This is a genomic window from Companilactobacillus nantensis DSM 16982, assembly GCF_001435815.1.
In the GTDB taxonomy this organism is placed as follows: Bacteria; Bacillota; Bacilli; order Lactobacillales; family Lactobacillaceae; genus Companilactobacillus; species Companilactobacillus nantensis.
Genome location: NZ_AZFV01000009.1, coordinates 57143 through 100313, shown reverse-complemented (window position 1 = coordinate 100313; position 43171 = coordinate 57143). Strand labels below are relative to the sequence as shown.

The window sequence follows — 43171 nt, the reverse complement described above, 5'->3', positions numbered from 1 at the left end:
GCGCCCATGCCGGGCGCACATAATCAATAACGTTGGTAAAATACCAGCGTTATTTTTTTTACCTTTTTTAATATATATATGCCGTCTCCAGAACCGAGAAATAGTTACTGGCTATGTGGACCGGTCTGAGCCAAGGTCTCAGACCTCGGTTTGAAGCCTCACAAGCGAGTCTCCAAACACGCCCGGTGCTGTAAGCACGGGAAAACCACCCGCACTAACACCACTTTCACAGCCAGTAACTATTTCTCGGTTCTTCCGACTGAAGTCTTTTTATAAATCTAAATTTAAATAATCCTTTTAATTGGATATTTGCTTCCCTCACCTTTATATAATTTTAGGTATTAAAATTAGAAAAAACTGGTAAAAAAATTACCGCCAATTTCATTTTTGTTTATGATTTATTTTTTCCATGGCTTTATATGTATCTAAAACAATGAATAAACTAGCCGGAAGGAACAAGAAATTAGGTCGCTGTGAAGGTGGCGTTAGGATTTTAGTCCTTACACCACGGGACGAGTTTTGAAACTCGCGGTTTTTGCGAGGTTCAAAATCGAGCTTCGAGACCGCTCTTTGGCTCGAAGCGGTCCCCATAGCGACCTAATTTCTTGTTCCTGGAGGCGACACAGCATATTTAACTAGCCCAAACCTGACATCTTGCAGCTGATATTCACTGCCTCCAGCAATATCAGCAAATCAACATCAAAAAAGTTAAGTTTTAATAATAAATTTGTTTCAAATATTCCAATTAATTTCTTAATAACCGATACAACTAGCATGATAATAATTATAATTAGATTGAGGTTCGAACTAAAATCTTTATATCTTTGTTAATCAAAGTTAACTTCTTTTACTGAGGGTCTTTTTTCTAAATTTGAAGTAATCAAATTATTTTCTTAGGAACTACGAAATGTAGTTGCTGACTCTTGTGCTGTCGTTAGACACCTGTATGATAAAGATGAAACATAGTACATTAATGATTTATTCAGGAGGTAATATTTTATGGATAAGACTGAAATTCAAGACCCTTTAGTTTACAGACGAATTTTATTAACGGTTGATGAAGATGATCACGAATCAACTACTCGGGCATTTCGCTTTGCAATTACTCTTGCTCACGATTATGATGCTACTTTAGGAATCGTTTCTGTTATGGAAAGTGAAGATATCAATATTTTCGATTCTTTGACACCATCAAAAATCAGAGAAAAACGTGATGATCTCAAACAAGCAGTCGAACAATACGTTCAGGCTGCGGAAGATAATGGTTTGAATAAGGTTGAACCTCTTGCCTATGAGGGTGGCGACGTTGACGACGTCATCTTAGAACGTGTGATTCCCGATTTTCAACCAGACTTAATTGTAACTGGAGCTGACACACAGTTCCCTCACTCTAAAATTTCTGGAGCGATTGGACCAAGACTTGCCAAACGTGCCCCTGTTTCAGTAATTGTCGTTCGTTAAAATAAGGAACCTCGCTAGTAGGATTAACAAACTACGAAAAGAGGTCGAGTCATTTTGAAGGGTAAAAATGATGAAGAAAAAGAGAGCAAATTCATTCGAGAAACTGGCCGACAACGAAAAAGCCTCGATGAAATCAATGGGTCAATCGACGTGCCAGACAACGCTGGTTACTTCAAGACTCTCTTAGCATATACAGGGCCTGGTGCCTTGATTGCTGTGGGTTATATGGACCCCGGTAACTGGATTACTTCAATTGGTGGTGGTGCTCAATTCAAGTACACCCTATTGACTGTCGTACTGCTATCCAGTCTGATTGCGATGTTGCTCCAAGCAATGTCAGCACGCTTAGGTATTGTTACAGGTCGTGATTTGGCTCAACTGACAAGGGATCGAACTTCTAAAGTTGGTGGCTTTGTCCTTTGGGTTATCACTGAACTAGCGATAATGGCAACTGATGTGGCTGAAATTATTGGTTCCGGTATCGCATTAGAGTTATTATTTGGTTTTCCATTGATTGTCGGTATTACAATTACCGCGTTCGATGTTTTAATTTTGCTATTTCTAATGAAATTGGGCTTTCATAAAATCGAAGCTATCGTGGCAACTTTAGTTGCTGTTATCTTATTTGTCTTCGCTTATGAAGTCTTCTTATCAAAGCCTGATGCTTTGGGTGTTCTAGGTGGTTACGTTCCTAGAGCAAAAATTTTAACTAACCAACCTATGCTTTATATGGCTCTTGGTATCGTTGGTGCAACTGTTATGCCCCACGACTTGTATCTTGGTTCATCCATTTCACAAACACGTAAATATGATATTCATGATCACGATTCAGTGAAAAAAACAATTCGTTTCACAATTGCGGATTCGAATATCCAATTAACACTTGCCTTTATCGTCAATAGTTTATTGTTGATTTTAGGTGCAGCTTTATTCTACGGAACTCATAGCGATTTAGGTCGTTTCGTTGACCTATTCAATGCTTTAAGCAATTCCAAGATTGTTGGAGCTATTGCTAGTCCAATGTTGAGTATGCTTTTCGCTATTGCCCTCTTGGCTTCTGGTCAAAGTTCAACTATCACCGGAACGCTAGCTGGTCAATTAATTATGGAGGGATTCATTAATTTAAAAATGCCTCTTTGGGCACAAAGATTATTGACACGACTCTTCTCAATCTTACCTGTATTGGCTTTTGCGGTTTACTACAAAGGTAGTGAATCTAAAATTGAAAGTCTGTTGACATTCTCACAAGTCTTTCTATCTATCGCCTTACCATTCGCAATGATTCCTTTAATTCTTTTCACAAGTGATAAAAAACTTATGGGACCATTCGTCAATCGTCCTTGGGTCAAGTATTTGTCTTGGGTAATTGCTGTTATCTTAATCATTTTGAACTTGCAATTAATTTGGACTACTTTATTCTAAATAATAAAAAAAATCAGATAATCTCAGTATGTTACTTTTGAGATTATCTGATTTTTTTAGTTAACTGTCTAAAGGTTGAAAGATTCAAAACATAGTTTAAGTCTTGGTACTCTAGTCATCATTAACGCGAAAATAGCCAAACTAAATAGTAATACCGGAACTTATTTACTCTTAATCCAAAACAAAGAATAAACTAGCCGGAAGAAGCAAGAATTTAGGTCGCTGTGAAGGTGGCGTTATAGCTTTAGCTATTACACCACGGGACGAGTTTTGAAATTCGCGTACTTTGCGAAGTTCAAAATCGAGATTGGAGACCGCTCTTTGGCTCCAATCGGTCCCCACAGCGGCCTAAATTTCTTGCTTCTGGAGGCGGCCTATTACTATCTTCACAACATATTTAACTTTCAACTTTTAGTTAACTGTGTTTATAAAATGCTCGATTATCAAGACCAAAGATTCGTTCTGAAAACTTGCCGTTTTCTGTTTTATCAATTGCCTTAGTAATCATATTGATTGAAGCATCCATCATATCAATATTATGCAAAACTTCTGCTTCCAATATCTTCGGACGTTCTGGTGAACCATATTCTAGCAATCCATGATGTGACAAAATCATATGACGAAGTAAAATCATATCTTCGCTCTCAAGGCTTATATTAAGCTCCTCAGCCGCTTTAACAATTTCTTCATCAACTATCGTAATATGGCCTAACATGTTTCCTTCGAAAGTATATTCGATATCAAGACTACCTGTTAATTCAATAATTTTACCAAAATCATGTAAGCAAGCTCCGGCAATCAACAATGCTCGGTTAATCTGTGGATATTGATCTGAAATACTCTCAGCCATACGAACCATACTCAAAGTATGAAAGGCTAGTCCACCTTGGAAATCATGGTGATTTGTTTTAGCAGCCGCACTAGTAAAGAAACGGTCATGATACTTTTTAAATAAATATCTGACAATGCGATTCCATGCACCGTTGGTAATTTGTAAGAAAACATCATCAAATTCATTTTCCATATCAACTTTTTTCATAGGTGCTGTTTGCACGAATTGTGACATATCAACTGTTTCAGGATCCAAGAGACCTAAACGAGTAATGTTCACTTGGGGTTTCCCTTGGTACAAGTCACGACGGCCTTCTAGCTGAACAATCGTTCCAACTCGGTATTTTTGGGCATCCTCTTCATTAGCATCCCAATATTTACCAGGTATTTGTCCAGATTTATCTTCAAATACTAGTGATAAGAAGTTCTTACCATTCTTAGCTAAACGAAAGTCAGAACGTTTAATAATAACTTCCAAACTCATGTCTTCGCCCTTATTAAAATCAATTATCTGTTTAGGCACTATCTCTCTCCCCCATTTTCAATATATGATCATCTGGAATATTTTCTGGTTGATTAGCAGTTACATAGATAACTTGGTTAGCCTTGGCAATCTCCTTAATCAAATCAAAAACATTTTCCTTCCGCGAAATATCAAAATCAACAAAAGCATCATCAATCAAAATTGGTAATTTGATCAAATCAGATATTTCCGTCACAAAAGCTAATCTTAAAGCTAAATACAATTGAATCGTTGTTGCTTTGGACAATTCATGTACGTCAAAAGTATTCTTATTAGCACTTGTTACGACAATATCTTTCTTCCTAAAATCAATCTTAATATAGTGCTTGTTAGTTAACAAACTAAAATATTGCGTTGCTTTTTGAATCATCTTTGGATAACGATTTTCTGTCGCAATATTTAACATATTTCGAATCCAACTGCTAGCCAACTTATTTGAGATCCATTCATCGTAATATTCAATGATATCTTGTTTGCTCTGAGCCATCTCTGTCACGATATGTTGATATTGTTTATTATCAAAGATTTGTTGCATTTGTTCTTTCAACGAACCCATTTGTCGACTTAATTCATTGTTTTTATCAGACAATGCGGTTTTCTTGGCTGTCGCTTGATTCAATTCCTCGCTCAAGACATTGTGATCGGTATACTTTTTTAATTCAGCCAAATCTGTTCCTAGAAAATCCTTATCCTGCTTAATTTGCGTCAACGTCTTTTGGTTTTCAATTTGGCGTGTATGCATTTGCGTAAACATATTCATATTGATTGCTTGATACTTTTGTAAAATGGCAAAAATTTCTTTATTCAACTGATTCAAACGAATTTCGCGTTCATTAACAATCTTTTGTGTCTGAGCTTGACTTTGTTCAGCCACATCAGCTTTTGCTCTAATTTGGTCCAAACGAGCAAAATATTTCTCAATTTGTTCATTATAATTGTCATTCTTATAGGAAGAATCAAGAACATTCAATTCTAACAAAATCTTCCGCCACTTATTCAAATCGACTTCAATCGATTTAATTCCATCAATCAAACCATTTTGCGTTGTATGGAAGTTATCCAAAGCAATAACCGTTCCTTGAATTCCTAAAATTGCCTCACGCGATAACCCTTCGTAACCTTTAGTTTGCAAAAATGGATAATTATTCAAATCAGAATTAGTTCGATTAGTCCGCTCTTGATACCAATACCAAGCTCCACTACCAATTGCTGCTAAAATGAATAGCCACCGCAAAGGGTTAATAATAAATGCCAAAATCACGGCTACACCACAAACAATTAGTGGTACATTATTTTTTTTGCCTGTTTGAGGTGTCAACTGATCAATTTCTTCGCCTGTTAAAGGCAACATTTTTTCTGACAATTCAGGATGATTTTTAAATAATTGATCAACTTGCGTATCAACTTTCAATAATTTGGAATTCATATCATCCCGATGGAACTGCAAATTTTGCAATTCAAACTTTTGATTCCGAACATAATCTAATCGTGTTTGATTGATACGATAATTTTTAAGAATATCTTTCTCAACGTTATCTAAATCAGCGATTCGATTCGGTGTAGCAGTTTCCTTAAGAGTACTCAATTCTTGATTAGCCTTTAAAACTCGTTCCCAATCCTCACTTTGAATCAATTGTGATGTCGTATGATTCGAATCATGGCTTCGTTGTAATTGATTATAGCGAGACCACTTCTTATCCAAATTACGCAAGTTGTTCTCGGCTTCGTTAGCTTGTTTTAATAAGACCGCATTATCATTAAATTCAGTTTCAGTTTCATCCAATTTAGCCTTAACACGTTGATATGCCACCTGTTGGTTTTCAATCTCAGCTTTTTCTTCCACCAGTTCATCATATTTTTTCAGACTAACAACTAGTGGTTGCTTTTGGCCTCGAGCTTTATAAATATCGTCAGCCGCATGCTCTAAACTATCAGCTGTAGCCAACCACTCTTTACTACCCACAGCACCAATTGACATAACTTCTGTTTCCAATTTATTTTCGTCTAAGCCATAAATCGACAAAATGCTCTTATCGTCAAAAACGTGCGTATCAGCAAAATCATCCTTAGTAAAACTGCCGATAATTTCTGACATTAATGCCACTGGAACTTGTTCGTCATCATGAAAGAGGGTTAAATCTCCATCGCCCTTGCCATCAACCCGACGAACAGTCCACAAGGTATTATCCTCAGCCTTAAAGATCAGTTCACCACCGTATTTACCACTGTTGCGTGGCTTATATTGCAAAAACTTATTTTCGCCACGTGCTGAAGCAAAACCAAAGAGAATACTCTGGATAAAATTCAACAACGTTGTTTTTCCGGCTTCGTTAGCACCAAAAATAACTTGATAATCTTGAGCAAAGTCAAATTCTTGGTCAATCCATTTACCGAAACCGTATATATTTGCTTTAACTAATTTCACGATTATTCTCCAGTATATTTTTGATTAATCGTATTACGAGTCATCTCCGTTATGACTTTCAAGAAATCCGGATCATTAATGTGATCCCGAATAATACTTGATGAATACAATTTACTATCGAGGTCTTTAATATCATCCAAATTGATAGTTTGGTTTTCTGCCTCATCCCAATATTTTTGGTCAATTTGTGACAATTGGGGATTGTCATTAAATTTTAAATATATTTTATATAAAACACTTGGAGTTTGTACGTTACTAAAATGTTGCAAAATCTCATTACGATTCAACATTTTTAACACATCAGCGCTCAATTTTTGAGCATTGTTGATAGTCAACGTTAATAATACTTCCGGATTACTCAAAACATCAGTAATCTTATTAATCAAAGAGTCAGCTGTATCTTCAACTCGAGCTTCAATCGACGCCTTATCCCATGTGTAGACGCTACTCTTCACAAATTTCATCTGCGTAACATGATTTTCAACTGAGACAATATAAAAACCTTTTGGCGTTATATCATTTTGATTTCGACCTTGAATATCACCTGAATAGACAATCATAGGTGACTCATGTAAAATCTGACGTTTGTGAATGTGACCCAAAGCCCAGTAATCATAACCTTTTTGCAATAAATCGCTCACTTGAAATGGAGCGTAATTATCATCACCGACACCAGCATGTAAAATTCCAATTTGGTAATCAAAGTCGCCTCGTTGTGGATAGTCTTTGCCAACAGCATCATTAATATGTTGTTTATAATAACTAAAGCCAGTCAGACCAACACGTTGACCATCCTTGGTTGTCTGTTCAACCGTAGTGACATCTTGCCCAAAGACAGTAACATTATCAGGAAATTTAACTACAGCAAAATTATTACGATAATAATCATGATTACCGTAAATTAAATAGACCTTAATCTTGGCTTGTTTCAATTTTTCAAATTCATCACGTAAAAACATCTGTGCTTTCAACGAACTATCAGTATCGTCAAAAACATCACCAGCTAAAATCACGAAATCAACTTGTTCGGCAACAGCGGTATCAAAAAGTTTTTTAGCTGCCTGGTAAGTTGATTCTTGCAATTGTTTTTGCAGTTCTTTTGAAAAATTGCTAATGCCAATAAAAGGTGTATCTAAATGTAAATCTGCTGCATGCAAAAACTTCATTCTAAAACTCCCTTGATATAAAAATATGCCGCTTCCAAAAGCAAGAAATTTAGGTCGCTATGGGGACCGGTTCGAGCCAAAAAGCGGTCTCGAACCTCGATTTTGAACCTCGCATAAACCGCGAGTTTCAAAACTCGTCCCGTGGCGTAGGCGCTAAAGCGCCAACGCCACCTGCACAGCGACCTAAATTTTTGCTCTTTCCAGCTAGTTCTTTCTTAATGAATAACAATTATCACAGTTTTGCCATAACTGCCTTAAAAAATAGGCTATATTAGTATATTAAATTTGCTAAATCAAACAATAAACTACCAGCACTATATTACTGATAGTTGTAAAATACGACTCTTTTCTTAAAATAAACCAATATTTTACATATCAAAACCTAAATGAATACTTAAATACTTCATTATTAATCATAACAAAATATAGAACGAATACACCAGCCTTCGGGCGTGAGAAATTTAAACAGCAGTGAAGGTGGCGTTAGGACTTTAGTCCTTACACCACGGGACGAGTTTTGAAATTTGAGTGTTTTTCTCAAAGTTCAAAATCGAGGTTCGAGACCGCATTTTGGCTCGAACCGGTCCCCACAGCAGTCTAAATTTCTCACGCCCGAAGGCGGCACTGTAAAAGAAAAGGACTTGAGCAAATTACTTAAGCCCTAAGTCCTTGTTATTTATCTTGATAAATTTCTGCGATAGGCTTTGAAATGATTTTGTTCAATTCATCCATCATTGAATTCATCTTTTGCTCTTTTTCCATTAAGTTTTGGATTTCAGTGTAATTTGAAAGTTGATCTGTCAATTCACGCATTGCTTTAATATCGTCGTCTGTGATTTCTTGACCTTGCATTTGTTTTTGTTGTAGTTCAAATTGTTTGTTTTGAACCTTATCAAAAAGTTTGTAAGCCAAATCGTTAGCTTTAACAGCTTCAAAAGCAAGCTTTAATTCAGCAACTTCAGTTGTCTTTCTTAAGTCTTGTTCAAGTTGATTGGCGCTATCGTAAATGTTCATATAGTCCTCCTATTGACCAAAAAAGTTCTTAATATCATTATACCATTCCGTGGCCTTATTTTTAACGTTGTTTACCCCATCTTGAATAGATTTAGCAATATCATTATCGCCACTCTTTGAGGTATTATCTTGAGCTAAACTCGAAGCATCTTTAACGCCAAAATCGGTTTCCTTAGTATCTGGTAAAATGTTTGTCATTTCATTCTTAAATAAGGTCGACATACCATTTTCATTCGAGCCTGTTAAGAAATGATTTTTATCTGTATTATCAAAGCCCATCCAACTAGCAACGACAACATCTGGTGTATAACCGATCATCCATTGATCTTTTGTACCAGCGTAGCCATATGATTCTGGAACTTCGGTACTACCTGTCTTACCAGCAATTTGATAACCGGCCGGCTTAGCTAATTTACCAGTACCTTCGTTATAAACACCAAGCATCATACTAGTCATTTCTTTAGCAGTATTTTTACTAATAATTTGTTTAGTTGAGCTACTACTATTATTAACAATGAATGTCCCTGTTGAATCGACGATTTTAGTAATAAAGTGTGTATCAGCCAATTTACCCTCGTTGGCGAAAGCAGTATAGGCTCGAGCCATTTGTAACGGCGATACACCTGTTTCCAAACCACCTAGTGCCAAAGCCAAGTTTTGATCGTTCTTATGAACTTTGATACCAAAGTTCTCAACCGAACTAACACCTTTTTTGACACCAATTTTATCTAATAAAGCAACGGCTGGAATATTTTCACTTTGATACAATGCCTTATACATTGGGATCGAATCTTGATAAATTCCGTCCGCATTAGTTGGAGCATATTTATTCTTACCAAAAGTCGTTATTTGGTCAGGCAATTCTGAATCATAACTGTAACCATTTTCAATAGCTGGTGTATAAACCGCCAATGGTTTAATTGTTGATCCTGGTTGACGACGCATTTGAGTAGCCCGATTAAAGCCACGGAAAGTATGATCACCACGACCACCAACAACGGCTAAAATCCCACCATTTTGAGGATCGACTGCTACTGAAGCACCTTGAACCTTCGTACCATCAGCTGCATTACCTGGGAACAAATAAATATTATTAAATGATGATTGCATCGAAGCCTGAATCTTTTGATCGAGGGTCGTATAAATCTTATAACCCTTATTCAAAATATCGTCTTCTTTCAAGCCATATTTATTAACAGCCTCATCAATTACGGCATCAAAGAAATATGGATACTTGTAAGAACTACTTACTTCGTAATTGTCATTCAAATCAATTGCGGTATTCTTATAATATGAAGCTTCTGAAGCAGTTAATTTCTTATTTTGAACCATCAAGTCCAAAACCAGATTGCGACGAGAAGTTGAATTACTCATACTGTCAATGGGATTATACGCATTTGGGGCTTTCAAAATCCCTGCTAAAACAGCGCCCTCAGCCGGATTAAGCTCTGAAGCATTTTTACCGAAATACTTTTCAGATGCATCTTGAACACCCCAAACACCATTACCAAAATAGGCATTGTTCAGATACATCGTAATAATTTCTTTCTTAGAGTAAACACGGTTAATTTCGATTGATAAGAAAAGTTCCTCACCTTTTCTAGACAACGTCTGTTTCTGTGTTAATAGTGAGTTCTTAGCTAATTGTTGCGTCAAAGTACTACCACCACCAGAAATACCATGATGGATCAAATACCCTAACGCAGCTCTAGCATAACCCTTAATACTGAATCCTGGGTTAGTCCAAAAAGTTCTATCCTCAGTTGAAGTAACTGCATTTTGAATATTTTTGGAAATTTTATCATAACTAACGTACGTACCTTTATTAGCATATAATTGACCGGCATCATCGCCGTCTTTATCTAAAATGGTCGTCTTCGTTTGCAATGATGATTGCAGATCGTCTACGTTGCTTGTTTTAGCCTTGTAAGTCCAGTAACTACTCAAGACTAAAATAAGTGTCAAAACAAGCAAGATCAACCAACGTGTCAGTTGATATCTCTTCCAATATTTTTTTATAAAAGTCCAAGCAACTAGTAATTTGGGTTTAAGCCAATCCCAAAAACCATTGTTATTATTCATTGTTTAAATACCTCTGTATAAGAACAAATTTTATCACATTATCGGTCTATTTAAAAAATTACTCTAAATTAGAGTAATTGCCGCCTCCAGGAACAAAAAATTTAGGTCGCTATGGGGACCGGTTCGAGCCAAAAAGCGGTCTCGAACCTCGATTTTGAACCTCGCAAAGTACGCGAGTTTCAAAACTCGTCCCGTGGTGTAAGCACTAAAGTGCTAACGCCACCTGCACAGCGACCTAAATTTTTGTTCCTTCCGGCTAGTTGATTATTTGACTATAAAACAATTTGGATGTTTCATTATGTTTTTTATGATGATTAAATTAAAATATCATAGTTAAAGCCTATTTTGATAATATTTCCAATAGTTTATTTAACAAATATATTATTTCAAACAATTCTTAAGGAGATAAACACATGTATCAAAAAAAAATTACCTATCATCAAGAAAATAATGAAGAACTGTCCATCCGGGAACTTCTCAAAAAATGGCTCATTCCTAAAAAATGGCAACATTTCTTTCGTATTCAACAAGATGTCCTCATTAATGGCCAGTACCACTCGTTCAACACGATTGTTCAAGATAATGATGTCATTACCTTAAATTTCAATTTTCCACCTCGCACCGAACAACATTACTTGCCTGGAAATGACCCTGTTGATGTCGTTTATGAAGATGACGACATTATCGTTGTTAATAAAGTTGCTGGTAAAAAAACTCATCCCAATAAAACCGACGAGTCCGATTCTTTGATGAATGATGTTGAAACTTACTTGAAGAATGGTCATCCCTACATGGTTCACCGAATTGATATGGAAACTTCGGGTCTCGTTTTAATTAGTAAAACGCCCTATTTAGTTCCTATTTTCAATCGCCAACTTAGTAGTAAGACGCTACATCGGGAATATCTAGCACTAGTTAACCTTGATGCATCCATTAATGAATCTGGTACAATTAAGCAACCGATTGGTCAAGATCCAACTGACGTTCGGAAACGGATGGTCACTAGTGACGGTCTATCTGCAACGACTGAATACCAAGTTGTCGAAAAAAATGCCGATTTTGCTCTCCTACGATTGAATTTATTAACCGGTCGAACTCATCAACTACGTGTCCATTTGTCATATAATCACTGGCCAATCGTGAATGATCCACTGTATAATCCTCATGCCAAAACGGGAAATTTACTTTTATTTGCTCATAAATTGACGTTTAGCCAACCTTTTAGCGGAAAAACTAAAATTATTCAAGCAAACTTATCGAAAAATATGTATAATTTAATATGTGCTGATTTAACAGCAACCAAAAAGCTCACCTAATCCCGACAATTAGGTGAGCTCTTCTTTTATATTCAGAAAGAAGTTTTAGGAGTGATTTTTTTATCATTTGACTCTTTCTGAGGAACTGTAATTAAATTGCTGACATAACTAGTTTAATAATCGCCCCGACAGCGATCAATAAAATATATGTTACGGAGAATTTTCCTACAGCTTTGATTACTAAAGGATAGGTCTTTGTTTTAACTTGTTCCTTCAGATAAGGACGAAAATCGTCCCAAATATTTGGATAAAGTAGCACAATTAGCAGTGTAATGTAAGGTACTACTTTTAAAATAGCTAGAATTGGAACTAGCAGGAAGGCTAAGGACCAACTAGCTTTAAACAAACTCAAGGCATTGGCTTTCCCTACTTTACTCACCAATGTATGACGACCATTTTTAATGTCTGCTTCTAAATCGCACGTGCCATTACCCAACTCCGCACAGAAAAAGGCGAAGGTGTTCGGTAAACTGACTAGGATCACCGAAATGGCCGTACTAGAATCAAACTTAGCTGTTCCCGCTAGCCCTAGATAGGAGTAGGCTATTGGAATCAGCTGGCTAATGGCAATAGCCACCACTGCTTCCCCAAACATTGTTGAGTTCAGTGGCTTGGGACCTGACGAATATGACAAACCAATCAAGACACCCGCAACCCCGATTGCTAAAGTGACCCAGCCAGTTTTATAAACGAGAAAGGCTCCGATAATTAATGGAAAAATGGCCAAACCGTACATCCATTTTTTGACTATTGCCAGTGATTCACGATTAATACCAATGGTACTAATTTTTTCACGATATTCTTGGCTCGTGGCATTTTTATAATCCATGTAATTATTATGGAAGTTAATAAATAAATGAATGAAGAAAACTGCCACGAAACCTAAGAGTCCATACAAGAAATTGAAGGTTCCATAATTTAGATAAGTAAAACCAATTGCCAGTAACAACCATGCTAAATCTAGTGTGGTTGTTTTTATTTCTGATAGTTCGCTAAAAAGTTTTCTATCCAAAACCGATTCACCCTACATTTCTTCTGGAGCTTTAACACCTAAGAGTCCTAATGACATTTGAAGAACGATTGAAACTGACTTAACTAATGCAAGTCTTGCTTTCAAACCTTCGTCGTCAGCCAAAATTTTGCTGTGTGCGTAGTATTGGTTGAAACTCTTAGCAAGCTTCAAAACATACTTAGCAACAACTGATGGTTCATATTCTCTAGCAGCACGATCAACAACATTGCCAAAATCTTGAAGTAACTTGATTGTATCCCAAGCTTCTGGAGTTGTAACTGCCATGTCTTTAGCATCGCTGTAATCAACATCGCCGGCTTTTCTCAAGATACTCAAGGCACGAGCATTTGTATATTGAACATAAGGACCAGTTTCACCTTCAAAACGAACAACTTCTTCAAGGTTAAAGTCGAAACTATCACGACGATCATTCTTCAAATCATGGAAGACAACCGCACCGACACCAACTGCTTCAGCAACGGCATCTTTGTTCTTAAGATCTGGGTTCTTTTCTTCAATTTGTTTCTTAGCAAGTGCAACAGCGTCATTTAGCACGTCATCAAGCAAGATAACATTACCTTTACGTGTTGAAAGTTTCTTACCACCTGTTGTAATCAAACCAAATGGGATGTAATCAATATCATCTGACCAGTCATAACCCATCTTCTTCAAAACAATCTTAAGTTTTGTAAAGTGTTCTGCTTGTTCACTACCAACAACGTAAAGTGATTTAACAAAGTCGAAAGTATCTTTACGGTACTTAGCAGCTGCCAAGTCACGTGTGATATAAAGTGTGGCACCATCAGTCTTCTTAATCAAAGCTGGTGAAAGATCGTATTCTGACAAGTCAACGATTTCAGCACCACGACTTTCTTTTAGAAGATGTTTGTCTTCAAGAGTCTTAACAATGGCATCCATCTTATCATTGTAGAATGATTCACCAGTGAAATGATCGAATTGAACATCTAGACGATCGTAGATTGTTTGGAATTCCTTCAATGAAAGTTCCTTGAACCATGACCAAAGTGCTAAGGCTTCTTTGTCGCCATCTTCCATCTTCTTGAACCAAGCACGAGCTTCGTCGTCAAGTTCTGGCTTATCTTCTGCTTCCTTGTGGAAACGAACATAATACTTCAAAAGGTTGTTGATTGGATCAGCTTCAACTTCTTCAACTGAACCCCAAAGTTTGTAACCAACAATCAACTTACCGAATTGAGTTCCCCAGTCACCCAAGTGATTGATCTTAACTGGTTGATAGTTTAATTTTGAAATAATTTTGGCAATTGAGTTACCAATAACAGTTGAACGTAAGTGTCCCATTGACATTGGCTTAGCAATATTAGGTGATGACATATCGATAGGAACGTTACGGCCCTTACCTTCGTCAGCATTACCATAATTGTCTTTTTCTGTTAATACTTCATGTAAAACATTATTTGAGAAAGCTGCTTTATCTAAGAAGAAGTTAATGTAAGCACCAGTATTTACAACCTTTTCAAATCCAGTTGTATCGATTTTGCCAACCAAATCTTCAGCAATCATGTTAGGAGCTTTGTGCAATGTCTTTGCCAAAATAAATGTTGGGAAAGCATAGTCACCAAGATCTGAAGTCTTAGGCTTCTCGATCAATTTTGTAACTTGTTCCTTTGTAATTTCCTCAGGTAAAACCTTAGCTAGTGCATCTACTACTTGTTGTTTAAAATCCATATTTTCCTCCTTTAGATAAAAAAAACGCCTCTTCCAATAAACACTTGTTCATTGAAAGAGACGAGATTTCCCGCGGTACCACTCTAATTGATTAATATCCACTCATTAATTGAATTATTTAATTTTATGAAGAAGGGTGCGACTTGATTTTCGAAATAGCTAACTCTCACCAATGCTTAGCCTCGCTTTAAATCTGCCAATCAATTAATCCTTCTTTTGCACAAGTATGATAGCATATAAAACTACCAATAACAATATTTATTTGTGAATAACTGTTCCTTTATTACCAGCAATAATTTCTTTAACATCATCCAAAGCACCGATAACAGCAGGTTTGCCAGTTGCTTTAACAAAGGCAACAGCAGCTTGAACCTTAGGCATCATACTACCTTTAGCAAATTCGTCGTTATCAATATGCTTTTGAATTTCATCGGCAGCAACGTCAAAAATTTCTTCTTGATTTGGCTTACCAAAGTTATAGAATACTCCCCCAACAGATGTCAAAATAATCAACTTATCAGCATCAACTAATTGAGCAATCTTTGAAGCACCAAAATCTTTATCAATAACAGCTTCTTTACCAATTAGACGATCACCGTCTTTCACTACTGGAATACCGCCACCACCGGCAACGATAGGAATAACACCAGCTTTTGAAATAGCTTCGATAGCTGGATATTCATTAATTTCAACTGGTTTTGGTGATGGAACAACACGTCTGTAACCACGACCAGAATCTTCAACAATTGTCCAATCTGGATGAGCTGATTTTAGACCTGGAACTTCATCTTCTGTATAAAATGGTCCAATTGGCTTTGTAGGATCTCCAAAAGCAGGATCATCCTTATCAACAATTGTTTGTGTGATCAAAGTTACAACTTGTTTGTTAATACCATTCTTAAGCATAACTTCTTTCATAGCATTTTGGAACCAATAACCGATACTACCCTCAGTCATAGCACCACACGTATCAAGTGGTAAAGCAGGGTTCTTTTCACTGTCAGCAGCAGCTTGTTGTAATAACAAGTTACCAACTTGAGGACCATTACCATGAGTAATAATTAAATCTTTGTCATTCTTAACGAATTCAACAAGTGATTCAGATGTCTTCTTAACAGCTTCTTGTTGTGCTTTTGCACTAGCGTCTGTACTTAAAATAGCGTTACCACCTAAGGCAACAACGATACGTTCTTTTGTCATAATCATTTCTCCTCAGAATAAGCGAATTTGCTTTAATTGTCTTGTAAATATTCTCCTAAAACTTCTAAACCTTTGGTAAGTGTTTCATGCGGTGCACAATAACCTAACCTTGCATAGCCGGGCACATCAAATGCTTCACCAGGGACTAGTAGGACCCCAGTATCTTGCAATAGGTCGCGGCAAAATTCTAAGCTTGATTTCTTCGTATCTAATTTAACAAATGACGTCGACACACCATTTGGAAAGACACAGCTAACTTTCGGAGTTTTTTCAACCCAAGCTTTGAAATAAGCCAGATTATCTAACACAATCTTCTTATTACGTGCCAAAACTTTATCCTTATTTTCCAAGACCAGACAAGCCATTTGGTCACTGAAAACACCGGAACAGATCATCGTATAGTCACGATATTTGCGGAAAATATCAGCTAGTTCAGCATTAGTAGCTGTCCAACCCACACGAATTCCGGGCATAGAATAAGTCTTAGACAAAGAATTTGTCGAAATACCTTTTTCATATAAATCAACTATCGGTGCGAAATCAACCGACTCATCAAATGGCAAGTAGACCTCATCAACTAAAATGTAGGCACCAACAGAACGGGCAACTTCAACGACTTGCTCTAAAAACTTCCTATCCAAAATCGTTCCAGTTGGGTTATTGGCGTTGTTGATACAAATCATCTTGGTATTTGGACGAATCAATTTCTTCAATTCATCAATATCTGGATACCAATTTTTATCTTCACGTAATTTCCAAAAGCTAACGTCAGCTCCTAATGATCTCGGGATATCATAAAGCTGTTGATAACTTGGATAAACACTGATGACATGGTCACCAGGTTCAATTAGTGAATAAATTGCTAAGAGATTGGCGCCAGTCGCACCATTTGTTTGCAGAATGTTATCGGGGTCAACATTCTGATACATCTTACTAATTTCTTTTTTAAACGTTGGTGAACCTTCGATCCACCCATAATTCATTTTTTGTTCATCAAGCTGACCGTAGATATCAGCTTGAGTTAAATCTTTAATTTCATTCATTGAAAATGAAGTGATCGTACTTTGAGCTAAGTCATATTTAGCTTCACGTTCGTGAACGTTCAACCACTCTTCAACACCAAATCCGGCTATTTTCATTTCAAACACTTCCTAGATTTTAATTGCTCCTGTCGCTACCATTACAATACTGATAATCGCAAAGGCAACAATCAAGATTGACCAGAAAATTTCTGATTTTGTTAGTTTTCCACCGTCAATGTTATAGTCCTTCTTAGCCTTGTAGTAGAAGTAAATTCCCGGTAAGTAACCGATACAGACTAGCATTAAGAAATGTAGTCCAGCTAAGATAATGGCGATAATTTGGAACCCAGCAGCGAAGATACCAATCCAAAGTTGTTTCATGTCTTTATTTTGGAGTGAAAATTTGATTTGATATAAACCAACGAAGATATAGCAGACAACGATTGCTGCGGTACATAGTGACAATGCAAAATTATAAGCTTCTTGTGAGAACAAGAGCACTAATAGAAATGCTTGAATTAATCCAGCGGTTAACACTAATGAAAAGGTTGGTGCACCGTTTTTATTCTTTTTACCAAATGAAGCTGGTAAGAGTTTGTCTTCAGCCATCAACATTGTTGTATCTGCTGGTAGCATTGTCCATGACAACCAAGATCCAAGAATTGCAATTACCAAGCCGACACCGATAAAGGCACCGCCCCATTTTCCGACCATATCTTGGAAAATATAGAGCATAGCTGGTTGATCAATCTTAGCTAATTCATTCTGAGACAAATAACCATATGGCAAAACTGATGCTAAAACATAAATTACTAATAAACTGATAATTCCGATAATCGTAGCTTTACCGGCATCATTTTTATCTTGGGCACGAGATGAAAGCATACTAGCACCTTCAACCCCAACGAAAACCCACATCATAATCATCAGACAAGATCTAAATTGTCCTGTAACACTGGCGCCCCCTGCTACACCTGAAGCCACATTGGACCAGAAGTGAGCTGTGAAGATACCACCTTTGAAAACAAAGATTCCAACAACGATAAAGGCAAATAGTGGAATCAACTTGCAAATTGTAATGATCGTATTCATTGCGGCGGCTGATTCAACCCCGCGATTAACGATATATGTTAATGTCCAAGAAACAATACTTGCAAAGATTACTGACGGAATGTTTTGTCCACCTTTAAAGACCGGGAAGAAATAACCTAACGAACTCATCAAAACAGTCGCAAAGGCCACGTTTCCAAGCCAAGCACTCAGCCAATATCCCCATCCGCTGACAAAGCCAGCAAAATTTCCAAAGCCAGCCTGGGCATAAGCTTGGATTCCTTCTGATTCTGGTTTTTTCAGTAACAAATTATTGAGCGCTAAGGCCAACATCATGATACCGAAACCAACAACCAACCATGCTAGTAGAACTGGACCAGGAGCGGCTCCTCCTGCTAGTGAGCTTGTTAAGGTAAATACACCTGAGCCAATGGAACTCGTAACAACAGCTGCTGTTAGAGCTCCCAGTGATAGACCCTTCTTTTCTTCCATATGAATCATTCCTTTTTTAAAAATTCAGAATGAAAAAAGGGCCAACCATTACGATTAGCCCCTTCTTCAATAACTAATTAAACCTTAGGGATGAACAAGTTACCTAGAGTTGCTGCCATAATGGCTTTAATGGAGTGCATTCTGTTTTCAGCTTCTTCAAATTGACGTGCATATTTGCTTCTGAAGACTTCATCTGTTACTTCCATTTCATTTAGGCCATATTTAGCCTTAATGTCTTGTCCATATTTAGTATTTGTATCATGGAAAGCAGGTAGACAGTGCATAAAGATGATTTGGTCATCTGGTTGACCTGTCTTCTTGATCATATCCATGTTTACTTGATATGGTTTGAGCAATTTGATTCTTTCGTCCCATTGACTTTCTTCACCCATTGATACCCATACGTCAGTATAGATAACGTTAGTGCCTTTAACACCTTCGTCAATGTTATCTGTGATCATGAACTTGCTACCTGACTTGTCAGCGTAACCTTGTGCAGTATCGATAACACTTTGATCTGGGAATAGTTCCTTAGGTGCAACGATGTGAATGTTTACACCCAACATTGAACCTGTAACTAAGAAACTGTTAGCCATGTTGTTACGACCATCACCAACGAATGTCAAAGTCTTACCTTTGATATCACCAAATGTTTCTTTCATTGTCATGAAATCAGCAAGCATTTGTGTTGGGTGCCATTCGTCTGTCAAACCATTCCATACAGGAACGCCTGAGAACTTAGCTAGGCCTTCAACAGTTTTTTGTGAGAATCCACGGAATTCGATACCATCGAACATACTACCAAGTACGCGACCTGTATCTTCAACACTTTCCTTGCTTCCAAGTTGAATGTCGTTTGATCCTAGGAATTCTGGATGTGCACCTAAATCAATAGCTGCAGTTGTGAAAGCTGAACGTGTACGTGTTGAATTCTTTTCGAATAACAATGCAATGTTCTTGCCTTCTAGATAATGATGAGGAATACCCTTCTTCTTGAGGGCCTTTAAATGTAGTCCGAAATCAATTAAATATTCTAATTCAGCGGGTGTGTAGTCTTTTTCTGCTAAAAGACTTCTACCTTGAAATACTGATGTTTCTTTACCTTTATAATCCAAAATCATTCCTCCAAATCGAGAATAAGCGTTAGTTTTTAAAATAGTTTGTTAGTCAATGAAACTATTTTTTCAAGTCTTCACGAACTAATGGCATACTCATACAACGAGGGCCCCCACGACCACGTGATAATTCGCTTGAAACAGTCTCCAAAACTTTCAAGCCGTGTTGTCTAAGGATTTCGTTAGATACGTAGTTACGATCATAAGTAACAACGACACCAGGTGCGATTGCCAAAGTATTTGAACCATCATTCCATTGTTCTCTAGGTGCAATGATTGGATCACCGTTACCTGTTGGAATCAAGTCAAGGTCATCTAAGCCAAGTTCTTTCTTAAGAACAGCTTTTAGATCTTGGTTGTGTTCCATTGATAGGTCACCATCTTTAGTTGGATGGATTGTCCATGTATCAATCTTGCCACCTTCGCCAAGAATTCCTGGGTGAACTGTAAATTGATCATAGTTGATCATTGTAAATACAGTATCCAAGTGCATCATAGCGTGGTTATGAGGAATTCTGATAGCAATAACTGTATCGTAATTACTATCTTTGAATAAGTTTCTAGCAATATCTTGAATAGCAGTTGCTGATGTTCTTTGAGAAACACCAATTGCTAAGACATGATCACTAAGAACTAATTCGTCCCCACCTTCGATACGGTGTGTGTGATTTCTATCACGCCATACATGAAGTCCTTTGTCAGCAAAACGTGGGTGGTGAGCAATGATTGCTTCCATAAACATTGATTCACGTTGTCTTGCAGCGAAAGTCATGTGGTTGATACTTAATCCTTCACCGATTGATGCTGCCGGGTCTCTAGTGAAATAGAGGTTTGGCATAGGATCCATGAAGAATGGATAATCTGAGTCTTCAGCGGCACTGACAAGATCTGTCGGGTTAAAGTCAATGTCATTCTTACGAACACCGATCATCAATTGATTTACTAGAGCTGGAGTATCAAGGCTCATCAAGAATTCCTTCAATGCGTCATGATCTGCACCAGTAGCAAAATCAGATTCGCGAAGCATCTTTTCAACGAAAGCATCTTTGATGTTTCCGGCGTCAATAGCTTCAGCAGCTAAATCATCAAGATAGAGAACTTCAGTTCCGTTATCTCTCAAGATTTGTGCAAAATTGTCATGTTCCTTTTGGGCAATTGGTAAATATGGGATGTCATCGAACAATAGTCGGGGCATTGTGTCGGGTGTAATGTTTTCAACTTCCTGTCCGGGACGTTTCAACATTACTACATCTAATTTTCCAATTTCTGAAGTAACATGGATTGGTTTTGTCATAAAAAATCACTCCTTAATTTTGAATTCCGTTACCGACATCTACTATATCCAAGGTGTCTACTTTTTGCAAGTGGTTTCAGAGTTGACAATTGTAACATTACATGATTTTTAATTTTACAATTAATCACGATTGGCGCCATGACTGGCAAGGGATACAACTAATTAAAATTTTTTTAACCAAAAATAAATTTAAAAAAATTTTTCTATCATAGCCAGAATTTGGTAAACGCTTTCTGAAATTACAAAACTTACAAAATTTTGCTCATAAAAAAAGCTAAAAAGTAATCAAAAAAAGACCATTCAGATAAATTTCTGAATGATCTTTTAGAATAAATAATTTTTAACTTGGTGATTCACTTGGGTTTGGGATAACTTTTTACCTAAAAGAATAAGATTATCGTTTTATAAGTCTATTCTTATTGAAAACTTGAGTATAAAAAAAGAGAAGTGATTGTTCACTTCCCTTTACATTATTTACCGTTTTTTTGAACAGCCTTAACTGCTTGTTTATGTGTTCCGTTATATAGTTTCCATTTCTTGCCATCAGGAGTTTTAATAGTTGTTTTGCCAACCTTAACGAATACCCAATCGTTGAAGTCAGGTTCTTTAAGAACTCTAAAGCCGTCAATCTTGAACTTCTTAGGGTTCTTCTTATCCATAACTAACTTAGCCTTCTTGAAGTCAGAGATAGCTTTCTCTGAACCATTCTTGCTAACACGAACAAATTGGACTGTCTTGTGATCCTTACCTGTAAAGAATGTAAGGTATTCATCCTTGTTATCAGCACTTACACCAACATAATCGTGATTCTTAACTTCAGCTTTTGTAATCTTGCTAGCAGAATGTTGTTCTACTTGTTTTGTACTGCTTGCATTTGAACAACCAGTAGCAACGGTAGCAAAACCACCCATTAATGAAACAGCGGCCAAAAAAGTAACCAATGTTTTTTTCATTATAATCTTCTCCTTGATGCAATTTATTGATAGAAATCTATCACCACTCTTGATTTTATGGTAATGAAAACTAAAAATCAATTTATATTGTAAATTCCGAGAATAATTTTAAATATTCTTTATCTTTTTGAAATAAAATATTGTATAATAAAAGAGTTGTGAAATGCGAACTTAGTTTAATGGTAAAATACCAGCTTCCCAAGCTAGTGTCGCGAGTTCGATTCTCGTAGTTCGCTTTATAGAGTTTCAAATAGTTTCATATTGCTTCAAAACGTTAATATAACAGCATTTTGAAGTATATACAATTTCAATGAATTTGAACGTTTTTCAACAAAACAACGTCACGGCAACGTCACGAAAAAATTTAAAATCTGTGTGGAATGGTTAAGATAAATTTCATAACAAAATAAAAAGAGCAATCAATCTATTAATAAAAATAGGTTGATTGCTCTTAATTTTTTCTAACCATTATATCCTGATCCCTGTTGATATCTAACAGGAATAAATTCATTAGTTGCCACTTTATAGCACCAGCCGACATTTGGAATATCGATTAATGAATCTTCGGTTTTCCATTCAGTTCCACCTTTGAATATTTGATTAGAGTCTTTAATAGATTGTCCTTTCGAATTGAATGCTAATACTCCGTAATCTGATCTGTAATTAATCACTGCCTTATTTTTAAATGTTGTCGTTGATTGTGGTAATAGAATATTTCTACCAATCACAAAATAAGGTTTCATATTGATTACTGCAATCGAATTAGATACCCAATCCGTTGCTGAAACAATATTAGTGCCTTCGTTTGCTATGCCATTAGAATCATATGTTGCATAAGCCTTATAATTATTACCCTTAACTGAAACTATATTACTAATGATTTGATTTGGGTCAACTTCAGTGACTTGATCAGCAGTATAGAAATTATCATAATTTTGAGAAACATCGAAATTACCATAGCTGCCATCAAAATTATAAGTACTTCCCCATTGCCAAGCATGATTTCCTGAATACCAAGACTTGTCAGACGCATTGTAAGGATATGAAGCAATCCAGCCACCACTGTTAACGTCCATCTTACTGCCTAGCCATGAACTCATAGTATAAACATCAGACCGATAACCATACTTAGCAACTTGATCCATGAACGCTTTGTTATTTGCGTTATTAGTTGCCCTTGATAATCCATTTTGCTGTTCAGCTTCTACATCAGTTACTAGAACTGAACCAACTGGTAGGCCATCCGACTTAGCTAAAGCAGCAGCATAATCAGCTTCAGCGATTGCCCCCTCCACAGTCGTGTATCTAGCAAAATGATATCCATTAATGTAAAGCCCGGCTTGTTGAGCCGTGTAGATGTTATTTGCTGCAGTGTAATCATGGTAGTAAGTACCTTCAGAAATCTTAGTAACTACAGCTTTGACCCCATAATTATTAAGCATATCCTGAAAATTACTGATTGTCATATACCCATTATGATTAGATACATCAACCATATCAGTACGAGCAGCATTAACATTAGTTACACAAAAAAATAAGCCTGCAATCAGCAGACTTACAATATAAACTAGTTTTTTCTTCATTCTGATGTACCTCCATCGTTTAAGAAACCTTGAATACCATCAAACATACCTGATGTCCAGCCACCGACCAACAAGCCTGCAATAATAGCTTTGCCAATTTCCTTATCATGAAATACCAGAGCTGTAACTATTGCTAACACCAATCCCAAAGCCATTGATACAAATGGCATCCATTTAGTATCAACGACCTTTGTATTTTTGATCGAGTTGGTTAGGACGTAGCACAAGATAGCAATAACTGTAAGTTGTGCTACATCAATTAAATTTAATCCTTCAATAATCTGCATTACTTTCCTCCATTAAATCGAATTTCGTATTTAATTCCCCAACTTGCTCATTAAGTGAATCAATAATTCCATTCTGTTTTTTTATTAATTCATTCTGTTGAGAAATTTGTCCCTGTAACTTAATAACTTGTTCTTTTAAATCATCACGTTCTTGAGTTATCTGATCTAACCGTTCAAACAATTCTTTTGTATGATCGGCATAAATACTTTCGTTAGTTCCTTTATTCTTAATCCTTTGTAACCACACGCCGAAAACACCTGTTACCACACCACCTACTACAGCTGAAATTGCTACCCTTATCGTATCAATCATTTGGATCACTCCAGAATGCTTCGAACAAAATTCGAACGACAATAAATAATATAAAAATTGTTGTGAACTTTGGCATGAATATCGGTGATGTAAAATCATGAATTGAGAAGATCACAAGATAGAACGTCCAAACAAATAAGAGAATAAATGTAAGTAACTCTTTTCTTGCATGATGTAAAATATCAAAACATGAAAACATCGCATAGAGTCCAACCAATATTAATGCAATTGCAAATGGTGGATCATCAACGTTAGCTATGAAGGGTGGCGCCGATGGTGGTCGATCAATAAAGTTACCATTAGATATAAATAAAAGTCCTAGAGCGAATGTTTCCATTCCTGTTAAAAGCCAAAAATGATTCTGTTTTAAATATTTCAATTCACATCACTCCAAAATAAAAAGGCTAGCATCTACTAACCCTCTTTCTTAAATTCTTCACCTGTAATATCCTTGAAATCGACCTCTGAGATTTGACCAGGTACGTATGTTTCTAAGTCCGAAGCTTTTAACATTCCCCATCCAAATACAATTTTCAATGTTGCTGTATCCATAATTTAATTCCTCCTATTAATTAGTTGTAGCTTCTGATTTAATATCAGAAACACTCTTTTGTAATTCCAAAATTTGCATTGCTTGGCTAGTGGCAACTTTTTGCAAGTTTTCCTTATCTTGCGCATTTTGAAGACTTTGAAGGGTTTGAGATGAGGAAAATTTTTTCAACTCTGTAATTTCATTGGCTTGCTGTAAGTTCTGAAGTGTCAAATTAGATATGACAGTGTCTCTTTCTTCTTCAGGCGTTTGGTTAGTATTAATATGAACTAACTTGTTATCGCTCTCCCGAACCGTCCATTGATATTCATTTTCAGTAGAAAAGGTCGAATCACTATCAACTAGTAGCCAACCTTGATTACTATATTTTTGAACCTGCAACTTAGCTCCATCTTCAGGACTTAAATAAGTATCAATGATATTTCTATCAGAATTTAATTGAACTGCTATTTTCATTTTCTGCCTCCTTAATTTTTATATGGCGAAACCTTCACGGCATTCCAACTCCAAGTACTTCCTTGCCAGAGAGAACCAACACTGTATTTCAAATTTGGTACGACATTTATTGAAATAGAAGCCTTATTTATTATCAGCTTCGAAATATCGAATCCTAAAAAATAATAACTGGTGCTCCCATTAACTTGCCAATTCACACCACTTGCTCCTAATTTATTGTTATCTGTACTTATAGGTGGTTGTAATTTCCCTGTTTCCGATGCTATTACTTTTAATTTAAAAGACATGTTATTATTTATACCTTGTATTAGTTTATCCTTAGGAATCCTAATAATTGGACTTTCAACGATATTAGTTGCTAAAGTTCTTTCCTGTAATGTTCCTGATGGTGATGACCTAATATACATATAATCTTCCATTGTAATTTCAATTCCATCCATGGAATTTTCAAAAAAGTCACTTACTCCTGACAAAGCAATGTCCCCACTTGCACTGCCTGTAAAAAAGTTAATGGAAGCAGGTAACTGTTGAACGGCGGTCTGAATACTATAATCAGCAATCACTTCAACTACAACATCATATGTGTAACCCGTAATACCATCAGCAGCACCATCATTATCAAAACCTTGAATTGGTCTAATATCCATTGTCTTATCAGCTTTAAAAGTAAAACCAACGCCAGGAGATTGGTGATTCTTAATAGTGGTTAAATTCTCACCAATCCCGTTATATGTAACAACTTGTTCCTTATCAACTTCAAAACTTTTAGCCCTAATATATGAAGGAACTGGTGCAGTGGTCGTATAATATCCTTCCTTAGCAAGGTTATTAGGATCGTAGTTAAATGGAAGTTTAACTGCATCACCTTTGAGGCCTTTATTAATTGCTGTTCTTTGAATATATAAAAGAAAAGTTAAACCTTCTCCTACTCTATCCATTTTTGCACCAACATCTTGACTAAAACTGACATTAGTAATTTGAGTTGGGTCTGAATTTCCTTGCCATAAACAATGTCGTTCAGTAATTTCTCCATTTGCTAATGAGCCAGGATAAATATCAACACCTGCAGCAGGATGATCTGGATCAGTGCTCCCACCAGTATTGTTATTCCATTCCCCAGGTAATGTTACTAACGAGTCAGAGTCGGGAAGAATACTCGTAACATTTCCATCTTTATCAATAGTCTTAAACCCGTAAACAGCAGAGCCTAAAGCTTCAGCAACCTGAGTCATTACATTCTTATCTTGACTTTTGTTGTCTGTATATACTAATTTGTTTTGCAATTTCTTAGCAATATCTTCATCTTGAATCTTGTCATTAACATCAATTTCAGCAATTTTAGTATTAACATAGTCTTTTGATGCCATACCACTAGGATCAATAGTCACTGTTACATTTTCCGTACGACCAACAATTACATACATGGTAATTCTAAATTGTAATAACACTTGATCTGCAAAATCTGGCATAAATTCAGGTTCAACAGCGGTGTTCAAAGCATAAAGAATTTCTTCATCCTTGCCATCTTCCTTAGCATACAGACCAACAGCATTAACCAAATATCCTTTATCAATACCTTGATTAGTAAATAAAATCTCAGTTCCGACTACACTCTTTGAAGTAGGAACATTTTCAGTTTGATTAGTAATTGAACCCGTTTGAACTTCGTTAGGCAATACTATTAAATTTTGTAAATCTGTTTCGCTCATTGTTGTTAAATCATCAGCTGTGGCAGTTGCTTTTGTGATGGTAAATTTTGTCTTGCCGTTAGCCGCTCTAGTAGCTAAATCTAAGCCGCCTGCAGTCAAAATTGTCTCATTATATTTAGACAAATGTACTCAACTCCTTTGGATATGTTTTTAGTTCAATAGTTATTTGTGGTGACACAGAACCAATAAATTGTTTACTATTAACCTCAGTATTTTCTTTAATTAGCGCTCTTGATTTTGCCATAACTAAAACTTGTGATGGGATTGAGCCAGCATAAACTTCAGTCTTAGAATCAGCATACGTAATTAATCTTGGATTAGATACAGTATCAATTTCAGAATTGGTTGCCACACCTACAAACATCTTCAACTCCGTTTCAGTTTCAGAAGTCGTAATAATTTGAAAAGTGAGATTAGCAGGCAGATAAACGTTTAGTAGATATTTCAAACGTTTGATCTGGTCTTTGCTAATCTCACTTCTTTTTGCATTAGTAACAACATTTCTAATTGCATAGTCAACATCAACTGAAGCAGGTATATCTAATGTATGAAGCAATTCTTTGAAATACTTCAAAGTTATTGGCTTTGGTGGCAACATTCTCATCAATACATCGTATCGACGTGTCTCAAGTGAATCATTTGGATTAGGATTGATACCTAACTGGTCTTCATAAATTGAAATACCTTGCAAATCGGCCTGAATTACAAATTGGTTTAGTAATGTTCTCAAAATCAAATCATCAAAGTCGCTAAAGTCAACTTGTTCGGCTGCTACCAATTTCTGCATTTCATAAACATCGTCGTAATATTCTGGTAAGTAATCTTGAAGTTTAACCATTCAAATTCACCTCACCTAATACCGGCAACTGTGATAAATCATTATTAAAAGTCAAAGCAATGTCATCATCAATACCATTCAGCGTGGGAATTGATGCATTCACGACACCATCTACTTTCATAATTGCTGAAAGAATTTGAGAACGATAAATAGTGAGTGTATAGCCTCTTCCAGTGGCCTTATTAATTTGACTCCAAGCAATTCTTCTAAGTTTGAAATAATCTTCAATAGCACTCAATATCTTGGGTTTTAAGGTTTCAATGTCAGCCTGAGTATCAACATCAACCTTTGTTGAAATATCAATTGTAATGGGTTCTGGTGCAACCACCTTGACATTATGATCTATTGGAGCAAGTCCGTAGCCTTCACTTTCGGCATCGACTGGATCAATAGTTTCTTTGACCTGCTTCAACAGTGTTTCACTAGCTGGCATTAAATCATTATCTAAAATAACCAGTTTGACCGTTCCTCCACCATTCCAAACTGGATAAACTTGTGCAGAACCAACTGAATCAATCTTTGAAAGCATATCTAAATAGTCGGCAATATTTCCACCGTATGCAATCCATGAATCGGTTGAAAGTAACCTGTTTCTCAAATGCTCATCAGTTTCATTATCTTTGGAAGGAATAGATACTTCTACAATTTCAGCCCATGACAAAATATCATTTGGTGTTACTGGAAGAATCTGGCCAAAATATCCGTTAGGTCGGGTACCAACTTCTTCCGCCTCCAACATTCCAGTTAAATCAGCGTTAATTTTGATAACTTTATAAAAAATTGGAGTATCTCCTAAGCTGGCAAACCTATCACCAACATCGATGTTGTCAATTGTATTACCTTTTGAATCTAAAAACTTGGCTTTGACTTGAGTTGCAGTTGCTAATTGTCGTGAAGTTCCGTGTTCAATCGCTCGATAATCAAGGAATTCATTGTCTGCGGTTTTGATATAACTTTCTTTAACAACATTGGACAAACTCAATGATTGTTGAGCCATAACCATAGCAGCTGGTGCCAAAGCATCATAGATAATTGCACCTTGTCGTTTATCAATATCATCAGGAACATTTTTCATCATTTGAGATAGGTAAAAGTCAAAATTTTGTTTCTCAATCTTGTTAGATAAATCTTCAGGCGTCATTTACACTCACCTCACTTTCAATTGGAATATCACCATAGATTGTTGTGCATAATCCATGAACTTTTAAAATGGTTCTATCAATGACTTGAACATCATCAACAGTAACTGTCAAAACTCGATCATCAGCCAATAGTGCTTCTTTAACCATTCTCTCAACTTCAACAGTTGCATAATCAAAACTCTTTCCAAAAAGCTCAAAGAAATCATTACCATATTGATTGCCATAGATTGGATAAACAAATCGTTCAGTTTTCAAAATTTTATCGACCGCTTGAATCATCGCTTCATGACCATCTATTTTGTTCAAAATACGACCATTCTTAACTTGATAAGTCAAAGTAGGATTATCCATCATTATCACCGGTCCTGTCATTTGTTCTTTCAAGTACAAAGAATTGCTGACCACCGTTAAAACGGATCATCACTACTGAATCACCATCTTTTAATGTTCCGTCAATTTCAATCGTTTCAAAAACATCGGGCCGATTACCGGATGTATCTCCAATAGAATCATGATGAGATAGCACTCTGATACGCTCCTGATGTTTGGTAACCTGTCTTCCAAGTACTAAAAAAGACTCAGACAAAATCATTTGGTTAGATGTCTGAATCTTTAATGGATCACTTGAAATTACTTTTCCATAAACAATATCGGCATAATCTGATTCACTGCCGCCCTTACTGTTCATCATGTTGAGGAGTTGTTCTCCAGCCATGGTTCATTCACCTTCATTTCTAAATCACATGTATAATCATTGCCAAAATTATGGGTAGCTTTCATAATTGCTGTATTGTTTATCCAAAATCCGGCCTTTGATAAATCATCAATTTGAATATTCACAGAATTGCCAGCTACCAAAGATGTGTCGCCTAAACAGGTCAAACTTAACGTATAAGTTTCCCTGTCTTTTTCTTTCAACAATTCATCTGCTCGTTGTTTCATTTGGGCATCATTGGCTTTATCTTTAGCACTTTCGACTGTTTGAAGTTTACCCCAATCTCGAATATTGATATTGCTTGAATCAGCATAAGAGAAACTAGTTTTAGCGGGATCATCACCGCTAGATTCTTCACTATCAGATGAAGTTGAACTAGTTTGTTGCGATTCAGCTTGATTCTTTTTAATAATACGAACCGAATTAGCGGCCTCATCAATACTTTTCTCAAAAGAAAAGCCAGTCAACAATGACTGGTCACCAACAATAATATTCAATTCGTTATGTGGAGCTTTCCTCAATTCAACAACATCATAGTTAGCAAAGACATAATACATTTGATTAGTGGCTTTCTGCGTCTTATCAATACTTGCCTTCAACATGTCGAAATAAGTCTTTGCATCAGCAACTTCAGCAGGAAGCTTATAGTTAGAGCTATTCACAACTGTATGACTGATTTCAGCCATCTTACAAACAGTATCGAATCGGTCAGAAATAGTTGAGATTGGCCAGACTAATGAATCTTCATTCTTCAGATACCTAGTCTTGTCATAAGATGTAATACTAAACTTTTTATCTTCTTTGAAATTCACCTTAAAGATATAACCATAAAATATTTTTTGCTCATCCCATTGAAATTCAACTAGATCACCATTTTGAGGATAAAACGAACTATCGAATAACAAATCAAATGTTAATGTACCTGCAGCAAAGTTTAAATCAGTAACCCATTTGATATCACTAACTAAATTAATAACATCCCAAGTATCACCACTATGTCGGCGACCAATAGTAAACTTAGTAATCATGCTGATCTCACATCACTTTCTTTGACCCAACCACGAGCACCACCATCTAAAGTAGCGACATGATATGGATATAAAGCACCAGGAGCAACTAGAGAAATCTTTCTAGTTGCATTTTGTTCTGTTTGCCCCGGTCCATTGCCTTGGCTATCTCTATGTAGTTGACCGTTAACAATCACCGTTGAACCCATACCCACCTTGTTTGGTGGACTAGGACGTTCTTCAACAGTCTGTACTGGCTGTTGTTTAACGCCTATTTTTTTAGCTTCAAATGGTCTATATTCCTTCAACGATAAAGTGTAAGTATACTCGCCATCGTATCCGTTCTTCATACCATACTCAAAACTTGCAACTGTTGATTTCAAAGAAATCTTAGTAGTTGAAATGACTAATCTAATCGGTTTTTTTAATTTTCTAGCTGACTCAATCCAATCAATATAATCTTGGGCTGAGTCCAATAATTCTAACGCTGAAACATAATGCTCTTCTTTGGGATTAATTGGTAATGAACTTTCAATGCTTATATCTTGTAACTTATCCTCACCAAGTAGGTTTACCTCACCCAGTTTAATAACGGTCTCAGATTTATCATCACTTTCACGCTTAACTGTCACTTCTGCTGGATTAACCGGCAATTCAATCGTTTCATTTGAATCATTTGTTAAATAAAATCCTAAATGATTATTCATATAAACCACCTCTTAGCTTAATGAAGCATTTTGTTTCTCAATTAAATATTGTTCAAATCTTCCAACTAAGTGTTCTAAATCTTCATCACTGTTTCCAGTGCTTGTAATCTGAATTGCTCCAGGCGAAATGTTAACAGTACTTTGACTGTTTGACGTTGTACTGCTATCAGCACCATTTGAAACAATACCACCAGCGCCTATAACTGGATCATCATTTTTTAAATCATTTTGAATCGTTCCATTAACACCTAGATTGGACCCGTTTAAACCTTGAAAGGTTGCCATCAAAGTGTTTAAAACACCTAATGCACGTTGAAAACTATTTGCTAACATATCACCAGGATTATTGGTCAATCCACTCATAGTCATTGGCCCGAGTTGTGGATTCATATTAGAAGCGGCGTTAACTACTCCTTGAGCCATGCTTGCTGAAGCATTAGCTGCATTTTCTGAATCTCTGTTCAATCCATTGATTAAACCTTGATCAACCCAACGTCCATATTGGTTAAACAATTTTGATGGTGAACCAATATGGAGCACAGACTTAGCAGCATCCACCACTTTACCAGCAACACTCTTAACTGCACTGACAGCCGAACCAATCATTGATTTAATACCATTAACTAAACCTTGAATTAAATCTTTACCTACACTAACCAATGAATTAATAAATCCCTTAGCAGCATTTACAGCATTCTGAATACCACTTGAAACTGCTGTTACAACTCTAGACATAGCACTAACAATGGCAGATACCATCATTGTTCCAGCCATAATAAATGCTGTCGCCAAGGTAATAACTGCTGAAGCTACCATAGTTAAGCCACTAGCAACAATCATAAGTGCAGCACCAACGATAATTAATCCTGCTCCCAAAATGATAGCTGCAACTCCAAGCAACAATGCTCCAACAGCTGCAATCATCATAAGTGGTGCAGCCATCATTAATGCAACAGCAAATACCATCATTCCAACTCCAGCAACAATTGCAACAGCTGCAATCATAATCAAGGCTACTGCCATCAATAGCAAACCAACAGCACCTGTAAGTGCAAATACAGATACTAAGGCCAAGGCTACACCTAACATCAATACACCAACGGCAGCTACTAGCGCACCAGCACCGACTACTATTAAAGAAACGCCAAATAGCAATGCTCCGACAGCACCAATAATAAAACCTACGCCAAGAACTGCAATGGCAATTCCTAGCGCTAACACACCAACAGCACCAACAATAGCCGCTAATCCAAATACCGCAATAGCACCAGCCAAAGCCAATAATCCAACAGCTGCACTAACACCATATTGAGAAATTAAAGGCAATTGAGTAGCTAATAATGCTATACCGGCAGAAGCAATGAAAATAGCCACACCAATCAATAACAAGGCTGCTGAAAATACTAAAAATCCAGCAGCGGCCACGATAAATTCAGGCCCTAGTAGTTTGACCACAACGGCAAGTATGGCAATTGCTGCAAACATACCAAAGAATACAGCTATTGCTGCACCACCAGATGATGCAATTCTTTGAGTTGCCATAGCCATAAGCAACATTCCACCACCAGCTAGAGCAACACCTGCACCAACCATCATCAAAGCTGCTCCTAATTTCATGTAAGCACCAGCTGATTGAACAATTCCACCAGTCTTAGGAGTTTGAGGTAACTCAGGTGTTTCAGGAACTTTAGGTGTCTTAGGAGTCTTCATTTTTTTAAACATCTTTGAAAAATTTGATATTCCACTACCAATTTTCATAGCTGCCTTCAAAATTATAAATGCAACTGCAAGATTTTTAATTGTTCCCGCAATTTTAGTTATAGTACTTGGCTTCAATTTACTAATTCCATTGATAATGGCTGTAAACACAAGACCTTTTAAACCGCCTTTTAGGATTACAAAAGCACTGCCTAATGCTGTGATAGTACTAGGACTCAGTCTACTAATAACTTTTGCAATGGCAGAAATAGATTTAACAACTCCTGATAAAGAGCTGCCGGCAAATGCCCCTAATTGTGAAAACATATTATTTTTTCCACCAGACATCTTTCCAAATATCTTACTTCCCGCATTACCCAAATCATCAAACATAGTTTTAATATTATCCAAAGCCCCAGTAGATTTAAAACCACCAAACATATCGCCAATACCTTGTTTAATCTTTCCAATAACTATCATTGCTTTGTCGGCGAACGCATCAAAGTTAATATTCCCGATTGAATCAGTTAAATTGCTTACCATCTTAATTCCGACTTTACCAACCCGATCAAATGCACCTTGCATCTTATTAGCAACAGTTTCTTTTAAACCGTCCATAGCTTGACCAACTGTCTTATATTGTGTAGCCATTTTTGAAAAGTACTTATTAGTACCCGTAGAAGAAATAGCATTAAAGAAGTCTTGAGTTGCAATTTTACCATCTTGAACACTTGAAACTAAATCTTTGGTCGACATTCCCATCGTCTTAGCGACTTGAGATACACCAGCAGGTGTTTGCTCCAACATCAACTTAAAGTCTTGCCATTGTACCATTGGTTTTGCAGCCATTTGAGTAGCTTGTTGACTAAGTGTCTTCATAGCTTGTTGCGGGTTATCAGACGCAGCGGCCAATCCACCAAAACCTTTAACCAGCTTTCCAGTACCCTTGATACCGACGGCCGCTAATTGACTATAAGTAGAGGCCATATCGGAAGCAGAGTAAATAGTCTGTTGAGCAAATTTTTGCATGGAACCCTTAGCAACAGCTATTTGCTTAGGTGACTTACCCATCATCTGCATATTACCATCAAATGTCTGCCACGCCTTACTTGACTCGTTCAACTCACCTACCATAGAAGTAATTCCAGCAGTGGCCAGTCCAATACCTTTAGTGATTCCAGCACCGACAACAGTTCCGCCAAGAACAGATTTGAACAATCCACCAGCTTGTCCAGCTGATTTAGTTAGTCCGCTAAACGCACCACCACCGTTTAAAACTGATTTAAAACGTTGAAAACCTGATTCCCCTTTACTTAGGCCAGAGCCTAATTTACTTAATGTCGAAGAAAAACCATCGTAAATTTTAATTGTTGAACTTATAGTAGCCATATTAACCTCCTTTCTAGCAAAAAAGGCTAAATCCTAGCGATGTGCTTTGGACTTAGCCTTTCTTTCTGCCTCTTTTTGTTGCTTCTTTTCCTCAGTGATTCTTATTTCAATTCCAGCGATAATTAATGCTCTTTCTCTATTTGAGAACGAAAGCCACGTTTGAGGTGTCCAGTGATATTCGTTCATTGCATAGAAATAGTAATTTAAATCGCCTGTATCACTAGAATTAGCTAGTTTTTTACTTCTTCGCGAAGATTATCCACATCCTCTAAATCAAAACCACATAAATCTTGAATTTGGTTGAGTAATTCGGCATATTCTCCAACTTTTAACATTTTTTTCAAGAGTCCCACTGGATCAGCGATTGAGTTCCAACTCTTCTGTAAATCAGCATTATCAAGTTCGGGAGACACAACACATGCAGCTGCTAACAGATCAACATATTTAGACTGATCCACACTTGACGTGATTTGACGTGTTTGTCTATCCTTAGTCTTTGTCGTTGCTTGTTTTTGAAGAACTGAGTTTTCATCTTCTGTAATTGATTTAATTACAAATGGTGCTTTAAATCGAGGGAACTTAACCTCCCTTGTTTCCGGTTTTGCATCTACATTTTCCATTAAAAAATCTTTAACATCTGCCATTAATAAAACTCCTCCTATAAATCAAATCCTGTAAATGGTGTTACCAAATCTACTTCTTCAAACGTAAAGTCTGATTCCCATTCCATTACACCATCATCGGCTTCAAAATCTCCAATAGGAATATCATCTAAGTTAACTTCGCCTAAATGAACTGTTTGTTTTCCAGCTCTTGAAGTAGCATCTTCAATTGACATCGTGATTTCAAAGTATAAATCTTTGCCACCTTGAATATAAGGTAAAGCATATTTCAACCATGTTGAACTCATTACATATCCACCTAAAGTACCGGTACCTTCAACACTTGTTGTTTTCTTGTATTTCCATCTACTACCAAGAACTTGAACGTCTTCCTTATTTTTCTCTAACTTTGCTGTAAATTTAGTAGCTTCAATCAAAGGAATAACTTTCCCATCAATTGTGATATATAGTTTGGCGTCCTTTGTTGAAATGGTATCTCTACCGCTTAAAAAACTACCAATAGTACTTGTTGATTCAGCCATATTTCATTCCCCTTCCTATTCAACCACGATTGTCATGTAAAGTTTTTCCATGCTATCAACTGGCGTTACTGCAACATTGACTAAAATTGAATCCTTATCATTACCAGGTTCAACAGTTAAATCTGATGAATCAAAGTCTGCAATAATGCCTGTTTTCATCAAATTCGACATATAAGAAACTCGATTGGCCTTAAATAAGTCACGACCAGTTGAATCATTATTGACCTTGCCAATGAACATATCTTCAAAGGCTTCTTCCGAGTCAGTAGCAATCTGATCTAGAGTTCTGATGATTCGATTCTTGCTAAAATCTTTAGGCTTCTTGTCGCTAAATGTAGTCAATGAATTAATATCTTGTTCAATTACAACACGTCCACCACGCTTGGCTGTAAATACGATGCAACCATCATTTAATGCCTTAATTGTTGATTCGTTATTCAGTGATGGATTAGTTGAAACTGCACCAGGATATTCTGAATAAGTTAATGATTTACTTGCATCAGTAGCAGATGAGATACCAGCAAAATAACCAGCCGCAGTTGTAGTATCAATTTGAGTACCATCTTCCAATACAACGCCATTAGCGACTACTGAAATGCCTTCATAATTGTAGTCATACCCACCTTCATACACAGGAACAACTGCACGAACCTTATAACCTTCTTCATCTCTCAAACGTTGAACTGCTGTGGCAATTAATTGATGAATATTGTTCTTAGGTTCAAACCCTGCTGCGGTCACAACATTAAATTGTGCCGTTTCAAGAACATCATTCAATAATTCGGTAATCTCCACTGGTTTAGTAGTTCCGCCTGCTAGATCATAAGTTGTTGAATTTGCTAAAACCTCCAATTTATTAGTTGCCGGTTTGTCATCAACACCAGGTACTTCATTAGTTGTGAAGTTCACATCAATATATTCATTTGACTTAAGACCATTTGCTGTTGTTGTTCTAATAACCTGTTGATCAACAACTTCTGTTTCATAGATGGTTGATACTGTAATTCTTGTATTATCATTAGGATCTTTAACTACAGACACATGTAAATCATTACCTTTAGTACCAGGGTACTTTGCTGTAAAAGTCCAAGGTAGAGCAACATTAGCGATTGTTGCTTTATCACCATCATTATTATTTAAAAATAATACGGTTAATGCACCTTTTAGCGTTTCTCTCAATGCTCCAAGTTCAGGAGTATTCAATGGTTCACCAAGCAATGCCTTAAAATCAGAATTAGAGTTCAATTCAATTATTCCTTTTGATCCCCAATTAAGAGTTACATCGCTAACTAAAAGCGTTCTACCTAAGCTAGTATCTGCTTTAGGTTGTGAAGCACCAACCGTATTAATATAAGCGCCAGGGCGACGTTTATTCTGTGTTGTCCATGTTCCAGCCATATTTATTTAATTCCTCCTTTAAACTTAATAATTTCTTGATTGGCAGCAGGTAACGAATATTGTTTTGAATTATCAAGTACAATCTTCAAAATATCTCGGTCCATTGGACTAAATCCTGTGCTATTAACTAAAGATTCTTTGCTATAGCTTTCAATTGCCATTAGCAATTCCTCCTTTAAATTTCATATTCTCCTGTTTAGGGGTGTTATCGACTTCATGAGCACGAATCCATACTTCAAAAGTCATTTGTAAGGTATTGTCATCAGATTGTTTAAAATCTCGATTGCGAATCGTTGCATAGCTTTTTAAAGATGTGAAATTATCTAAAAGAATCTCTTCAACTGACTCCATGTCTTCATTTGGCCTATCAACCTTAGGAAAATAAACAACCTGATAGGTATACTTACGATTTTGAATATTAAATAATTCAGGTTTCACACCTGTATCCACTTTTTGTACAAAAAAAGATGGCTCTTCAAAGCCACCTTTACGGTTTTCTCTATTAATTTGAACGTTTGGAAACAACCCAACAAGTTCATTCCCGATAAGTTCAACAATGCTTTCTTTCAATCAAAAAGCCCTCCTAAATCTCTCAAGACAGGTGATAGTAATTGTGGCATTTGAGCATCAACTTCAAACATAGTCTTCATAAGCATATGAGTACCAGGTACCCAACTGGCTTTCAGACGTTTACCAATTGCTGGAACGTATCTTCCAGGTGTTTGCCTGTGTCCATCCTCAACGTACGAAGCATATTCAGTGTTATTTTGAAGCTCAATTACAAAAGCATTTCCTGTATATGTTGGTCCAACTACTGACCATTGTTTCCTTAAATTACCATCTTTGACAGGTGTTAATGACTTAACATTCTTCAATGCTTGAGTTCCAACTTTAAGAGAGGTCTTTTCAATCTCTTGCTTTAATATCCCTGAATCAAGTTTACTTTTAACTTTGCCGGCAAATTCTTGAAATTGGGCATCGTCAATCGTTCCCCATGCCATCACTAATCACATCCTTAGCTTTTTCATCACGAATCATTGCTACCTCCTGATGACTAACATAACCACGATATCCCTTACTAGAGCGTTTGTATTTAGTAACATGACCATTTACATCAGTTACTGAAATATCAGCTCCAGCGGGAATAGAAACATCGTTATCAATCAAAAGTTTGACATCGTACTGATCAGTTCCAAACTCAGTTTGATTACTGGTTTTTAAACTCCTCAGAATCACTTTACCTGGTCGATTCTCACAAATTATTACTGGTACATCTTCTGTAAATCCCTTACGTAGACCATTCTTAACGCCAGTAATAGTTACACGATCATTCCAGACACGTTCAATAATTCCATTCATCTTTTTAAATGCTGATTTCATCGTTGTATTCTCCTAAAACTATTGAGTTGAGCAATGAAATTATCAGTAATCGAATTAACCGACTGAAGTGTGGAATAGACATCAGCAGGCGTTTTGAACGACACTGAAATATCACCTTCAGATAATGAGGTAACACCATCATTTCTATCATCAACAGGAGTTAACAATTCATGTGTATCAATCATTTGTATACACATAGAAATAATCGTCATATCAAGTTCTTCAGGTATTGAATCAATAGGAATATGAACGTAATTACTAACATCACCAACCACTTTATCAACCACAAAACCAACAACACTTGAATAATTTTCATTATCATTTTTAGGAACTAATACAGCTAGTTTAGTTGTAATCTCATCCTTTCTTGGAAATTCAATCATCATTTAATCACCCCTAATCAACTGGAACTAAGGCCAACAAATCATCTTTAGCAGTCTTACCAGTATGATCAATGTTATTAGCATCTAACCAAGCTGTTATTTCAGCTATCGTATTTGAACTAGTTGGCTTATTCAGTTTAGGGGTTACGCTTTTGGGGCTTTATCAGCAATAACGAACTCAATTCCCTTAGTTTTAGTCTTCAAAAGTAGTACATCATCATAAGAATCTTCATAGTACAAATAGTTACCACTGTTTTGAGCAGATGGTGCATCAAAGCCAGCAAAGGCATACTTTTCAGGTGCAACTTGAACACCATTGTAAATTAAAAACATCTCAATTTGTTTAGCATCGTCCTCTAGCTTTGAACCAACTGTAAAATCAAATGCTGTTTGCATTAAATCTGATGGAATAACATTGATAGTTACATCATCAAGACTATATACAGAACGCTTGATATTAGCTTGATCACTTAAAATAATTGAACGATTAATAGCATCTGCACTCTTTAAAATCTTATTAATTTGAGGTGTGACATACAAAATACGTCCAGATTGTGGAATGCGTTGTTCATCAAAGTTAGCCATCATGTTATCAAAAGCCCCTAAGATGTTCTTTTCATCTAACGTATCAGTTGAAATACCACCATCATTTGCATCTACTTTTTCTTTATACAATTTACTGAACATGTATCGGTCTTTTTCTGGTAGCTTCTCATCAAGGTTAAATTGCTTAGTGATATTAGCTAGTGAAATGACCATATTAGATTCATCAATATCAGATGGATCAACTAATGTTGACCAATAACGTTCATTCTTCAATTCATATGAATCCCAATCATTGGAATAGTTAGAAACAATTTCTGTGATTGTTCTACGACTTCTATCCTTACGGCCTGAGTCGATTGTCAAACGTGGTAATTTAATATGTTTTGCTCCATCAAATTTGATTAGTGAATTAGATGGTGAATTCCACAATGCAGCAGAAAATAGATGACCATCATAGAAACCTTCTTGAATAGCTTGTTGATATGCATCAGCATAGTTAATTGTTGCCATTATTTATTACTCTCCTTTAAATATATTAGTTAATGTTTGAACGTCATTCTTATCATTGGAACCATTACCGCCAGCAGGGCTGTAGTCTTGATGTTGTCCTTCATCAAATAGATAACCATCTGACTTTTTGAGTGAATCAATTTGATCATTAACACCAACTAATTCGCCCTTATCATTTAATTTGATGTCATCCATATTCAATAAGCCTTTAATAGCTTTAGGATTGCGAACCTTAGCGGCAGTCAGAGTTTCATTCAAAGCACTGTTTAGTTTGGTTTGATTAAGTTGTTCATTGAGATTAGTAGTGTCGGTTTTATATTTACCTTGTAAATCCTTGAGTTGACTAGATAAATCATCGTTATCTTTGACTTTCTTAGATAATGACTTAATATCTTTATCGCGCTCTGCTAATTGAGATTTGTAAGATTCATTCTCTTGCTTAATGGAATCAACATCCCCAAATGATTTCTTAGTATTTTCAATATCAACACCATTTTGTGACATAATTTGATCAATGACAGATTCTTCTAAATTCAAACCTTTTAAAAATTCTCGTTTCATAGTTAAAAATCCTCTCTCGCAATATTTTACGTGGGGCGACCACAATCAAGGTATAAAAAATAAGCACTTTTACGACTTACTCAGGTCAAAAAAATCATAAGAATGATGTTCAACTTCTTTGTTGAATATTTTAATCAATATAATTTCCCTTAATATCTCGTTCTCTTGTTACCTCATTCTGATATTCTTCAAATTCTTTTTTCGCCCAATCAGGGGCTTTATCAGAGATAGAAAATTTGTTATTTTTTTGAATCCAATATTTATAACTTTCCGGCATAACTAGCATTATTTAATACCTCTAATGCGTCCTTTTCATAATATTCTTTAAAAATCTGTGCTTGTTTTCCTGGTGTTGGTCCATAAGCTTCTGCCATTATTTCAGCAAAGGGCTCTACAGTTGAACCTGATTGTTTTTCGAAGCTATCACTGGCATAATCGCTAATTTTGCTTATCTTAAAATCAGGATTATCCTTCGATATATCTCTAAAAACCTTATAACTGAATGATTTTCCATTATTTAACTTAGATAATTGAATATCAATGTGATGAGACAACTCATGCAACATAACATGATTGCCATCACTATTTTTAGAGAACCATCCACCATTAACACCATTTTTAACAGTTTCATCAAGCATTTGTCTATCCTTGAAATATTTAGTGTTAACTGAGAATCCTTGAGGACTTCTAGTTCTTATAGATGACGAATACCACGCCGCTGCTTTACCTGATTTAGTCGGAGAAACAGCATTAAGAGTTGGAATCTTTTCAGGAAGTAAATTATATATATTTCCAAATTGCTGAAATGTTTTAATTGTCTCTTGCATAGCAATATCAGAAAGTCTGTTCTGATGTGTTTCATGAATTTTCATCCCATATTTATCCGTAATGATATTAACCAACTCATCATGTCTTAACTTGTTTATTGACCCATCAGCCTTTGCTACTTCGAAAATATCTTTTTTATATTTACCAGGGACTTTTATAATTTCTTTAGCTGGTTTAAATTCTTTTGTTTTTTTAATCCAGTCAGCAATACTTTGATATTGTTTTTTATCTCCAAATCGACCATTACCCATTTGATACTCAATAGTTTCAAGTAAATCTTCATTATCTGAATAGTGATGTAACACTTCCAGCCATTCGCTACTTAAAGACCTGCCCTCATCACTTTCAAATTGAACCTTATTACCATCAGGAGTTTCAACCACTCTGACACCGCTTGGCCACTTTGATTTATCCAAAGGATTGATACCAATAACCATATTTTTAACTAGCTTCTTAATATTCTTTTCTGGCTTGCCGTATTTTTGCTTCCATTCATCAAAACCCATATTGTTAATAATCTTGCCTTTGCCTGTTTCGGGATCACGCATCCAACGTCCCTTTACATCAGGTAAATCATCAATATGTGGAATTGTGGTGCATCTACAATAAGGATGAATATTTGGATAGTTAATACCATCTTTTCGATCCGATAGCTTGAATATATGTCCATCCAAGTGAGCACAATCATCACACGTATGTGATTCTAAAGTAGCCATAAACTCGTATTCTTTAATGCCAGATTCCTCATACGATCTAGCAGTGGCTTCTTCAGTGATATGGCTCATTTCAGATAGCACCAGCCTGTGGATATTAGACCTTTTAATATCCTTAAAACTTTCATGTAGCATTGAGGTTATTTTATTTGGCGAATATCCTAACAACGTACCTCTTAATGCAGCATCCATCAATTTGTTTGGAATATCTTCACGATAATTTTTCCAAATGCGTTCGGAAAAGTTTTTACCAGACCAGGGCTTACTTGCAATTATCCTCATCTGATCTTCATTGAAATGAGCAAAATTACTAGTAAACTTTTGCTTTGCTAATTGTGTTGTGTATGTAGTTCTCATATACGAATCATCAAACTGCTTTACTAATTCATTGCTTAAACTAGTTTCCTGTTCATCTCCAAATCTAGAAGTACGTTGCTTGAATTGCGTTTCTAAGTTTTGCAATCTTGCAATACGGCTTTTAAAATATTCTGAATCTAGTTCTTTTTCGTGACCGCCCTCAATAGCCTTAGACTTGAACTTATCTAATGTCATGTTCCAATTAGAATTACCAATATTCTTTAATATTTTTTCGTTTTCTTCCTGTGGTATTTCATTAGTTTGACTGTATCGACGGTAGTATTTATTTAATTCTCCATCTAATTCATGCTGTAAACCATTCAAGTGTGGCTGTAATGCTAATTCATAGTCCTTAGTATTGGTTAACTGATTGGCTTTGGTTTGAAGAAACCTTTTCTCCCAATAAGTGAGATCACTCATCTTCTTTATCCTTACCATCTTCATCAGTTTTAACTATATCTTTTGGATTTCTACCATCGTCGTAAGGGTCTCTAACCATGTCATCTTTACGATTCTTCATTTCTTCTTGCCAGTCATCAACGATTGGATTTGCCTTAGCAATTGCTTCATCAGATGAATAGTTTGCAACTTGAGAAATAACTTGTGCATCCTCCAAACTATTATGAATGGCTGTACGAGTCCATTTCTGGTTGATTTTAAGACCTTCATAATCAGATACATTCATCCACCGCATAATTGCTCTAACCAATTCATTTAGGCTATCTCTAAAATATGATTCAGTCATTGAGGCTTTGAGTTCCAAATGGCTATATAACATTTTGATGGCTGTACCAGTTGCATTGTTTGTAGCAAAATCAGTTGGATCAATACCTTGCGCTTCAACGAATAAATCAGACTTGGTTATATCAAGT

Annotated in this window: 43 protein-coding genes and 1 tRNA gene (1 of these 44 only partly in view); 4 read left to right on the top strand and 40 right to left on the bottom strand. The window is 36.2% G+C overall.

The annotated features are described in order from the left end of the window. Positions 1 to 999: 999 nt before the first annotated feature. A complete protein-coding gene (locus FD31_RS05585; RefSeq protein ID WP_057891779.1) occupies positions 1000 to 1461 on the top strand; it encodes a universal stress protein in 462 nt (153 codons plus the stop codon). 54 nt (positions 1462 to 1515) lie between these two features. Beyond that, positions 1516 to 2883, top strand: a complete 1368-nt coding sequence (locus FD31_RS05580) for an Nramp family divalent metal transporter (protein WP_222592682.1) — start codon at positions 1516 to 1518, stop codon at positions 2881 to 2883. 415 nt (positions 2884 to 3298) lie between these two features. On the opposite strand, the gene FD31_RS05575 is transcribed toward FD31_RS05580, so the two are convergent. The 5 genes from FD31_RS05575 to FD31_RS05555 form a co-directional block, all read right to left on the bottom strand. Then, the gene (locus FD31_RS05575) at positions 3299 to 4237 is read right to left on the bottom strand and encodes a 3'-5' exoribonuclease YhaM family protein (RefSeq protein ID WP_186811275.1); all 939 of its coding nucleotides are present in this window, start codon (positions 4235 to 4237) and stop codon (positions 3299 to 3301) included. Beyond that, a complete protein-coding gene (locus tag FD31_RS05570; protein ID WP_057891778.1) occupies positions 4230 to 6662 on the bottom strand; it encodes an ATP-binding protein in 2433 nt (810 codons plus the stop codon). Before FD31_RS05570 ends, FD31_RS05575 begins: the two co-directional genes overlap by 8 nt. Positions 6663 to 6664: 2 nt before the next feature. Next, the gene (locus FD31_RS05565) at positions 6665 to 7828 is read right to left on the bottom strand and encodes a metallophosphoesterase family protein (RefSeq protein ID WP_057891777.1); all 1164 of its coding nucleotides are present in this window, start codon (positions 7826 to 7828) and stop codon (positions 6665 to 6667) included. Between the two features lie 672 nt (positions 7829 to 8500). Beyond that, positions 8501 to 8842: a YlbF family regulator gene (locus FD31_RS05560; protein ID WP_057891776.1), complete on the bottom strand. Its 342-nt coding sequence runs from the start codon at positions 8840 to 8842 to the stop codon at positions 8501 to 8503. Between the two features lie 9 nt (positions 8843 to 8851). Continuing rightward, entirely contained in the window at positions 8852 to 10924 is a 2073-nt protein-coding gene (locus FD31_RS05555) for a PBP1A family penicillin-binding protein (protein ID WP_083483596.1), read from the bottom strand. Between the two features lie 413 nt (positions 10925 to 11337). Here FD31_RS05555 and FD31_RS05550 point away from each other — a divergent pair, with 413 nt between their 5' ends. Next, positions 11338 to 12240 carry an RluA family pseudouridine synthase gene (locus tag FD31_RS05550; protein WP_057891775.1) on the top strand — a complete coding sequence of 301 codons (903 nt, stop codon included), beginning with the start codon at positions 11338 to 11340 and terminating at the stop codon, positions 12238 to 12240. Between the two features lie 91 nt (positions 12241 to 12331). On the opposite strand, the gene FD31_RS05545 is transcribed toward FD31_RS05550, so the two are convergent. From FD31_RS05545 to FD31_RS05510, 8 genes are all read right to left on the bottom strand, one after another. Further along, the gene (locus FD31_RS05545; RefSeq protein ID WP_057891774.1) at positions 12332 to 13252 is read right to left on the bottom strand and encodes a prenyltransferase; all 921 of its coding nucleotides are present in this window, start codon (positions 13250 to 13252) and stop codon (positions 12332 to 12334) included. A gap of 12 nt (positions 13253 to 13264) precedes the next feature. Beyond that, the gene (argS, locus tag FD31_RS05540; protein ID WP_057891773.1) at positions 13265 to 14959 is read right to left on the bottom strand and encodes an arginine--tRNA ligase; all 1695 of its coding nucleotides are present in this window, start codon (positions 14957 to 14959) and stop codon (positions 13265 to 13267) included. Between the two features lie 258 nt (positions 14960 to 15217). Further along, positions 15218 to 16159: a carbamate kinase gene (gene arcC / locus FD31_RS05535; RefSeq protein WP_057891772.1), complete on the bottom strand. Its 942-nt coding sequence runs from the start codon at positions 16157 to 16159 to the stop codon at positions 15218 to 15220. A gap of 32 nt (positions 16160 to 16191) precedes the next feature. Further along, entirely contained in the window at positions 16192 to 17298 is a 1107-nt protein-coding gene (locus tag FD31_RS05530; protein ID WP_057891771.1) for an aminotransferase, read from the bottom strand. Between the two features lie 12 nt (positions 17299 to 17310). After that, a complete protein-coding gene (arcD, locus tag FD31_RS05525) occupies positions 17311 to 18723 on the bottom strand; it encodes an arginine-ornithine antiporter (RefSeq protein ID WP_083483595.1) in 1413 nt (470 codons plus the stop codon). A gap of 77 nt (positions 18724 to 18800) precedes the next feature. Further along, positions 18801 to 19844, bottom strand: a complete 1044-nt coding sequence (argF, locus tag FD31_RS05520; protein WP_057891769.1) for an ornithine carbamoyltransferase — start codon at positions 19842 to 19844, stop codon at positions 18801 to 18803. A gap of 55 nt (positions 19845 to 19899) precedes the next feature. Further along, positions 19900 to 21132: an arginine deiminase gene (gene arcA / locus FD31_RS05515; protein WP_057891768.1), complete on the bottom strand. Its 1233-nt coding sequence runs from the start codon at positions 21130 to 21132 to the stop codon at positions 19900 to 19902. A 470-nt stretch (positions 21133 to 21602) separates the two neighbouring features. After that, on the bottom strand, positions 21603 to 22085 hold the full coding sequence (locus FD31_RS05510; protein WP_057891767.1) for a hypothetical protein: 483 nt from the start codon (positions 22083 to 22085) through the stop codon (positions 21603 to 21605). Between the two features lie 165 nt (positions 22086 to 22250). Between FD31_RS05510 and FD31_RS05505 the strand changes: the two genes are divergently transcribed. Then, positions 22251 to 22321 (top strand) — tRNA-Gly (locus FD31_RS05505). A gap of 225 nt (positions 22322 to 22546) precedes the next feature. On the opposite strand, the gene FD31_RS05500 is transcribed toward FD31_RS05505, so the two are convergent. The 27 genes from FD31_RS05500 to FD31_RS05385 all read right to left on the bottom strand — a co-directional run. Next, a complete protein-coding gene (locus FD31_RS05500; protein WP_057891766.1) occupies positions 22547 to 23668 on the bottom strand; it encodes a GH25 family lysozyme in 1122 nt (373 codons plus the stop codon). Beyond that, the gene (locus FD31_RS05495) at positions 23665 to 23955 is read right to left on the bottom strand and encodes a holin (RefSeq protein ID WP_057891765.1); all 291 of its coding nucleotides are present in this window, start codon (positions 23953 to 23955) and stop codon (positions 23665 to 23667) included. The genes FD31_RS05500 and FD31_RS05495 overlap by 4 nt, the downstream gene beginning before the upstream one ends. Next, positions 23942 to 24268, bottom strand: a complete 327-nt coding sequence (locus FD31_RS05490) for a hypothetical protein (RefSeq protein WP_057891764.1) — start codon at positions 24266 to 24268, stop codon at positions 23942 to 23944. Before FD31_RS05490 ends, FD31_RS05495 begins: the two co-directional genes overlap by 14 nt. After that, positions 24261 to 24605, bottom strand: coding sequence for a hypothetical protein (locus FD31_RS05485; RefSeq protein WP_147007339.1), 345 nt, complete (start codon positions 24603 to 24605; stop codon positions 24261 to 24263). The genes FD31_RS05490 and FD31_RS05485 overlap by 8 nt, the downstream gene beginning before the upstream one ends. Positions 24606 to 24682: 77 nt before the next feature. After that, complete coding sequence (locus FD31_RS14075) at positions 24683 to 24820, bottom strand: XkdX family protein (protein ID WP_147007338.1); 138 nt, start codon at positions 24818 to 24820, stop codon at positions 24683 to 24685. A gap of 16 nt (positions 24821 to 24836) precedes the next feature. Continuing rightward, positions 24837 to 25274: a hypothetical protein gene (locus tag FD31_RS05480; protein ID WP_057891762.1), complete on the bottom strand. Its 438-nt coding sequence runs from the start codon at positions 25272 to 25274 to the stop codon at positions 24837 to 24839. Positions 25275 to 25285: 11 nt separating this feature from the next. Then, on the bottom strand, positions 25286 to 27106 hold the full coding sequence (locus FD31_RS05475) for a phage tail-collar fiber domain-containing protein (protein ID WP_057891761.1): 1821 nt from the start codon (positions 27104 to 27106) through the stop codon (positions 25286 to 25288). Next, positions 27099 to 27821: a putative phage tail protein gene (locus tag FD31_RS05470; protein ID WP_057891760.1), complete on the bottom strand. Its 723-nt coding sequence runs from the start codon at positions 27819 to 27821 to the stop codon at positions 27099 to 27101. The genes FD31_RS05475 and FD31_RS05470 overlap by 8 nt, the downstream gene beginning before the upstream one ends. Next, the gene (locus FD31_RS05465) at positions 27814 to 28962 is read right to left on the bottom strand and encodes a baseplate J/gp47 family protein (protein WP_057891759.1); all 1149 of its coding nucleotides are present in this window, start codon (positions 28960 to 28962) and stop codon (positions 27814 to 27816) included. Before FD31_RS05465 ends, FD31_RS05470 begins: the two co-directional genes overlap by 8 nt. Beyond that, positions 28952 to 29317, bottom strand: a complete 366-nt coding sequence (locus FD31_RS05460) for a DUF2634 domain-containing protein (protein WP_371862671.1) — start codon at positions 29315 to 29317, stop codon at positions 28952 to 28954. Before FD31_RS05460 ends, FD31_RS05465 begins: the two co-directional genes overlap by 11 nt. Further along, positions 29307 to 29654, bottom strand: a complete 348-nt coding sequence (locus FD31_RS05455; RefSeq protein ID WP_057891757.1) for a DUF2577 domain-containing protein — start codon at positions 29652 to 29654, stop codon at positions 29307 to 29309. Before FD31_RS05455 ends, FD31_RS05460 begins: the two co-directional genes overlap by 11 nt. Continuing rightward, a complete protein-coding gene (locus FD31_RS05450; protein WP_057891756.1) occupies positions 29651 to 30706 on the bottom strand; it encodes an XkdQ/YqbQ family protein in 1056 nt (351 codons plus the stop codon). Before FD31_RS05450 ends, FD31_RS05455 begins: the two co-directional genes overlap by 4 nt. Further along, on the bottom strand, positions 30703 to 31392 hold the full coding sequence (locus tag FD31_RS05445; RefSeq protein ID WP_057891755.1) for a hypothetical protein: 690 nt from the start codon (positions 31390 to 31392) through the stop codon (positions 30703 to 30705). Before FD31_RS05445 ends, FD31_RS05450 begins: the two co-directional genes overlap by 4 nt. Positions 31393 to 31404: 12 nt before the next feature. Then, a complete protein-coding gene (locus FD31_RS05440; protein WP_057891754.1) occupies positions 31405 to 34479 on the bottom strand; it encodes a tape measure protein in 3075 nt (1024 codons plus the stop codon). Between the two features lie 230 nt (positions 34480 to 34709). Continuing rightward, complete coding sequence (locus FD31_RS05435; RefSeq protein WP_057891753.1) at positions 34710 to 35123, bottom strand: phage tail assembly chaperone; 414 nt, start codon at positions 35121 to 35123, stop codon at positions 34710 to 34712. Positions 35124 to 35137: 14 nt separating this feature from the next. Continuing rightward, positions 35138 to 35623, bottom strand: coding sequence for a phage tail tube protein (locus tag FD31_RS05430; protein ID WP_057891752.1), 486 nt, complete (start codon positions 35621 to 35623; stop codon positions 35138 to 35140). Positions 35624 to 35638: 15 nt separating this feature from the next. Further along, a complete protein-coding gene (locus FD31_RS05425) occupies positions 35639 to 37021 on the bottom strand; it encodes a phage tail sheath family protein (RefSeq protein WP_057891751.1) in 1383 nt (460 codons plus the stop codon). A gap of 2 nt (positions 37022 to 37023) precedes the next feature. Then, positions 37024 to 37182, bottom strand: coding sequence for a hypothetical protein (locus FD31_RS14070; protein ID WP_157049146.1), 159 nt, complete (start codon positions 37180 to 37182; stop codon positions 37024 to 37026). Continuing rightward, positions 37172 to 37591, bottom strand: coding sequence for a phage tail terminator family protein (locus tag FD31_RS05420; RefSeq protein ID WP_057891750.1), 420 nt, complete (start codon positions 37589 to 37591; stop codon positions 37172 to 37174). Before FD31_RS05420 ends, FD31_RS14070 begins: the two co-directional genes overlap by 11 nt. Beyond that, positions 37588 to 38022: an HK97 gp10 family phage protein gene (locus tag FD31_RS05415; protein ID WP_057891749.1), complete on the bottom strand. Its 435-nt coding sequence runs from the start codon at positions 38020 to 38022 to the stop codon at positions 37588 to 37590. Before FD31_RS05415 ends, FD31_RS05420 begins: the two co-directional genes overlap by 4 nt. Beyond that, positions 38003 to 38401, bottom strand: a complete 399-nt coding sequence (locus tag FD31_RS05410; protein WP_057891748.1) for a hypothetical protein — start codon at positions 38399 to 38401, stop codon at positions 38003 to 38005. Before FD31_RS05410 ends, FD31_RS05415 begins: the two co-directional genes overlap by 20 nt. After that, complete coding sequence (locus tag FD31_RS14065) at positions 38398 to 38787, bottom strand: hypothetical protein (RefSeq protein ID WP_057891747.1); 390 nt, start codon at positions 38785 to 38787, stop codon at positions 38398 to 38400. Before FD31_RS14065 ends, FD31_RS05410 begins: the two co-directional genes overlap by 4 nt. Positions 38788 to 38928: 141 nt before the next feature. Continuing rightward, positions 38929 to 39840, bottom strand: a complete 912-nt coding sequence (locus tag FD31_RS05400; protein WP_201782112.1) for a capsid protein — start codon at positions 39838 to 39840, stop codon at positions 38929 to 38931. Between the two features lie 6 nt (positions 39841 to 39846). Further along, entirely contained in the window at positions 39847 to 40401 is a 555-nt protein-coding gene (locus tag FD31_RS05395; RefSeq protein ID WP_057891746.1) for a phage scaffolding protein, read from the bottom strand. Between the two features lie 130 nt (positions 40402 to 40531). Continuing rightward, positions 40532 to 40687 carry a hypothetical protein gene (locus FD31_RS14275; RefSeq protein ID WP_164480484.1) on the bottom strand — a complete coding sequence of 52 codons (156 nt, stop codon included), beginning with the start codon at positions 40685 to 40687 and terminating at the stop codon, positions 40532 to 40534. Further along, positions 40662 to 42719, bottom strand: coding sequence for a minor capsid protein (locus FD31_RS05390; protein WP_057891745.1), 2058 nt, complete (start codon positions 42717 to 42719; stop codon positions 40662 to 40664). The genes FD31_RS14275 and FD31_RS05390 overlap by 26 nt, the downstream gene beginning before the upstream one ends. Next, on the bottom strand, positions 42712 to 43171 hold the final stretch of the coding sequence (locus tag FD31_RS05385) for a phage portal protein (RefSeq protein WP_057891744.1). The gene runs 971 nt beyond the window's last position; the window shows 460 of its 1431 coding nt (coding positions 972-1431); its start codon lies beyond the right edge, outside the window; its stop codon occupies positions 42712 to 42714. Before FD31_RS05385 ends, FD31_RS05390 begins: the two co-directional genes overlap by 8 nt.

Bases quoted from the DNA above. Each gene is read 5' to 3' on its own strand.
- FD31_RS05585 (WP_057891779.1), top strand. From the start codon at position 1,000: ATGGATAAGACTGAAATTCAAGACCCTTTAGTTTACAGACGAATTTTA.
- FD31_RS05565 (WP_057891777.1), bottom strand. From the start codon at position 7,828: ATGAAGTTTTTGCATGCAGCAGATTTACATTTAGATACACCTTTTATT.
- FD31_RS05560 (WP_057891776.1), bottom strand. From the start codon at position 8,842: ATGAACATTTACGATAGCGCCAATCAACTTGAACAAGACTTAAGAAAG.
- FD31_RS05555 (WP_083483596.1), bottom strand. From the start codon at position 10,924: ATGAATAATAACAATGGTTTTTGGGATTGGCTTAAACCCAAATTACTA.
- FD31_RS05550 (WP_057891775.1), top strand. From the start codon at position 11,338: ATGTATCAAAAAAAAATTACCTATCATCAAGAAAATAATGAAGAACTG.
- argS (WP_057891773.1), bottom strand. From the start codon at position 14,959: ATGGATTTTAAACAACAAGTAGTAGATGCACTAGCTAAGGTTTTACCT.
- arcC (WP_057891772.1), bottom strand. From the start codon at position 16,159: ATGACAAAAGAACGTATCGTTGTTGCCTTAGGTGGTAACGCTATTTTA.
- FD31_RS05530 (WP_057891771.1), bottom strand. From the start codon at position 17,298: ATGAAAATAGCCGGATTTGGTGTTGAAGAGTGGTTGAACGTTCACGAA.
- arcD (WP_083483595.1), bottom strand. From the start codon at position 18,723: ATGGAAGAAAAGAAGGGTCTATCACTGGGAGCTCTAACAGCAGCTGTT.
- argF (WP_057891769.1), bottom strand. From the start codon at position 19,844: ATGATTTTGGATTATAAAGGTAAAGAAACATCAGTATTTCAAGGTAGA.
- arcA (WP_057891768.1), bottom strand. From the start codon at position 21,132: ATGACAAAACCAATCCATGTTACTTCAGAAATTGGAAAATTAGATGTA.
- FD31_RS05510 (WP_057891767.1), bottom strand. From the start codon at position 22,085: ATGAAAAAAACATTGGTTACTTTTTTGGCCGCTGTTTCATTAATGGGT.
- FD31_RS05500 (WP_057891766.1), bottom strand. From the start codon at position 23,668: ATGAAGAAAAAACTAGTTTATATTGTAAGTCTGCTGATTGCAGGCTTA.
- FD31_RS05495 (WP_057891765.1), bottom strand. From the start codon at position 23,955: ATGCAGATTATTGAAGGATTAAATTTAATTGATGTAGCACAACTTACA.
- FD31_RS05490 (WP_057891764.1), bottom strand. From the start codon at position 24,268: ATGATTGATACGATAAGGGTAGCAATTTCAGCTGTAGTAGGTGGTGTG.
- FD31_RS05485 (WP_147007339.1), bottom strand. From the start codon at position 24,605: ATGGAAACATTCGCTCTAGGACTTTTATTTATATCTAATGGTAACTTT.
- FD31_RS14075 (WP_147007338.1), bottom strand. From the start codon at position 24,820: ATGGATACAGCAACATTGAAAATTGTATTTGGATGGGGAATGTTAAAA.
- FD31_RS05480 (WP_057891762.1), bottom strand. From the start codon at position 25,274: ATGAAAATAGCAGTTCAATTAAATTCTGATAGAAATATCATTGATACT.
- FD31_RS05470 (WP_057891760.1), bottom strand. From the start codon at position 27,821: ATGGTTAAACTTCAAGATTACTTACCAGAATATTACGACGATGTTTAT.
- FD31_RS05465 (WP_057891759.1), bottom strand. From the start codon at position 28,962: ATGACGCCTGAAGATTTATCTAACAAGATTGAGAAACAAAATTTTGAC.
- FD31_RS05460 (WP_371862671.1), bottom strand. From the start codon at position 29,317: ATGATGGATAATCCTACTTTGACTTATCAAGTTAAGAATGGTCGTATT.
- FD31_RS05455 (WP_057891757.1), bottom strand. From the start codon at position 29,654: ATGATGAACAGTAAGGGCGGCAGTGAATCAGATTATGCCGATATTGTT.
- FD31_RS05450 (WP_057891756.1), bottom strand. From the start codon at position 30,706: ATGATTACTAAGTTTACTATTGGTCGCCGACATAGTGGTGATACTTGG.
- FD31_RS05445 (WP_057891755.1), bottom strand. From the start codon at position 31,392: ATGAATAATCATTTAGGATTTTATTTAACAAATGATTCAAATGAAACG.
- FD31_RS05440 (WP_057891754.1), bottom strand. From the start codon at position 34,479: ATGGCTACTATAAGTTCAACAATTAAAATTTACGATGGTTTTTCTTCG.
- FD31_RS05435 (WP_057891753.1), bottom strand. From the start codon at position 35,123: ATGGCAGATGTTAAAGATTTTTTAATGGAAAATGTAGATGCAAAACCG.
- FD31_RS05430 (WP_057891752.1), bottom strand. From the start codon at position 35,623: ATGGCTGAATCAACAAGTACTATTGGTAGTTTTTTAAGCGGTAGAGAT.
- FD31_RS05425 (WP_057891751.1), bottom strand. From the start codon at position 37,021: ATGGCTGGAACATGGACAACACAGAATAAACGTCGCCCTGGCGCTTAT.
- FD31_RS14070 (WP_157049146.1), bottom strand. From the start codon at position 37,182: ATGGCAATTGAAAGCTATAGCAAAGAATCTTTAGTTAATAGCACAGGA.
- FD31_RS05415 (WP_057891749.1), bottom strand. From the start codon at position 38,022: ATGGCATGGGGAACGATTGACGATGCCCAATTTCAAGAATTTGCCGGC.
- FD31_RS05410 (WP_057891748.1), bottom strand. From the start codon at position 38,401: ATGAAATCAGCATTTAAAAAGATGAATGGAATTATTGAACGTGTCTGG.
- FD31_RS14065 (WP_057891747.1), bottom strand. From the start codon at position 38,787: ATGATGATTGAATTTCCAAGAAAGGATGAGATTACAACTAAACTAGCT.
- FD31_RS05400 (WP_201782112.1), bottom strand. From the start codon at position 39,840: ATGGCAACAATTAACTATGCTGATGCATATCAACAAGCTATTCAAGAA.
- FD31_RS05395 (WP_057891746.1), bottom strand. From the start codon at position 40,401: ATGAAACGAGAATTTTTAAAAGGTTTGAATTTAGAAGAATCTGTCATT.
- FD31_RS14275 (WP_164480484.1), bottom strand. From the start codon at position 40,687: ATGCTAGTTATGCCGGAAAGTTATAAATATTGGATTCAAAAAAATAAC.
- FD31_RS05390 (WP_057891745.1), bottom strand. From the start codon at position 42,719: ATGAGTGATCTCACTTATTGGGAGAAAAGGTTTCTTCAAACCAAAGCC.